This window comes from Candidatus Limimorpha sp., assembly GCF_056203535.1.
Window position 1 is genome coordinate 1 of sequence record NZ_JBADWU010000035.1, and the last position, 55,112, is coordinate 55,112.

The window sequence follows — 55,112 nt, forward strand, 5'->3', positions numbered from 1 at the left end:
CCACGCCTGCTGAGGACCACATATTCACCAACTGGACGGAAAACGGCATGGAAGTCTCAACAAACAACCCTTACACATTTACCTTGACTACCGACCGCAACCTTGTGGCCAACTTCTTCAAGCAATACGATTTCTCCGCCACTTGCACCACCGGCCAGACACTTTATTACAGAATCATCGATGCCGAGCAGAACTTGGTGAGCATTGTGGCACCGAATGGCAATAACGTTAATGGATGGAACGGCTACAACAAACCCGCAGGCGATATCACGCTGCCCGAAACCGTCGAATACGACGGCACAAGCTACACCGTGACGGCAATCGGCGACCACTCCTTTAACTCATGTTTTGGCTTAACCGGCACGCTCAACATCCCGAATTCCGTGACAAGCATTGGAAATGATGCTTTCTTTGGATGTTCAGGTTTCAGCTCGCTCACCATCGGCAATTCCGTGACAAGCATTGGAGCTGATGCCTTTTGGGAATGTTATGGCTTAACAGGCTCGCTTACCATCCCGAATTCCGTGGAAAGCATCGGAGAATATGCTTTTACTGGTTTAGGCTATGACGGCGCGCTCACCATCGGCAGTTCTGTGACAAGCATTGGCGGAAGTGCTTTTGCATATACCAAATTTGCCCATATCATTTCCAAGCCTACCACACCGCCTATTTTGGGCACTAACGCTTTTTCCAACATGACAGAATTACTATCCATCACCGTGCCTTGCGGCAAGGAGAATGACTATAAAGACAGTTGGAGCGTAGTTGCCGACAAAATAGACGATGGCTTCGTATATGAACTCACGGTGGCATCGGCAAACCCTGAGTTTGGCTCGGCGAGCATAACACAGTCTGCCACCTGCGAGAACCACCAAGCCACCGTCACTGCCACGCCCGCCGAAATCAGCAGGTTCACTGGATGGACTGAAAACGGCGTGCAAGTCTCAACCGACAATCCTTACACTTTCTCCTATGAAAGCGACCACAACCTCGTGGCCAACTTTGAATCAATATACGATTATAATCCTATCACCTCCTTGCCTTCGTCCTACGATGACGTTTACGTGCTCGGCTATCAAGACGGTGACGACTACTACCTGCACACTTCGGGAACGGCAGTCGGAGAAATGAAGCTGTCATTATATCCTGCAAATCCTGTCGAATACAAATTCACTGATTTTGGTTATGCCTACAATCTTGTTTATGCATATTGCGATAACGGAGATTTGTCCATCACCACGCAGGGAGTGTCTCTCTCAACATTCAGCCCATTTGGCTCGACAGATCCTTTTGCTTTGTCCATAACGGACGGCAACATCTCTTCGGCTGGCTCATCTGGCTACACCGTCTGCCACAACGGCAACATCATTACGACACATACGGGAATAAGCGAAGGTAACCTGCGCTTCTTCAAACGCATACCATTGTACTACATCACATTGTCGGTCAGCCCGGAAGAAACCGGCACGGCTACGGCAACCAGCGGCGGCGAAACTGTGCAATCGGCAGTTGAAGGAACGGAAATCACCGTTTCGGCAACGCCCACGGAAGACTACAGGTTCAAGAATTGGACTGAAAACGGCGAGGTGGCATCCACTGAAAACCCATACACCTTTACCTTGACTGCCGACCGCAACCTTGTGGCCAACTTCTATAAGCCATACGATTTCTCCGCCATTTGCGAAACCGGCCAGACCCTCTATTACAGAATCATCGATGCAGAGCAGCATTGGGTGAGCATTGTGGCACCGAATAGCGACAACTATTTGGAATGTTACGATGGTTACACCAGACCTGCAGGGAATATCAGCCTGCCCGCAACCGTCAGCCACAATGAAATAAGCTACACTGTGAAGGCTATCGGCGACTGTGCCTTTTACTCTTGTTCAGGCTTAACCGGCTTGCTCACCATTCCAAATTCCGTGACAAACATTGGAGAAGGGGCTTTTGAAGGCTGTTCAGGCTTCACTGGCTCGCTCACCATTCCAAATTCCGTGACAAACATTGGAGAAGCGGCTTTTTGGAACTGTTCAGGCTTCAATGGCTCACTCACCATCGGCAGTTCCGTGACAAACATTGGAAAAGAGGCTTTTGCATGGTGTCAAGGCTTCACTGGCTCCCTCACCATTCCAAATTCCGTGACAAACATTGGAAGAAGGGCTTTTTATCATTGTTCAGGTCTCAACGGCTCGCTCACCATCGGCTGTTCCGTGACAAGCATTGAGCAATATGCTTTTTATGGATGCTCTTTCACCAACATCATTTCCAAAGCCCAAACCGCACCAAGCCTGGCTTCAATAATCCCAGATGCCTCAAACAAGGTTTACATTCCGATAAACACAACGAATTTATACGAAAGCGCTTGGAGTGGACACAACTACATTTTCATTGAATACAACCATGAAGACTACCACTTCAACGGCACGGGCAGCGAATGGAACACCGCCGCCAACTGGGAGGAAAACGAAGTGCCTTTCATGCCGTGCCACAATGTTTTCGTCAACGCCGACTGCATCTTCGATGCCACAGGCGACAATGCCGCCCTACATTCCGTGAATGTTGCCGCAGGCAAGACGCTCACCATTCCCGAAGGCTACACCTTAACGACAAGCCTTATCACCCTTGAAAACGGTGCGCAACTTATTAACAACGGAACGATTGCCTGCAACGACCTCACCGTGAAAAAAGACATTGAAGGCTATGGCACAGATGGTGGCAACTGGTATCTGGTTTCCTCACCGGTGGCTGCTACATTCATTCCAGAGGGAACGAAAGCCAACCCAGCCGAAGACTACGACCTCTACCGCTTCAGCCAGACAGGCGACAGCCAAGGCCGCGAATGGCTCAACTACAAGGCCGAATCATTCGGCATCGAGAACCAAAGCGGCTATCTCTATGCCAACAAGAACAACACGACGATTGTTTTCCGTGGAGGTTTTGCCGACACCGACACCAAGACATTGACATACGATGCAAATGCTGACTTTGCTGGTTTCAACTTGGTGGGCAACCCTTATCCTTGCAATGCCTACCTTGCCAACGGCAGAAGCTTCTACCGCATGAATGAAAACGGCACGGAAATCATTGTGGATAATTTAAACTCTGTTATTGCACCATGCGAAGGCGTGTTCGTGCAGGCTCAAGGCACAGGCGAAAGCATCACTTTCACCACTTCAACCACACGCAACCTGCCAGCAGCAAGCGTCGCACTCACCCTCAGCCAGAGCCGTAGTGCCGCCGCCATCGACCGCGCCATAGTGCGCCTCGGCGAAGGCGATGTCCTCGGCAAACTGATGCTCAATGCTGATGGCACACGTCTCTACATTCCGCAGGATGGAAAGGATTTTGCTGTCGTTTCGACAAGCTCAACGAGCGGTGAAATGCCGCTTAACTTCAAGGCAGCTAAGAATGGCAGCTATACCATCACGGTCAACACCGAAAACGTGGACTTGAATTATCTGCATCTGGTTGATAACCTGACGGGTAACGATGTGAATTTGATGTGTTCGGAAGAAGACGTTGCACGCAACGCCTCTACATACACTTTTGATGCCAAGACTGACGACTACGCTTCGCGTTTCAAACTCGTCTTTGGCGTTAAGGATGCCGTTTCGACAGGCTCAGCGGGCAATTTCGCCTTCATCAGCAACGGTGAAATCATCGTCAGCAACGAAGGCCGCGCCAACCTGCAAGTCATCGACGTGCTGGGACGCATCATCAGCAGCGAGGAAATCAACGGCGAATGTCGCATCAGCACCAACGGTATGACTGCCGGCTTGTATATCCTTAACCTCAACGGCACGACGCAGAAGATTGTTGTTAAGTGAGGAGTGAGGAATTAGGAGTTATGGGGATTCAGTAAAATCATTAAACACGCAATAAAAATGAAAAAGTTAGTATTGACGATAGTAATCGTCCTCGGGATGACAATCGGTGCATCGGCACAGTATTTTGGCGACGACGGCCAGCCTAACGGCGGCGGTCTCTTTGGCCGTGGCGAAACCCGCGATGCTGACAACGGCGGCAGCGTGAGCACTCCGCTTTTGCCCGGACACGGCCTGAACACCAATCAGGATGCCGCACCTCTTGGTAGCGGCGCCCTGCTGCTCATCGGCTTCGGCGCAGCCTACGCCATGAGCAAGAGAAGCAAGAAGTGAATTTATTGATTTATTTGTATTAAGAGAAAAGCCTTGGCTGAATGGTCAGGGATTTTTCGATTATTGGTGCTGGCTGAATCAAAATAGAACTAGTAAGTAATTGTTCAAAATAAAACTGCACAATGAACTTTCAGAGGTTCCGAAATCAAAATATATTCCCGTATTTGCTGACAAAACAAATATTTTATACTTTTGCACAAATCAAATTATCTCTCATTTTCTATGAAAAAATTCATGCTTTTCATGATGCTTGGCATCAGCACAATCGTTTGTGCACAAACGGTTGACAACGTGACGGAAATCCGTTTGCAACCTGGAGAAAACACTTCGTGGCGTCCATACGAGTCGTGCAAGGAGTTGCGTTTCAGCACTTCCGGCTCAAATGTGATTAAGACCATGCCGAAGGCTGATGGCCGCGTTACAATCACGGCTTTGAACTGTGGAACGGCTACAATTACTGCAAAATGTGGCGAAGAGTCGGTGAAGGCAAAGGTCATTGTGGCCGAAATCAAGCCTGAAGATACGATGAAATTCAGCTTTGAACGTCCTGTGGCAAAACCATTCACGGGCACTTACAAGTTCAATCCGCCAACCGACCATTTCTTCATCAGCTATACCGACCCGTTGGGCAAGTCGACTGAGACACGCGTAAAAATCGGTGACGAAGAGTCGTATCACGATGGAAAAGGCGTTGATTGTTACTGGAATGTGAAGACGGGCGAAAATTTCCATTATGATTTGGATAAAGGCTGGCAGCCGGATGTGAAATTCGATTTTGAGCCTTTGTCATCTGAATTTTTCCCACTGAACGCTTTCAATGTCGAAGTGCCTGCTGATTCCATTGCCAATTGTTATCTCGGTGAAGAAGAATATCTTGGCATCAATTGCTGGGTGTTTTTCACGCAGAAACCTGATGGCAGCATCGTGAAATTCTGGGTCGACCCGGCCAATGGCTGCACGTTGAAACGTCAGGTGAACAGCGATGAGCCGTGTGTCGTGAAGATGTATACGCTCAACTATACCAAGTGGGAGTTTGGCCCACGCAAAAAGTCACATAAAGATATTACGCGATAAATGAAATTTCATATCTTTGCAAGTCGAATTTTAGTAACACATAATACATAATTCAAATGGAAAACATCGAATTAAAAAAGACTCCTTACAACCAGATTCACCACGACTTGGGCGCCAAGATGGCTGAATTTGCTGGTTACGACATGCCTATTCAATACTCAGGCTTGGTTGAAGAACACAACAATGTCCGCAACAATGTCGGCGTGTTTGATGTCTCTCACATGGGCGAATTCCGTGCAAAAGGCCCTATGGCTAAGCAGTTTATGCAATATTGCACCGTGAATGATGTCGCTGCTTTGGAAGACGGTAAGGTTCAGTACACCTGCCTGCCAAACGGCAAGGGTGGCATTGTTGACGATATGCTGGTTTACCGCATTGCTGACGACCATTATTTCATGGTTCCGAATGCTGCCAACATCGACAAAGACTGGAATTGGATGAGCCAGATTGCCGCCAAGTTCGGCATGAAGCTCGGTGAAGACTTCAAGAACGAAAGCGAAGAATGGGCACAGCTCGCCGTTCAGGGTCCTAACGCCCTGAAAGCCATGCAGAAACTCACAACTGCCAATGTCGTTGACATGGAATACTATACTTTCCAAATCATTACTTTCGCTGGCATTGAAAACGTGATTTTCTCGACAACAGGTTACACTGGTGCCGGTGGTTGCGAAATCTATATCCCGGTTGCTCATGCAATCGAAGTGTGGAATGCTGTTTTTGAGGCTGGTAAGGAATTCGGCATCATGCCTGCTGGCTTGGGCTGCCGCGATACCCTCCGCCTCGAAAAGGGTTTCTGCCTCTATGGTCACGAAATCGACGACACCATCAGCCCAATCGAAGCTGGTCTGGGTTGGATCACCAAGTTCGTCGATGGTAACGATTTCATCAACCGCGAAATCTTTGCTGCTCAGAAGGCCAATGGCGTGAGCCAGAAGATTGTCGGTTTTGAAATGATTGACCGTGGTATTCCGCGTAATGGTTACGAAGTGTGCGATGCCGAAGGCAATGTCATCGGCATGGTGCGTTCCGGTAGCCCTTCACCTTCAACAGGCAAGAACATCGGTACTGCCTTGGTTTGCAAGGCTTTCAGCAAGAAAGACACTGAAATCTACATCAAGGTCCGTAACAAACTCCTCAAGGCTATCGTGGTTAAAATGCCATTCTTAGCATAATAGTAATAGTTTTTTTCATAATTTTTGGTTTTTGGCCTGACTGCTTGCAGCCGGGCCTTTTTTAATGCTGCCTTTTTGAATCCGATGATTTGTCGGTTATAAAATTCAATAAGACAAGTTGGTCTGTAGTGCCCTTTTGGCAATAAGACAAAATAGTTTTTGTATACACATTGGCGTTCTGGAATAGCTTTCTCCCATAAAAGGAAAAATTTCCTACTTTTGCGTCGCAAAAAATCCAGTCATGCAATATTTAGGTGAAATCTTATCCTTATCAGTGGCTTTGTCGTGGACGGCAACGGCTTTGTTTGCCGATGTTGCGAGCAAAAGGTTGGGCGCATTGCCACTCAATCTGATAAGGATGGTGCTGTCACTCATTATGTTAAGCATCGTGCTATGGGTGGCGACGGGAAGCCCATATCCTGTCTTTGCTAACGGTTCGGCATGGCTGTGGCTTGCCTTGTCGGGACTTGTCGGCTATGTCTTCGGCGATTATTGCCTGTTCAATTCCTATATCGTTTTCGGCTCGCGTTTCGGACAACTGTTTATGACTTTGGCACCGCCTATGGCTGGTATTACGGGCTGGCTGTTGCTGGGCGAATCGATGTCGTGGCGCTCATGGCTTGCCATGTTTGTCACGCTTTTCGGCATCGGCTTTTCCATTATGGTGCGCAGCGGAAAGAGCCTGAAACTGAAACTGCCCTTGAAAGGTGTGCTTTTCGGTATCGGTGCCGGCATGGGACAGGGTATCGGTTTGGTGCTGAGTAAGATAGGATTGAACCATTATGCGGAATCCATGCCAGCCGATGCACCTCAACGGGTTGTTGACATGATGCCTTTTGCTGGAACATACATCCGTGCCATCGCTGGCCTGATAGGTTTCTTCCTGATTTTGGCTTGCCGGAAATCGTTGGGGCAAGTGGGAGAGGCTCTGCACGACCGTCGCGGCATGACTTTCGCCACCTTGACGACTTTTTTCGGTCCGTTCATCGGTGTTTCGCTTTCGTTGATGGCAGTGCGTTACACCCATGCGGGCATTGCTTCAACCCTCATGGCCCTGACGCCAGTGCTGATTATTTTGCCATACGCGCTTATCAATCATCAGAAAGTCACGGTGCGCGAGGTGATTGGAACGTTGATAACCATTTTGGGCGTGGCTTTGTTTTTCTTGTTGTAAGACATGAAAAAAGCCGCTTTTCAGCGGCTTTTTGATTATTTCTGAGGAAATGGTTTCTCAAACACGGCAGGGAAGGGCGTCTCAAATTCCAAATCCTTTCCCGTCACGGGATGATGAAAACAGATTTTGTAGGCGTGGAGGCAAAGACGGCCTAACGAATTGTCGCCGTTGCCGTATTTTGGGTCGCCGACAACGGGATGACCGATGTCCTGCATGTGAACGCGGATTTGGTTCTTGCGGCCTGTCTCCAGACGACATTCCACCAAGGAATAGCGTTTGTTGCTGATCAGCGTTTCGTAGTAGGTTTCGGCATATTTTCCTCCGTTATCCGTTGGACTTGAATAAGTTATGAAAGCCTTGTTGTCCTTCAGCCAGGAAGCTATTTTACCATCGCGTTTTTCCATTTCTCCGCTGACCACGCAAACATAACGGCGGTCGTAAACGGTTTCTTTCCAGTCTTCTTCAAACATCAGTGCGACTTTCTTGTCCTTTGCGAAAAGCATAAGGCCGGAAGTGTCGCGGTCGAGGCGATGGATTGTGTGGGCACGGCAGCGTTGCTGCGTGGCGATAAAATACTGATTCAGTATGCTTTGTGCTGTTTCTTGCTCGGGTGTCGGACTGTTTGTCAGCAGACCTTCCTTTTTGTCGATGACGAGAAGATATTTGTCCTCGTAAACGATTTTGAGCCATTGGCTATGGAAACGTTCCTTTGCCGTCGGCTTGCCGATTTCGACCACCATCCCGGGTTGTAAGGCAAAATCGAATTGCGATGTGCGCTCGTCGTTGACCGAAACAATCTTGTTCGCCAGCATACGCTTTACCTTGCTGCGGCTGATGCCGTCGAGTTTCTTCATCAGGAATTCCATCAATGGGGCAGGTTCCGTGACGTTGAATTTCAACGGATTCTTCTGTGAATGAGGCGTTTTTTTGTTGTCGCTTTTCATTATTTCGGAATTTATTCAACTGTATATTCCGCAGTCATGGTCATGGTCATAGGCATTCTCACGCCCTGTTCTTCAATCGTCATGGAAGAGTTTGTCTTGTTCGTTATCTTCGTGGCAATACCACTGGCGCGGTTGATGATAACGGTGCCTTCGCCACTCATGCTCATATCCATTGCCATTGATTCGCTGCCGCCTTTCATGGTTGTGGTTTGTGTCAGTGTGACAGCCTTTTTCGTGATTTCCGTCACCGTGAAAGTATTGACGACGTTCATGTCAATATTGCTGATACTCATTGTGGTATCTTGTGTCCATTGGCTTCCTACATGAACAGGTTCTTCCGGAAAAGGAATGATGATGCCTGCTTGGGAATTTATGCTTGAAGCGATTTCTTCCGATTGAATAAGTTCGCCGCGATTGTTGTAAATGCTAGTGAATTTTTTGCCAATGATCTTGTCGATTTCACCGGTCTGACCAGCCAGCATCGGGCTGTTGTTTTCGGGATGTTCGGAATCGTAAGTGAGTTTCATGCCCATTTGGGTCATGGTCAGTTTGAAAGCTTCGATGGTTGATAAAGCGGTGATGTTTTCGCCATTAACTTCTTCAATGCTAATGCTTTGTCGCATTTCAACGGTTTGAGGCATACTCACATTCATGCCTTGGGCATTGATGGCCATCAACTGGTTTGTCTTGCCTTTCATGCTAAAGGTTTGACCTTTTTTCACATTGACGCGGAGGACGACGCTGTCGTTACCTGTGGTAAATGACATTGCGATGAATCCTATGAAAACCAATAGGATAGGTAAGGCGATTTTGAAATTTCTTTTCATGATATAATGTATTTGATTGTTAATGTTTGCATTAGAACGGAACATCATTGTTTGCCGATGGATTCGGACTTAATCCGAAATCGTTGTTACTTGGGAAATTATCGTCATTGAATGAGGAACTTACAACGCGCGTTGCTTGTTGCATTTCAAATCCCGGATTGGCGCCCAATTGACCGTAGTTGCTTTCGCTGTTAGCCTGAAATTCCTCAAAACGAGCGTATTGGCCGACGAATTTCAGTTCAACTTCGCCCAATTTACCGTTACGGTGCTTGGCAATGTCGATGATGGTGTAGCCTTTAGGTTTGCCTTCGTCTTCAACGCCTTCCTTGTAATATTCAGGACGATAGATGAACATAACCATATCGGCATCCTGCTCGATAGCGCCCGATTCGCGCAAGTCGGAAAGGATAGGCTTCTTTGAGCCAGGACGCTGCTCGACGCTACGGCTCAATTGCGACAGAGCGAGAACTGGAATCTCCAATTCCTTGGCCAGACTCTTTAACGATCTTGAAATGGTACTGATTTCCTGTTCACGGTTGCCTTTGTTTTCACCTTTTGTGGTCATAAGTTGCAGGTAGTCAATGAAAACCATCTGAATTTTGTGCTGTTGTTTCAGTCGGCGGCATTTGGCTCTCAGTTCAAAAATCGACAGCTGAGGCGTATCATCTATGAAGATTGGCGCATCGGTCAGTGGCGTGACTTTGGTGTTCAGTTGCTGCCACTCGTATTCCATCAAATCGCCCGAACGGAGTTTGTCGGCGGTGAGTGAAGTCTCAGTTGAAATAAGACGCGTAACCAGCTGAACTGACGACATTTCCAAAGAGAAGAAAGCAATCGGGCGGTGGAAATCGACGGCGGCATTGCGGGCCAGATTCAAGGCAAAAGCGGTTTTACCCATACTTGGACGGGCGGCCAAAATAATCAGGTCGGATTTCTGCCAGCCTTGCGTGATGCGGTCCAATTCGGTGTAGCCCGAAGGCACGCCACGCAGCTTGTTGTCGGCATCTTTCGCGTTCTTGATTTCCTTGATGGCCTTGCTGACCAAATCCTGCATGGAGTCGTAACTGCGGCGCAGGTTGTTCTCGCCGATTTGGAAAAGGTTGTTTTCGGCTTTGTCCAATAAATCGAACACGTCCGTAGTGTCTTCAAAAGCATCGTGAATCATCTCGGAAGAAATCTTAATCAGCTCACGCTGAATGTGTTTCTGCATGATGATACGGGCATGGTATTCGATATTGGCCGCCGAAACAACGCGGTTGGTCAGTTTCGAGATGTAATAGGCACCGCCGACCATTTCCAGTTCGCCGCTCATTTTCAGCGCATTGGTGACGGTGAGAATATCAATCGGTTCCGATTTGCCGAACAAATCCTTGATGGCCTTAAAAATCTTCTGGTGTGGTTCCTTGTAAAACGCTTCTGGCGTCAAAATATCGATGACGGCATTCACGGCTTCCTTTTCAAGCATCAAAGCACCCAACACAACTTCTTCAAGATCAGTTGCTTGCGGTGGTATTCTCCCTTGGTTGTTAAGCAATTGCTCGGGAGTCATTAAAGTCCTTTTGGTCATCTCGCCAAAAGGTTTGCGTGTCGTATCAGTGGGCATTTCCATTTTTTTTGTCAGGCTGCAAAAATACGAATAAAAACCGACCTCGCTTTTGCGGATTGGGGGAAGTTTTCAACTATTTGAAAAAATGTTGATATGTTTTTGCAACTATCACGTTTTCAGTGATTAAGTCTTCTTTTGCCTGTTGATAACTTATCAAGTCGTTGCTGAGGGCTTCCATGATGATTCGGCTGTGTTCAAACAGTTTTTCTTCTGCAAACAAAGCCTCGGCAACATGTTGCAAGCTGAATCCTGCCTTAATTGAAGGGTGGTAGAAATGGCTTTGCTGCAAGACATCGAAAAGGTTGAAGATGCGGTAGCCGATATCCTTATTCTGAATGATTTCGTGACGCAACAAAACCGTTGATAGGTTTTGCGGCGTGAAACAGACAATCTGCTCGTAATGCGAAAGTTTATCAATCAGAATATCAATGGATTCGCGCCATTTTGAATGGTCTTCGAAACAATTCCAGAAGAAGCTGCCGCCATTTTCGTTTTCGCCTTGCAAGGCAAATGCCAGAATCATTTCCTGATAAGGTTTTGTGCCATCGATTTCAGGCACGGCGGGACGGTATAGAAGCAGATTCAGGAAGGCAATTGAACGTGGTTTCGGTTTGGGAGAAAGCGAGAAAAGTGTCTTGAAATCAATGTAATAGGTGCCGTTTTGCAAGGCTTCAATCTGATGCGTTTCCAAGGAATCGGGTTCCAATTGTGCAAGCAGTTTCTGATTGGAGTTCGTTCCGCTGAAATAGAGCGAAAAAAGCTGCTCATCACCGATGGCGTTAGTGTAAAGGAAACTGTCTTTCGGAATGAGTTTCCAGCAATGCCCGAGAAAATCGCAAGTGTAAGGATTGTGGCATTGCGTGCCGATATTAATTATAGGAGCATGAGGGAGTGCCACCACGTTTTTCAGCCTTTCAACATTTTTTGCGACATAGTTCTCACGTTCCTTTACAAAATCAATAACTGATTCTAATTTAAATAGTTGTTTAACATCAATTGAACCTTTTCTTTCATAGTCACCATTGATATACATCAGCTTGAAATCGCTGAGCGGAACCTTACAGCCGTGCAAAACGTAGTATTGCAGCGCGGCATCATTATAATAGGTGTCGCTGAGCGCCATCGAACTTTTCACCTCGACGGCAAGCCATTTGTCGCCATCACGCACAAGCATATCCAACATAATGAGCGTATCATTATATTGAAATACAGCCTCATACATGACGTTAATTTCAGTATTGCTTAAATTATCCCAAGTCTCTTGGATTTTCTTTGGAAATTGCGAAGGCGATGCCGGACTCATGTCGATTCCGCCTGGAAAATATTCGTGGGCCATGATGCCTACATCAGTGCCGCGCTGAAACTTGGCACGTTGCTCGATGCTGAGTTTGTCGCGCAAATAAGGATGCTTTTTCTGCATGTAGAGCGCTTTTTCGCATTGCAATCCCTTGATATATGTTGATTTAGAAAGTATGTGCATTTTTGGAGTGAAAAGTTGAAAGTGAAAAGTCGGAAGTGAAAAGTTGAAAGTTTATTGTTTGCCTCCTGCTGTCTTAATAGATGCTGTTAAGAGTGCTATGACTTCTTTTAGAGGTTCATTCATCATCGTAAATTCCTGATATGTAATGATGTTCGTCTCCACAAATAATTCAAGCCAAAATTGAGTTTCGTCAGCCTCTTTTAGGGCAATACTGAGTTTATGAATGAAATCGGGTTTGCTTTGGGCATTTTTGCTTTCTCTGGTATTGGCACCAATACTTGTACCACTTCGGAGAATTTGGTCGCCTAAAGTATACTCTTTTCTTGGAATCATAATATCCTTATAAAATCTCACGATTTTTACCGCAAAAGCCTTGCTTTTATCTTGTAATGGACTTTGTCCCATATTTTTATATTTTTGAGTAGTACTACTTTGATTTATGATTAGTTTTCCACTTAAAAACTTCCCACTTTCCACTTCAAAGTCCGTGTTCGGCCAAAGTTTTCCACTGAAAAACTTCCCACTTTCCACTTTATTCAGCAATAATCAATCTTGTCTTCTGCAATCAATGGCAAATAGTTGTAGCGGCGCATGAGTTGTGCGACGGCGAGAACGTCTTTCTGACAATAGGTGCGGATGCGTTCCAAATCGTTTTCCTGCCAATACACGCGACCGACCTCACTGCCGTTGATGTCGTCTTTCGGTGTCGGAATGTCGAGGATGGCGCAAAGCAAGTCCAAGGAAGTCATGGCTTTATAGTCGCCGAATTTCCAAAGTTCCATGGTGTCGATGAAGTTGGTCTCCCAAGGTTTCTTGCCGGCCACTTGCAGGGCGCGCGGAACGACTACGCCGTTGACAATCATTCGTCTGGCGATGTAAGGGAAATCGAATTCCTTGCCGTTGTGGGCGCAAAGCTGCGATTCGGGGAAGTCGTAGAAACGGTTCAGCAGGTTGGCGAATTCAATCAGCAAGGTTTTCTCGTCGTGGCTGTAGAACGATTTCAGACGGAAGCGGTCGCCGTTGAAGAAACCGACTGATATACAGATGATTTTTCCAAATTCGGCATAAATGCCGGCGCGTTCATACATTTCGGCAGGCGTGGTTTCTTCGCCGGGTTTCAGCAGGTGGGTGGTCTTTTTGTCCCAAAGTTTCTGCATTCTTTCGCTCAGGTCTTCGTAACTTTTTTGTTGCGAAACGGTCTCAATGTCAAGGAATAGGATTTTTGAAAAGTCAATCATAGTGGTTAGTTTTAATTGTCGGGGTCAAAATTAAGCAAAAGGATGGAACGATGGAAATTTATTCTTAATTTTGCCCAATAAAATTCTTCATTATGATTAAAAGGCATTACATCTTATTGACATTCATTGTTTTGACAATGTTTTCGTCTTGCAAATTGGATTATATTAAATACATCAAGCATCAAAAGGATATTCATACGGATAATGACGGTTTTTCGTGCGATGCTAACAAACCTGATACGGTTCCGTTTGTCCTCAGTAGCGGCAAAATCCTATTTGAAGCTGAAATTGATGGCAAAAAGGACACTGTGCAGTTCGACACTGGCTGCACAATAGCTATGGTAGAAACGGTTTCGGAGTCGCAACGTCCTGATGTCGAGTTCTTTCAGGTGCCTGTATATACGGTGAATCGCTCAAAATTGGAAATGGCGACCGTGCCGGTCAAGTATTCGTTTGCTAATTGCGAAATTCAATATACACGTTCAATTGTCTTGATGAACGATGTTCCTTATTGCGATAAAGAACTCAGTTTCAAGGATATGTATCCTATTGTCGGAACGTATGGCCTATTCTGGAGACGTTTAAAATTGGATTTTACAAACAGATATTTAAGAATTATCTGTCATCATCAGGATTCTATTGATTTGACTGGTTATCAAGAAGTAAAGTGTAAATATATGTTGCTTTCAAACGCTTTGAAAATCTATCTGACCATTGATGGCGAGGAACATGAATGTCTTTTCGATACGGGGAACGAATCGGGATTCATTATTTTAAAGGACAAAAAACGTATCAAGGGAAACCGTCAAGATGACCTTCAATATGAAGGTTCTTTTGCCAAGTTTCTTTCGGGCATTACTGATTCCCAGCGGTTTTGCACGAAACTTGGGGAAGAAGTCTCAATGGGAGATTATCAATGCAAGGATAATGTGATGTATGTGCCTGATATGTCTTTCGATAATGTCGGCATTGGTTTCATTTCGCGTTTCGACTGGGTGTTGGATCCATACCACGACAAGGCTTATTTCAAACCCCGCAATATCGATGTTGAGCCGCGCAATATTTATCCTTATACATTAACTACGATTAGTGGTGAAATAAAAATTCTAAGCCGTTGCCTTTCAATGAATCCGAGATTTGAGGTTGGCGATGTCATTAAATCCGTTGACGGTGAGGAAATTACCGAGGAAAACATTTGCCATTATTACGAATTGCTGAGACAGACGAAAGACTGGTCGGCATTTGATATTCAGGTGAAAAAATGAATGTTTCAAGAATAATAATTATGATTAGAAAACCTATTCTGTATTTTGCATTCGTGGCGTTGATGGCTTTTCCATCTTGCCAATCTGGTAATTTCGAATACTTTAAACAGGCGTTTAAGTTATCAAAACAAAACCGTCTTTCTATCCGCGTTTCACACGATTCTGTTGCTTTCGTATTGAAAGACAATAAGTTGCTTTTTGAAGCGGATGTCAATGGCGAGAAAGACACGGTTCAACTTGATTTAGGCTATAACGCACCTATGGGGAAACTCGTTTCATCAACCGAAAGACCTGATTTGCAGTACAATGAAGCAACCGTAACAACGCTCGAAAAATCCAAGTTGCACATGGCTCTGGATACGGTGAATTACGCTTTTGGGAATTTTACGGCACATGCTTATTGTAATTTCATTCAGGTTGATAGTATTATTCCGTATTGCGACGCGGAACCTGGTTTTGATTATCCATTGGTTGGTTCGTTTGGCTTGCTTAAAAGCTATCACTATCTTGGCTTCAATTTCACTGATAATGTTATGGTTATGGATCAAGTTTTTGAAAAAGACATTGACTTGACTGGCTATCAGGAGGTAAAATGTAAGTTCAAGATGATAAGTCTGCTTTTCATTACTTTGAATGTTGACGGCAAAGAGCATAATTGCGTTTTTGATACGGGAAACTCTGGCGGTATTGTTTTGAAAGATAAAAAGCGCGTGGATGAGAATCGTGAGACTGATGTTCCGTTTGATGGGGCATACGCTATTGCGGCATCTGGTCCTACGGAAAAGACTGTCTTCTGCTATGCACCGAATGAAAATATAACTATGGATTCGTATTCGTGTGAGGCCGATGTGCTCTATGTGCCTGATATTGATATGGATAATGTTGGTATGAAATTCATTTCGCGTTTCGACTGGATTATCAGTCCGAGTTTCGATAAAGTCTATTTCCGCCCGCGTAATGTTAAAGAGGAACCATTTGAGATTCATCCATATAAAATCACAACAGCCAATGGACGGATTTCCATCTTGAGGCGTTGCCTTTCCATGAATCCGGAATTCAATGTCGGCGACATCATCAAATCAGTTAATGGGGAGGAAATTACCGAGGAAAACATCTGCCATTATTACGAATTGCTGAAAGAGGCAAAAGACTGGTCGGCATTTGATATTCAGGTGAAATGATTGACACTTCAAAAGCCATATTGACCGAAGAAAACACCCACATTGTTGACTCTTGCGAGGTCAAAAGCAAGGAGGGAATGGCTGACTATCTGATGCGATTGCGCGAAAACGCATCCGAAGAAATGGCTGTCAATCAACGGAGCATGGAGTCGTTGGTGGCCGAATGGCGCGCCCACAACTTTTTCTATGGACTTCATGTCTTCCGTAGCCGCACCCACGATGTCGATTTTGAACGGCACCAAAGCTGGTGGCGCGAGGCGTTTTGCCGTGTGGTGAGTTTCTTTTATTTTTGGTGAATATGGTGTGTAGAGACGTAGCTTGCTATGTCTCTACTGCAATTATCTGAGCTGGAAGTTGACAGGAAGTATGTAACTCACCCTGACTTTTTTTCCGTCTTTTTCCCCGGGCTTCCATTTCGGCATTGCTTTCACAACCCTGTAGGCTTCCTGGTCGCAACTTGATCCTATGCCTTTTAGAATCCCGACATTGGAAATGCTTCCGTCTGGTTCGACTACGAAAGTAACAAATACGCGCCCCGAAATGCCTTTTTGCCGTGCTATATCAGGGTATCTGACATTCATTGCTATGTATTCAAGCAACTTCATTTCACCACCGGGAAATTCGGGCATCATGTCTGCTTCAGAGTTTTTTCTGTTGGTTTTGTCATACTTATAGATTAGTTCAGGAAGGCGGTTGGTCTCGATAAACAAGGAATCGTAATGGGCGACGAGTTTCTTGTAAGTTTCATTTTCGCGGATCGGGTCGAGGTCGGAATCGGTCTTCATTTCGTTCATCTTCAATAAACCGTTTTTGAAAGCATCCTCAAGGAACGCAACGGCCTTGTTTTCGTCTCCGAGGCGTGCATATATACAGGCGGCATTGTAGAGCGCGATTTTGTCATTCGGATTTTTAATGAGCATGTCGTTCAGCATCTGTTCTGCTTTTTCAGTCTCGCCGAGGTGCAGATAGGCAAACATCAAGGAGGTGGAAGTGGCTTTTCCATTCTCAAGTTCAACGACTTTTTCAAAATCAGCCTTGGCAGCATCGATTTGTCCGTATTTTTGGCAAATTACTCCTCGCCCGAAATAGGCATCGGCCATGTCGGGATTCATCGAGATTGCTTTGGTGAAATGGTTTAAGGCTTTCCCATATTGCTTGTTTCTTGATTCGTAATATCCTGAGTAATAGTAGGATTTTTCGTTGTTAGGCTCGGCTTTTATGAGACGCTCTGCATCTGAAGCGGCAGCTTGGAGGTGACCAAGTTGAAGGTTTATCTTTGCTTTTTGGAGTGTCAGGTTGAAATCTGTCGTGTCGTTTCTCCAACCGTTTTCAGCGTAATATTTTGCGGCCACAAAATTGTCCATTTCCAAATAACATTTTGACAACAAATAATAATATGTTTTGTCATCATTTTGACAAAGGAGTTTCCCGTATTTTTCGATTGCTTTTGTGTAATGTCCGGTGATTTCGTTAAAAATCCCTTGATAATAGCAAAGGGTAATGTCGTTGTGTGATTCAAATGTTGAGTCAACGATGTGATAAGCCGAATCCGCAATTATCCCGAATAGCAAATCTTTCGCCTTGCTGTTGTTTTTATCGATTATTAAAGCTGAGGCAATGTCGGCAGCTGCATTTTTGTATTGCCATTGCTGAATATAGGCATCCGCCCTATATGCGTATGCGTCAGGGCATTTCTTGTCGAATTGTTCTATCACATTGCCGTATTTTTCTATTGTTTTCGGAATGTCGCCTTTGGCAAGTTCGATGTGCCCGAGACCCAAAAGGCTTTGAACGTTTTCGCGGTCATAATGAAGAGCTTGGTTGAAATCTTTTTCCGCTGAATCGAAATCGTTCATTTTCAGATAAAGGTATCCTCTTCCTTCATAGCCGAGCGGGTCTTTGCGATTGGCTTCGAGAACTTTTGAAAACGAGCGAAAGGCTTCATCGTAGTCGCCTAATCCGGTTTGCGCTTTCCCTTCATAGTAATGAATGAGATTCTTGAAATATGAATCAGAGGCGGGAATTTTTCCGATGATAGTGTCGAAAATGCCCAATGCTTTGGCGTATTTCCCTTTGCTGCACTCAATTATGCCAAGGTAGGTCTGCGAATAGACGTTTTCAGGGTTTTCCTTTAGGTCGCGGTGAAAATACTCGAGCGAAATGTCATCTTTGTTTTGCTGGAATGCTTCGACTCCTAAACGGTAATAAAAGGTGTCGGGACGTTTTGCTTTTTGAGCGAAAGAATCGGTTGTCAATGCAAAAAATAGCGAAGCGCTAATAAGCAGGATTTTGTGAAAGTTCATCATAACTGTATTTGTTTAGTCTTGCAAATATAGTTTTTTGAACTGTTGATTCGACAAATTGCCGAATTTTTTGCGTGTTTATTATAAAAATGTAGAGACGTATCGCACTACGTCTCAACTGTTTTTTATCGTATCTGTCTAAAATCCAAATATTTTCCGCTGACTTCCAGTGCTTCGATTTTCATGTTTGTGACGAGCGAGTATGGGGTGCCTTCGCCGCAAAGTATGCAGAAATGGTCCAAATCCTTTTCTTCGCCTTCGGCGATGATGTGGACGCTCTCGTCGGCCCAGTCGTTTTCCACATAGCCGACAATGTTGTTGGCGGTGGCATAGCGGTACACATAGCGCCGGAATCCGACGTTGAAGACGCGCCCGTAAATCCGTATTTCGTAGGCTTTGGTCATAGCGCGAATTTCAATCCTGGCACATCTTTCAGGGCGGCGTAGGTCTGTTCCATTTGCTCGCGGCTCTCGATGTCGATGTTGTAGGCGTAACTGAGGTAATTGCCTTTTGCACTGGCTCTCACGTTGACGAAACTGAAGACGACCTTGCATTGCGTGAAGACTTTGGCAATGTTTTTCTTGGTCTCTTCAGTTGGAATTTCTGCACTGACAATCAGCTTGATGTCGAAGTTTTGCGGATATTGTATTTCTTCTTTTTGTGTCATTGTGTTCAATTTTGCTGCAAAAATAATGATTTTTGGAAGTGGAAAGTGCTAAAGTGGAAAGTCGATAGTTTTAAATTGGAGAGTTTTTTTGCACTTTTTGAACAATTTTGAACCTTTTTCAATAACAATCCATCACCAAAACACCTGTAAACCGTCACCAATTTAAATTCCAATCGCTTTCTTCGACATAAGTGTCATGGAAACGCCGCGTGCCAGCATGAAAAGCAGAAAAGCACACCACAGGCCGTGATTGCCAAAGGCAGGCATGAGGAAATACCATGCAGGCAGAAAGACAAAAACGGAGGCGATAATCATCGTGTTGCGGATGGATCGCGCCGCCGTGGCACCAATGTAGATGCCGTCCCAAATGAAAGCTGCAAAAGTGATGACTGGTATGATAATCATGTAGATATGATAAGGCCGAGCCTGTTCGATGACTCCCGCTTGGTCGGAGATGAGGCTGATGAAAGTGTCAGGGAAGAGCCAATATAATAAGGTAAAAGGCAAACTCAAGCAAAGACCCCATGTGAGAAGAAACCTTACGGTCTTTTTTAGCTGAACCTTGTCTTTTGCACCCGTGAATTTGCCGACAAGCGCTTCGCCAGCGTAGGCAAAACCATCGGTGAAATAGGAAAAGATATAGAAAAACTGCATCAGTATCATGTTGACAGCCAGCATATCATCGCCCAATTTGGCGGATTGATTGGTGAAGAAAGCAATGCTTAAAATCAGGAGAATGCTGCGAATCATGAAATCGGTGTTGACCTTGAAAAAGCGTTTCAGTTTGTCGGCCTGCAGCAAAACTTCTTTCTTAATGGGAATCAGATATTTACTGTATTTGGCGAAAAGAAAAACGAGGGCCGTGGCCAAACCGCAATATTGCGCAACGACCGTACCCAAGGCAACGCCTCTTACGCCCATGCCTAATTTGCTGACGCAGAATACGCTTGCAGCAATATTCACCACGTTGATGAGGATGGCGATAATCATCGGAACGGTGGTGTTCTGCATCCCTATAAACCATCCGTTGAAAGCATAAAGGCAGAGTACAGCGGGGGCAGCCCAAATCCTCACATAGAAATAATCGGCGGTGTAGCGCAGCACGTCATCGCTGCCGTTAAGCAATTTCATGCTGATCCATTCAATCGGGTTTTGTAGGCTGAGTACTATGACGGTGGCAATCAGCGCGATGCAAAGCGAGCGGTAGAGCGAATAGGAAATTTCCTGCTGGTCGCCGGCACCGAGCGATTGCGCGGTGAAGCCTGTGGTTCCCGCACGCATGAAACTGAAAATGGAGTACATCACGCTGAAAATAGTGCCGCCCAAACCGATGGCACCGATGTAGGCTACGGAGTCCAAATGCCCCATGAGCATCATGTCGACCAGACCTAACAGCGGAACGGTTATGTTGCTGATAATGTTGGGAATGGCAAGTCGTAGGATGGAAATATTTAAAGTGTCTTTTGATTCGTTCCTGGTTTTCATCTGCTTTAATTAAGAATTATCGTTAGGTAAGTAGTCAAAATTAAATTGCAATATGAATTGGTTGTCGGTTTTCAGTTATCGGTTATCAGTTGTCGGTTATCAGTTGTCGGTTATCGGTTATCAGTTAGTAAATTGTACAAATATTCTAAGCGTCCAAATGTCTAAATGTTCAAATGTCCAAGCGTCTAAATGTCCATACGTCCAAATGTCTAAATGTCCAAACGTCCAAACCAAGAAAAACTCTTATTCCGGCCTGACAAATTGTTCTCCAGTCTCTTCCGAAACTCTTTTTCTCCACGAATCGGGATAACCCACTTGCTGTGGACGGGCAGGATAACCGTAGCCGTTGCGCTTGAATTCGCCGTTTTCTTCTTGCTTGACGTTGCTGTCTAAATATTTCACCAAGAGATAGTTGTCGAGTTCTTTCCAACGGGCGACGGTGTTGTGTCCGGCTTTGTTTGAAAAATCGGTGAGGTAGGCGATGGCTTTTTCGGGGCTTTCGGTGTAAAGGTTCAAAGCCTCGTTGTCGGCATAATTTGTCTGTTCCTGATAGGTGCTTTCCAATGCGTTTTGCACGGCTTGAATGTCGCCGATGACGCGATTATAAAAGAGGTACTTGAAATGTGCCAGACGGTTGAAGACCCAGAAAGCGGCATTGTCGCTGTAGGTCAGCATGTCGCCGTTGCCTTGGCGGTATTCAACCGGCACTTCGCTGATGGAACAGTAGAATGGCGTGTAGACCGTCGAGTTGGTGTCGTCGACGCCGAACCAGATGATGCCGCCTATGGCGTTTGGCAACCAGCTGCGGCACTGAGCCACAAACGAAAAACCGGTCTGTTGCGTGACGGTGGTGCGCTCGTGGAAATATTTCCCTTCTTCATATTCCCAATAAAGCGGTGTCCAACGGTAAGGCGAACCGAAAGGCTCTGCACCCACATCCTGACTTTTATCTAAGGGCGTGCCTTGCAGGTAATTACGTTGGAAAGCCATCATGTCGCTGAGGCTGATTTTGCGGTTCGGCTTGACGTACAACGGCATACGGCCATGGGTGAGGTCTTTGCCTGTGGCATAATCCCAATATTGTTCCATATCGTCGCAAACCGTATTGAACATGGCCCAAACGCGCAAATCGCAAATGCGGGCTGCCGAAAAATCGACGGGAGCGTAGGCTGCCGAGAAATCGAAATCCTGGTCTTTGCCGTTGAAATAGCCGTGTTTGCGTGCTACGTCAATGATGTCGTGCTTGTAAATGACTTCCACTTCGGGATTGTCGAGTTTCTTCCAATCCTTGTCGGTGATGCTGGTTTTGCCATTGCGCAAGGTGAAGTTCGTGATGCGAGCAGCGTTGGCATGACCTGAAACATAGCCGTCAGGGATGCGGATGGCAACCCAAACGGCGCCACGGTCGGCATTGATGGTGTCGCCACTTTTTGTGATTTGCTCGGTGTAGCCTTTGGGCATCATTTCCATGTACCAGACCTCGTTGGCATCGCAGATGGAAAACGATTCGCCGTCGCTGCCATAGCCGTATTCTTCAACGAGGTCGGCCATGATGCGGATGGCGTGGCGGGCCGAGGTGGCGCGTTCCAAGGCAATGAACATCAGACTGCCGTAATCGACGATGCCGCGCGGGTCCATGAGTTCTTCGCGGCCACCGAATGTGGTTTCGCCGAGAGCGACTTGATTTTCGTTTATATAACCCACAACTTGATAAGTATGAGCAGGTTGTGCAACAGAACCACGTGGCTTGTTGGTGCCACGGTCATAGCATACGCGCATACTGCCGGTCGGCCAATCAGCGGCTGGCGTGTAATATAATTCTCCGTAACGGATATGTGAATCAGCGCAATAGCTGATGAAGGTTGAACCGTCGACGGAAGCGCCTTTGGTGATGAGAAAGTTGGTGCAAGCCAACAGCGGCTGCACGGTTGCGATGATGGCCAAAGCCAAAATAAGTCTGATGTGTTTCATTATGATGTGATATTTCTTGCAAAGATAAATAAAATCCGATTGAGCAAGTAAGGTGTAATGCTGTAAATCTTTTTTTTAAATAAGCAATTGGTCAAAGTTAAACTGTTATGTAACCATTCATATTATTAAGGACACTGGATTTCGAGACTGCGAGGCCTCGGGATGCCGGAATGCCTCGTAATCTCGCATTCCCGCGACCCCGATGCCTCGTTTTCAATATGTAAACTAATTTTGCTCATCTACTTATAAGAATTGGTTTTCGGTTATCGGTAGAGATGCTTCTTACAGAACTTATCCAGTGTTTTTGCACAATTAACATATCCACACAAAAAGTCGCATGAAGCAAACTTACATGAAAGGGAATTCATTCTTGGCGATAATCGGCTTGAAGTAAGCGTCGATAAGTCCTTGTTCAACAAGCTGTTTCGGTGTTCCTTCTTTTAGTGGCATATCGTGGCCGACAATCCACATTTTGTCGCAATATCGCAACAATAAATCCAAGTCGTGCGAACTGAAAAGTATGGTCTTATTATGTTCGTGCGACAATTTTACCATCAGGTTGATGAGTTCTAATTTGCTTGGGTAATCGAGGAAGGCGGCTGGCTCGTCCATGAAAATGAGTGGCGTGTCTTGCACAATGGATTTGGCTATCATCACCTTCTGTTTTTCGCCATCGCTGAGTGATATGAAATTCCTATCAATCAGATGCTTGATTCCTACGGTTTGAAGTGCTTCTTTAATTATTTTTTTATCCGTTTCGCCGAGTCGCGCCATAAGCCCAAGTTGGGGATAACGCCCTGCTGCAACAATGTCTGCAACCTTCAGAAAGAGGTCGTCGGGCTTCTCGGTGAGTACTAAACTGAACAATGAGGCATGCTCCGTGGCAGCGTACTCATTAAGGTCTTTTCCAAAGAGCGTGATACGCCCCCTAACAGGTTTAATGCTGCCGCACAAAGTCTTGAACAGCGTTGTTTTGCCAGCGCCGTTTGGCCCCGCTAAGGCCACGATGTCGCCTTCATTAAGGCTCACATTAATGTCGGGCAACAATGGTTTTCCTTTGTAGCCTATGCTCAGGTTTTCTGTGTGAAGCACTTCTTTCATGGGTGCAAAAGTAAGGTTTTATTTCATAGTCTTTGCCCAAAATAAAAAAGAAGAAGATGAAGGTCATTTGTTGAGCTGGTCGAATGGTGAAAATTTGAGAAAAATTTTACTTTTGTGTCACAAAACGGCCTTCTCAATCGTCTTATAGGTGTAAAAACTTCCAAGATGGAATCCGAATTTGAAAAGACATATCGAAACTTTTACCCGAAACTGTTCAGGATTGCGGCAAAACTGTTGCAGGATTCTGAGGGTGCAAAGGATGTCGTGCAGGATGTCTTCACCGCATATTATCATGCGTTGCAAGGCAAAAAATCCATCAACGAGGTGGAAAAATGGTTAGTCAGAAGCACTATTAATAAAGGTGTGGACTACAGGCGTAAAAACGCGAGACTCATTGTTATGGAAAACATGCAGACGGATGAAAATAGTTTTGCAAATATTATTGAAAATCAAAACGATGTGTCTGAAATCCTGAATGTTGTGGAGCATCTTGGCGAAAAGGAAAAGACAATGATTGTGCTTTACAGCGAGGGTTATTCCTATAAGGAAATCGCCGAAATTACGGGTAGGAATTTCAATTCGGTGGGAAAAACCTTGTCGAGAATCATGGAAAAGATTAAAAAGCAATTGCAATGAAACATCTTGATAACATATTGATACAGAAATACATTGATGGCGAATTGGCGGAAAAGGAAAGTCGGGCCATCGAATTGCACCTTGCAGATTGTGCTTCGTGCAGGCGGAAAGTTGATGAGCAGCGTGCGCTTTCCGAAAAGGTGAAGCAATCGTTGGAAAAATCGGTTCCTGCCGATGTTGAGATTCCGCCATTCGGCATAAAAAAGGAAATGGTTTCAAAAGACAGAGCCATTCACATTGCCATTATTTCGTCCTTGTCGGCGGCTTGCGCGGTCGCGCTTTTGTTCCTGATCATCAGTTTTTTCAATTCGCGCACAAAACCGATTGAGCCGTTTTATGACTATTACACGATTGAGGAATATGATGCCAACAAGCCGTTTTCGGAACAGGAACTCGCTTTGTATGAGATAAAATCACAGATTCAAGAACAATTATAAACTAAATTATTAAACATCATGAAAAAGTTATTTTTGATTATTGCGCTGGCATTTATTGCCTTCCATTTCGCTGATGCACAAGAGATTAAACTTGTTGCTGACAAAACATACGGTGTCGGAAACGATTGGGACAAGGTTTTCGACAGTTACTATGACAAGTTAGATGACTGTTTCAAAATTGGATTGCGGAAGCGTCTCGTTATGTATGATGATGGGAAAGCCATTGTCAGCCATGCCACAAGAAACAGGTATTCGGTGTTCGATGCAAATGGTAAATTCCTGAAAGACATCGTTATACATTTCGCCGACAAGAACAAGAAGCCTTATAATATCCAGAGGATAGGTGGAAGAATTGGCAACCTGTTCTATACGGAAGCCAACAATATGGGCGATATTTATTTCTTCGATGACAACGGATTGATTGTCAAGGAATTGAAAATAAAATACCAGTCCTCGGAAATGCTGACTTTGGATGACAGCCACATTGCCATTTACGGCGGTTGCGTTTGGTCCAATAAATATCGTCATCTGGTGTCGATTCTTAATGTCAATACGGGCAAGGACAAGATTGTTTGTGATGCATTTGAAGATCATGTCAAACTGCTAAAAGACAGGGATTATTATGTCGTTGCGGAAAGTGTCAGAAGGGGACGGGCTGCTGATTTGCATATTGCAACAATCAACGGGCAACTTGTGGTTTCCACACCGATTGACGGCTTAATTCGTTTCTATGATTTTAATGGTAACAAGATTTCCGAAAAGAAAGTGGATTGGCAGCCGACGGTGTTGTCGGTGGAAGAGCAGATGAAAATGCAGAGAGAAAAGATAAAAAGTTCGAAAGAAGAGGCTGTGCAAAACAAATCTGAGATGGAGACTTCGTATTATGAGAAATTTATCCCGTTATGTGAAGAAGGCCTGAAGCATATCACCAAACCAATTGATATGGGCTATTTTACGATTGCCATTCAAGGTGTTCAGGATAATATTCTGTATTTTCTGAATCCTTCGGAATCGGGCAAAAACCAGTGCCGTGCCTATTCGGTGAGCGAAGGAAAAACGGTTGGGCAATACACCTTCACGAGCGATGAATACGACCTTGCCATTACCAAAAACCGCTTTGTGTTTTACAACGGTTATCTTTATGGTATTCAAGAGCTTAAAGATTATGAAGGAATGCCGTTGCGATTGGTGCGGTTTGTGGTGAAATGAGTGAACTGGAATAATCCATGTTGAAATTCAAGGGCGTCAGAAATGATGCCCTTTGTATTATTAGCATTGAATTTTGTCAAGTGCATTGAAAACAGAAGTGGCAACTATACGTCCTAATTCAACGGGAACTGCATTGCCCAATTGCCGCATGGCTTCTGTCCAAGCTCCAGTGATTTGGTAGTCATCGGGAAAAGTCTGTATTCTTTTTGCTTCGGCGATAGAATAGTATCTAACGCTTCCATCCTCGAATCGAATCATGTTTTCTCCGCCTGGCACGCCGTGAGATCCAGCTTTGATGGTCTTTGATGGAGCATCAATATTGCTTCCCGTATGTCCCACATATTCTTTAGCTCCTGTCCGCAAAATATGATCACCGTTATTGTCAGGTTCCCCAAGGCCCATTAAAGCATCCCTTATGGTTTTCCATGGTAACAGTTCGGGTTGCCAAAAACCGTATTTGTTAATTAAAGATTGTTTTATTTCAAACGTATGTTGCTTGGGGAAATAATTTGGAATGCCGTGCTTTTGCCAGTATTCTTCAGTGACAAACATGTCCCATAATAATGAATCTTCGCAATGTGTGGGATGGGGAAACTTCCAATTGACATTCAAGTCATTCCGAAAACCAACAATGATTACTCTTTCTCGTTTTTGTGGAATGCCATAATCCGCTGCGTTTACGAGCTGATAAGTCACATCATATTTTAGTCCATGATATGAGTTGTTTTCATGAATTTGTTCCAATAAATGCAGGTTTTCTTGCCAATTTCGGGAAGTAAGGCTTGTTCCCGGATATGTAAGTTGCAAGATAATGAATTTAAAATATTCTGCGAAAGACTCCCTGAGCAGTCCTTTGACATTTTCAAAAATGAAAGCCTTTGGCATTAAGGTGCGGATTGCTTCAATGGCAGGTGGAAACATATCCCTTTCGTCATTATTGCCTTTTGCCTTTCCTCCAAGAGAGAAAGGTTGGCATGGAGGACCTCCGGCAATGACATCAACATCGTGGTAATTTTCAAAAGGGAAAGTCCTAATATCACCTTCAAACACACAGTCTTCATTGAAATTTGCGCGTAAAGACTTGCAGGCATCAGAATTCCATTCAATGAATGCCAGGTGATTTACACCAGCTATTTCCAATCCTTTTGCCAATCCGCCGGCTCCAGAAAAAATCTCAATGCTGTTCATTTGTGGGTTTCAAAGTATAGTTTTACTTTTGTTTCTACTTCATTTAAAGTTGAGCATTCTCCTAAACATTTATCTGCCCAATTACGACCTGGATGTAAAACATCCCAATCGGACTTTGCTTGATTGAATCTACCTTTTCCCGGAGTGTGATTGCCAAAACCATCAATTGTATGGTTCCAAATTGGTTCATAATATCTAATCAAAGCGGCTTCAACAGTACCTATCATGTCAGATGCGGCATCTTCTAAAATCATAAATCTGCATCTGAAATCTTCAATTGAAAGGTTTTGCGTGTCGCAAATGCTTCTATAATGATCTTTTAAGCGATGAAATAGCTCGTTGGATGCCTTGCTTGTTCTCGCTTGTCTCCAGCCTCTTGGAACTGCTTTCCCAACATAAATAGGTTGACTGAAACTTGTCCTGTTTTGATTGTAAAGTCCCTCATAATAAGGACTTTTTCCAATGTAATATAACGCATAAACGCCTGCTCCGATAAAATTTTTCGGGGGAGGCAAAAAATGTACAGGTGTACCGTTAAAGAACCGAATTGTGTCTTTAATAATCTCAGCAAACGCATCTGAATGAAAAACGTGTTTCGATCTGTCGAAGGTATTCTGCATACTTTATTAGGATTTTTTCGATTGTACAAAAGTATAAATATTTATCAAATTGTCAGATATTTTGTTTTTCTTTTTCCCATGTTTGGACAGACAGTGAAATAACTATTTTATTCCTCTCTGGTTCAGTGCGTTCTGGTATTTTACCGCATTGCGATTGTGTTCGGTCAAAGTCTTTGCGAAATTGTGATAGCCCGAAAAATCCTCTTTTGCGCAGAAATAGAAATAGTTGTGCTTTTCGGCGTTCAGCACGGCTTTGACTGCAGCAACGGAAGGAATGCAGATTGGACCGGGTGGCAGGCCTATATATTTATAGGTGTTGTATGGCGATTCTATTTCCTTGTGGACATTCAGCACACGCTTGATGCTGAAATCGCCGATGGCAAAAATCAGTGTCGGGTCGGCTTGCAGCAGCCAGTTGCTGTGCAGACGGTTCAGGTAGACGCCCGCAATGCGTGGCATTTCGTCGGTCTTGTTGGTTTCCTTGTCGACAATGGAGGCCAAAATGCTGACCTGAACAGGGGAGAGGCCTTGCTGTTTTGCGGCTTTTTTGCGTTCTTCGTTCCAGAACTTGTTGTATTCCTGCAACATGCGTGAAACGAATGATTCGGCATCAGTGTTCCAGTAAAACTCGTAAGTGTCGGGCAAAAACAGAGTTGGCAATGTGTATTCATTGAAACCTATTTGCTTGACGTACTCTGAGTTATGTAATAAATTTGAAATGGAAGCTGAATCGGCTTCAAGCTGTTTGCCGATTTTGCCAGCCAGCATATCCACGTTGCGCATGTAATTAAAGGTGACGTTGACAGGCGACTGCCAACCGCCGCGCAACATATTGGTGAGCTGGTTGTTGCTCATTCCTTGACGCACGATGTAACGACCCGGTTTAATGTTCTCTGGATATTTTTTTCTGTTAGCGACCCAACGGAAACTGTTTTCGCGTGCCAGAAGTCCTTGGCTGTTAAGCGTATCCATCACGGCATCGAAATCGGAACCTGTGGGAATATAGATTACGGCTTCCTCTTTTTCGCCAATATTTACGTTAGGTGAAAGCAAGGTCCGGTAAAACCAATATCCGAATGCTATACCGAAAATGAACAAAATACCAATGAATAACAGAATGATATTGCGCGTTTTATGACCTTTTGACTTGGTCTTGCTTTTTGTGGATTTTTCTTTTGCCATTATGCGTGTTTTGGATTTATGAGTTGAAATAAATATTCATCGATGAAGCCGTCGGGTGTTTTGAGCCATTGTTTTCGGCAGCCGCAAAGCTCGAAACCGAGGCTTTTGAAAAGATGCTGGCTTTCTTCGTTCAATGCATCGACTGAACAATGCACTTGCTTGAGCATTAGATTGTTGAATAGGTAATCAACGAGCAAAGAGATGGCGTCTTTTGCGTAGCCGTTTTTTCGGAAATTGCTGTCGATAAGGATGCCGATTCCTGCTCTTTCGTTGATGGCATCGTAATCGAAAATGTCGATGCAACCGATGTCAGTTTTGCCTTGACAAATCACCAGACGGAGTTGCTGTTGCGAGAATAAGTCATTGCTATTCAGCAGAAACTGCTCGATTTGAAAGTGCGTATAAGGCACAAATGTCCCGCTGACACGCCAAATGTTGCGGTCGTTTTCCCAAGCATAGATTTGGGCAGCATCCTCAGGTTCGGCGCTTCGAAGTGCTATCCTGTCAGTTTCGATGAACATAAATGACTTTTATCGGTTTATCGTACAACAATCTGTCAGTTTTTCATGCAGTTACGTCTCTTGGCATGTTATTTGATATGCCCTTTGAACGAAAAACCGACAAAATTACAATTTTCGGTGCAATAAAAGAGAAAAAATCGCATTAATAGGGAAACCAATCAAAAAATCAGATACTATGTTTAACGTGAAAAATGAATTTTCGGCTACCATGAAGGTGGCTTTGATTGCTGTCGGAATGATGATGGCAACATCTTGCAATTCAACCCAACCCGTGAATGAAGAGACCAATGAGGACCAACAGGCCATGCAGGTTGAACAGGTTCAGCCTCAGGTACATAGGGCGGCTTTCATACCGACTGAAGGCACGCCTGATTTCGTTACGGCTGCTGAAAAAAGTTTGAATGCCGTTGTTCACATTAAGACGAAAATCGAGAAACAGACAACGACATACAACGACTTTTTCGGTGCTTTGCTGCAACAATTTTACGGTATGCCGGGGCAAACGAGAAAGCAATATTTGGAGGCATACGGCTCTGGTGTCGTGCTTTCGCCTGATGGCTACATCGTGACCAATAATCACGTTGTGGAAGGTGCTGCCGAACTCACCGTTACCTTTAATAATAAGACCGAGCGTAAGGCAACCATCGTTGGTACCGACCCGACAACCGACTTGGCTTTGATTAAAGTCGATGCGCAAGACCTTGAATATCTTGTGTTTGGCGATTCCGATAAGGTCAGGGTAGGCGAGTGGGTGCTGGCCGTCGGCAATCCTTTCCGCTTGAATTCCACCGTTACGGCGGGCATCGTCAGTGCCAAGGCACGCGACCTTAGCATTTTGGGCGAAGGCACTAATGTCGATACTTTCATTCAGACCGATGCCGCCGTCAATCCCGGAAACAGTGGTGGCGCTTTGGTGAATACCAATGGGGAATTGATAGGCATTAATGCAGCAATTGCTTCACATACAGGTTCGTATGAAGGCTATTCGTTTGCCATTCCTTCCAATATCGTGCGCAAAGTCGTTGATGACTTATTGATGTACGGCGAAACGCAACGTGCCTATTTGGGCATCCAAATGGCTGAAATCACGGCAGAACTGGCCGACAAATTCGGTCTCGATGAGATGCAGGGCGTGTATGTCGCCGAAGTCACCAATGGCGGTGCAGCGGCTCAGGCTGGCATCAAGAAGGGCGATGTCATCACGGCCATCAATGGCAACAAGGTGAATACGGGTGCCCAACTGCTCGAAAACATCCGCCAATATCGCCCAGGTGACAAGGTGAATGTTGATGTCCGTCGCAATGGCAGCCAGCACAATTATGAAATCACATTGCTCAACGAAATGGGTTCGTTGGACCTTGTGAAGAAAGGCGAGAGTTTCTATGCCTCTGACCTTGGTCTGATGCTGCAACCTGTCAATCAGGAGGATAAGGCTAAACTCAACATCAAGAACGGACTGAAGATTGTGGAAATCCGCCAGGGACGTTTCTATGGTTCAGGCATCAACGAGGGCTTCGTTATTACGGCAGTCAACGGACAAAATGTCAATTCGAAGGCTGATTTGGATAAGGCTTTTGCCAACAACCGCTCGTCGCGCGTCCACATGGAAGGCGTCTATCCGAATGGCATGAAGGTCAATTTCGAATATTACGAGTAGAGACGTAGCGTGCTACGTCTACACATAAAAAGATAATCTGTGAAAGATTTAGGTGTGGCGTAATATATTGAAAATATGATTATTGTGATGTAGAGACGCTTTGACGCGTCTTTACATCCAATGATTTGATGAAATTCGTATTTTATTTAATGAGACGTAGCACGCTACGTCTCTACGTTCAGATATGAATTGAAAAATTTGGAACGGTTTTTGTTGTAAAACTATATTTGTCACGTCAGACCAAAACGTGGCAGAACCCGTAAACCGAAAACTAAAATGATTGAAAATCAATTGATAGGAATTGAATAGTTAAACAATAATAAGATTAGAAAGAAATGAGACAGTTAAAGATTTCTAAGTCCATTACAAGCCGCAATCAGGGTACCTTGGACAAGTACCTGTCCGACATTGCGAAGGAGCCGCTGATCACTGCCGAAGAGGAAGTGGCTTTGGCTCAGCGTATCCGTGAAGGCGATCAAATCGCATTGGAACGTTTGGTGAATGCCAACCTGCGTTTCGTGGTTTCAGTTGCAAAACAATATCAGAATCAGGGAATTAGCTTGCAAGACCTTATCAATGAAGGCAATATCGGTTTGGTGAAGGCCGCCCAGCGTTTCGATGAAACCCGTGGTTTCAAGTTTATTTCCTACGCCGTATGGTGGATTCGCCAAAGCATTTTGCAGGCCGTCGCCGAGCAGTCGCGCATCGTGCGTCTGCCGCTGAATCAGGTGGGAGCCATTAATCGTGTGAAGAAAGCTATCAACGTGCTTGAACATCGTTTGCAGCGTAAACCGACCGTTGAGGAAATCGCAGAAGAGACCGACCTGACACCCGAAAAGGTGCAGGCCATTCTCTCAAACAACACCCAGACCATTTCGACCGATGCGCCAATTGATGAGGACGGCGAGACTAATTTCCTTGACCTTTTCATCGACCAAAACGACACGCCGACCGATGCCTCGGTGGAGCGTGAACTGAACGAGAAGACCGTGCGCAAGTCGCTGGATGTGCTTTCGGAAAAGGAACAGCAGGTTTTGAGGATGTATTTCGGCATCGGAATGCCGCGCGAATACACTTTGGAGGAAATCGCTTTCAAGATGGACATTTCGCGTGAACGCACCCGCCAAATCCGCGACCGCGCCTTGAAACGTCTGAGGACGGAGCCGAATTCTCCGCTTTTCAAAATGTTTATGAATCAGTGAATTGAATGAATGTTTTTTTGAATGAAACCGACTGCCAATTATTTGGCGGTCGGTTTTATCGTTTTATGATTTCGGTGATTTTTACCATAAGGCAGTCCGAAAACAAAATTCAAAGATACTTTCATAAAACATCATGTTTAATAACAATTTCATGTTTTTCTTGCATTTATGAATTAAAATGTCTTATTTCGTGGCCTAATACCGACCGCGATATGGAAAACAAAAAACGAAATGGCAAGCACAGGCGCAGAACCCACAAGTATCACGCCATTACTTTCAAATTGACTTCAGGGCAATACCGTTCCTTGCGCAATTATTGCAAAGCGCGAAAGACTACACCTATCAAGTTGATTAAGAAAAATATATCGCGTTTTATCACCGCCTACGAATACGAAGTGCCCGCTGAACTTTACCTGACGGAAAACCAGCTGAACCTGTTTGAGGAATTTGATGAAAGTGAGGAGTGAGGAATTAGGAGTTAGGAGTTAGGAATGAGTAGTTAGGAGTATTTTGCAGGTATTTTTTATTTTGAACCCAAAAACTTCTTTCACTTTTCCACTTTAACGTTTTCCGTTTTAACTCTTTCCACTTTAAACCTTTCCGCTTCCATCACTTCGAAAACAAAGTCCTATTTTGAATCGAGCGACCTAAAGTAACTTCATCGACGTATTCCAAAGCATCGCCGACGGCAATACCTTTTGAAATGACCGATATTTTTCCTTGAAAATCATCTAACTGTCTGAAAATATAGAAATTCGTCGTGTCGCCTTCAATAGTGGCTGGCAGTGCGAGTATGATTTCCTTGATGTCTTCCTTATGCGTGCGTTCCACAAGTTGCGCAATCTTTAAATCGTTAGGCCCAATACCGTCAATCGGGCTGATGACGCCGCCTAAAACATGATAAAGTCCGTTGAACGATGCTGTTCTTTCGATGGCCAGCACATCGCGCATATCGGCCACAACACAAAGCGTGTTTTCATCGCGGCGGGGATTGGAACAAATGGAGCATATTTTCGTGTCGCTGATATTATGACAACGCTCGCAAAGCATGATATTGTGCTTCATTTTCAGCAGTGAATCAGCGAGTTGCTCGGTCTCAATTGCATCTTCGCTCAAGAGGTGCAAGGCAAGACGCAAGGCGGTCTTTTTGCCAATGCCAGGCAGCTTCGACAGCGACTCCACCGCATTTTCCAATAATATTGATGAGTATTCTGCCATAATATTTGCTGCAAATTTACGTTATTTTTCTAAATTTGCACCCTAATTATTTTGATATGAAGAGACTTGTTTTATTCGTTTTTGGGCTTTTGCTTCTTGCAAGTCCGTGTTTTTCACAAGATTATAACAAGACCGATGCCAAAGGCCGTCGCCAAGGCAAATGGTGCGATTTCTATCCGAATGGTCAGAAACGCTACGAAGGTCAGTTTAAGAATGATAAATGCACGGGTGAATTTCGCTATTACGACGAACAGGGCAACCTGAAAGCGACAAATAAATTCGACAAGTCGGGCGAGAAGGCTCAGAATCAGACTTTTGCACCGAATGGAAAAGTGATTGCCATGGGCGTTTACATTAACCAGAAAAAGGAAGGCGAGTGGCGTTATTTCGACAAGACTACTGGAAGACTGGTTTTGGTCGAGGACAATAAGGATGGCAAAGTTGATGGCTGGTCGCGTGTCTATAATCCTGATACGGAACGTGTTGCCGAAGAAGCGCAATATGTCGGTGGTTTGCGTGAAGGCGTTTGCCGCCAATACTTCGATTCGGGTTATCTGATGATGGAATGTCAGTTCCACGACAATCAAATGAACGGTCCTGCCAAAACATATTTTCCCAATACGGCCTTGAAAGAGGAAGGCAGTTATGTCAACGGCCAAAAGTCAGGCCAATGGAAGACCTACAATGAAGACGGCGATTTGATTGTGGTTGAGACGTTTGGGGGAGAAGAGTGATAAGTAAGTAGTCAAAATTAAACTGCAAAATAAATTGGTTGTCGGTTATCAGTTGTCGGTTATCTGTTATCAGTTATCAGTCAGTAAATTGTACAAATACTCAAAAAGTCTAAAAGTCCAAATGTCTAAAAGTCCAAATGACCAAACCTCTAAGAGTCCGATTAACCCATAACCCTAAATTCCAGATGTAAACTAAATTTGAACAAGCACTTAATATTTCCTCAATCCGGGCAATACTTAATCAAATCGTGAAGGTTTGGGCGACCGTATTTTTCTGCCATTTTGTAGTAGTAGCACGACATGTCGGTATCGTGCATGACGCTGTAGGTTCTGCCTAAAGTGAAGTAGGCATCGGCATAATCGGGCTTGATTTCGATGGCTTTCTCAAAATCGCCAATGGCTTCACGGTAATTACCTTCATTGAATTTAGCGCAACCACGGTAATAATACAATTCAGGATTGGTCTTGTCGTATTTTATAGCTTTCGTGAAGCATTTTTCTGCCTCAGCAAAGTCACCTTTTCGCATCATCAGGCTAACGCCTTCGTCGTAATAATTGCGTGATTTCTCAATATTGTTGCAACCAGTAATTGCAAGTCCAAAAATAGCTAAGACAATGAATGTCAGTTTTTTCATAATTAATTATTTTGATATTGATTCTACAATTGTTTTCACTGTTTCGCAAACATCCTTCAGCTTGTCGGGACTTTTGGCCTCGGCCAGAAAACGCAGGTAAGGTTCGGTGTTCGATGGCCTGATGTTGAGCCACCAGTCAGGATAATCCAAGCGGTAGCCGTCGAAGTCAAGGAAACGCTCTGGGTATTTCATCTGCATGAAATGGTCACAGACGGCATCCATTGCTTTTTGCTTTTCCTTAATCTTGAAATTGATTTCACCGGAATTGGAATAAGATGAAATCTCACTGACGATTTGGCTCATCGTTTTGCCTTGCCGCTTGCATTGACTCAAAAGGCGCAGCACGATGGAAGCCGCTAACAAAGCGGAATCGGAATAATAGAAGTCGCGGAAATAATAATGTCCGGCCAATTCGCCGCCGTAAACGCCGTCTAATTCGCGGAGCTTTAAGGCTGCGTAGGCACGTCCGACACGCCATGTCACGACTTCGGCCTGATAGCGGTCGAGATATTCCTGAATGGCGCGCGAACTTCTAATATCTTGCAATACGATGCCTTTCTGATGTTGCTCGCCGATGAAATAATCGCCTAAAAAAGCAATCATCAAGTCGGGAGAAATGAAATTTCCTTTTTCATCGATGAAAGTGATGCGGTCGGCATCGCCATCGAAAAGCAGACCGATGTCGCATTTCTCTTTCAGCACCAAGTCCTTGATTTGTTGTTGGTTTTCAGCTTCCAATGGGTTGGGTTCGTGATTCGGGAAATTGCCGTCCATGTTGTCGTTGAGGTAATGGCAGGAACCGAAAAGCTCGTGGACAAACAGCGAAGCCATGCCGTTGCTGCAATCAATAGCAATGTTCAGATTGCTCGTGTCACCCGAAAACTGTTTCTGGAAATCCAAATATTCCGGCTTGACATCGATGTGACGGATGCTTCCTTTTTCATCAACAGGAATGCACTTTTCGTCGCTTTCGACCAAGGCCTCCAATTTTTTAAGCCCCGTGTCGTAGCCGACCGGCAGTGCATTTGCAGCGGAAATCTTCAGTCCGTTGTGGTTTTTCGGATTGTGGGAAGCCGTTATCTGAATGGAGGCTTCGTAACCGAATTTTGCCGTTGACCAGTAGACGAGTGGGGTAGTGGCCAGACCGATGTCGTCGACGTTGCAGCCGCTGTCGGTGATGCCGCGCGTCAAAGCCTCAAATAGCGTATCGGACGAAAGGCGTATGTCGCGACCGACTAAAAAAGTCTTCGCGTCAAGCACCTTGTGAATGAAATATCCGATTCTATAGGCAGTCGTCTCGTTGAGGTCGACGCCCCATTCGCCGCGTATGTCGTAGGCTTTGAATGCTTTCATTTTCAATGGAATGTTACCAGTCGACAGCCATACGCTGAACAGGCATGGTCATGCAGCGGGCACCGCCGCCACCGCGTGAAAGTTCGTTGCCTTCGAATGCGACGACGCACTTGTTCTGCTTTTCAAGGTTGACCTTGTTGTTGACCACGTCGGCTGCCGTAACGATGTTGAAACCGCCGTCGTTGAGGGCTTGCAAGGTGTGCTGGTTTCGTCCGTAGCCGAGGAATTTTCCCGGGGCAAGGCAGAAGAAATTGCAGCCGCTGTGCCACTGTTCGCGTGGGCCGTAATATGAGTCTTCCTCTCCGCCGCAGAAAATAGGCTCAACAGGAACGTTGAGTTTGTTCAAGGCGGAAATCAGGTCGTGTTCGTCTTCGCCGTATGCCTTTTGGCCGTCGATGGTGATGTGGAAAGTCTTGTATTGGCTGCTCTTGATGACTGGCTTGTAAGCCATGCATCTGTCGACATCTAACATGGTGAAGACCATGTCGAGGTGGATAAATGAATCAGGCTGCAAAGGCAATTCCTGGAAAATCAGGTGCTTGACACCGGGCTTTGTCTTCAGATGGTCGACCAATGCATTGATGCCCTGCATGTTGGTGCGGGCACCCATGCCGCTGATGATGATGTCGTCGCGAATAATCTGCACGTCGCCGCCTTCAACGGTGCCAATGGTGTTGGTGCCATATTTCACGGCAGGATTGATGACTTGAGCCTCGGCAAACAGTGGGTGGTAGTTGTAGATTGCATCCAGAATGATGCACTCACGGGCGCGTACCTTGCTGGCCATGTTGCAGATCATAAGGTTGTCGAACATGGTGAACGAGGCATCGCGCATGAAGAAAAGGTTGGCCAATGGCTTCAGGGAGAATTTCTCATTGTTGATGAAGGAAATGTCCTTAAAGCTGACGCCTTCAATGAGTTGGCGTGCTAATTCCTTGGGTTCCTGCTCCTTGAGGTAGGCCGAAAGAAAACCTACGTTTTCAGCCTTGCAGATACGGTCGACGAGGATGGACTTGATTTTGTCGTTACAGAGAATGTCGGCCAGCAAGGTGTCGATTTCGTGAACGTGGGCAACCTTCTGGAGGACTTTCTTAAAATAACCGTATTCTTTTTGTGCAATCTGCATGTTGAGAATGTCGCTATACAGAAAGCTATGTGCGTTTTCTGGCGTCATGTTTTCGAGTTCTGCGCCTGGTGTGTGAACTAATACGTGTTGAAGTTTTCCGATTTCGGAATTTACACAGACATTGATTGGATTTGAATCCATAAAAACTGTTTTGGTGAAACAATGGAAGTCGGGAATATGTAGCCCCGACTTCAAATATCGCTGCAAAATTAGGCATTTTTTGTCGTAATGCAAACAAAAAGGTGTTTTTCGTCGTACTTTTGCACCCGATTTTTGAAAGCTATGAACAGATTTCGCAATTATGTACTTCCAACGGCCATTGTCTTAGGCCTGATTTTCCATAGGTATTGTGCTATGTTTAAGGTGATTGTGCCTTATTTGATATTCACCATTCTGTTGCTCAATTTCGTGGCGGTCGACATGAAGAAACTGAAACTCTCGATGCTCGATTTCTGGTTGGTGCTGTTTCAACTTGTTGTAAGTTTGGGTAGTTATTTCATCATTCGGGCTTTGCATCTTAACGAAATCGTGGCGCAGGGTGTTTTGGTTGGTGTGATATGTCCGGTGGCGGCTTCCGTTGTCGTAATATCCTGTATATTAGGCGCAAACCGCGAAACCGTAACGACTTATACGATTGTCGGCAACCTGATGACAGCCGTTGCCGTCCCAATCATTTTTTCGTTTATCGGCGAAAATCAGGATTTGCCTTTCTGGCAGTCTTTCTTCGTGATTTTGAAGAAGATAGGTTCAGTCATCGGATTGCCTTTTTTCATTGCTTTCGTCTTCCATTTGCTTTGTCCGAAAGTGAATGTTTTTTTAAGCCGTTTCAAAGGCAGCACCTTTTATATATGGTCGGTCGCCCTGTTCATCACCTTGGGCCAGACCATCGATTTCATTTTCCTGCACGGTAAAGGCAATTGGGGACCGATTATCGGCTTGGCCCTTGCTTCGATGTGCTACTGCGCCCTGCAATATGGCTTCGGCAAATGGCTCGGCGGAAAATACGGCGATACGATTGCGGGCGGCCAGCTGCTCGGACAGAAAAACACGGCCATGGGCATCTGGATTGCCAACACCTATCTCTTGCCTTTGGCTTCGGTCTACTTGGCTTTTTATTCCATCTGGCAAAACCTCTTCAACAGCTGGCAAATGTGGCGGCACGACAGAGCGGATGTTTAGTTGTTTTTTTGTTTAGGCAATTATATACCTTTTGCCCCAAATTAGTCGGATACGCCAACCGTTGCAGTGTCCGAAGGATCCAAACTGCAACCGCCCTATACCCGCTCCGTATTTCGTCCAATACTCGTCCATACTTCGCTCAATGCTCACCCAATCCAAGGGATTGGACAAGCTGGGTGTCAGGTTGTTACAAATAACAGTAGAAGTACGGTGAGGACTCTGGGAAGTGACGGGCAGCTGGCAACGGAAATTCACCAAGTGGCAAATAAACTCCCTGTCGCGCTTTCTCCGTTTTTTGATGCTGCAAAGTCAGATAGGGAAAATCATTTTTTTGCCACGAATTATCTTCACTGTTTGGGTCTAAAAGTATATGATTACCTTTGTTTATTTGTTGAGGTGTTTTTGGTTGCTGATTTTGCCGAAGCATTGAAGCAAATTTAATGATGTGAAGAACAAAACGAGAACAAGCCACTGTATTTTGTCATTTCAAAAAATTACGTAATTCAAAAACAGATTCTCATCATTTGTTTATCTTTGCCACTTAATTTTTGTAGCGATATTTTTTTTGAATAATGAATTACCTGTCAGTCAACTCCATATCGAAATCGTTCGGCATCAAGACGCTGTTTTCCGATGTCACCTTTGGCATTGAGAAAGGCGACAAGACGGCTTTGATTGCCGCCAACGGCTCGGGCAAGTCGACCATGCTGAAAATCCTGATGGGGCAGGAAAGCCCTGATTCGGGTTCAATCGTGTATGCCAACGACTTGAAAATCGGTTATTTGGAACAACTCCCGACTTATCCTTCGGGCAGCCGCATCAGCGATTTATTAGAAGATTTGAACGAGGAACAGCGCCTGAATGCCGTTCAGTTCCTTTCGCGTTTCGAATTGAATGACCTTTCGCAAGTCACCGATAATCTTTCGGGTGGCCAAATCAAGCGCCTGGCTTTGGCTTTGGTCTTGCTGCACGACCCCGATTTCCTGATTATGGACGAACCGACCAACCACTTGGATGTGGAAATGGTGGAATGGCTTGAAAAATATCTGACCCAGTCGAGAGTGACGCTTTTGATGGTTACGCACGACCGCTATTTCCTTGACCGTGTGTGCAATAAGATATTTGAACTGTACCAAGGCGTGATGTACACGCACAACGGCAATTTTGATTATTACGTCCAGAAAAGCCGCGAGCGCGAGGAAGTGAAACGTGCCACTGCCGAAAAAGCGGGTCAATTGCTGAAACACGAATTGGAATGGATGCGCAGCACGCCGCAAGCCCGCACGGGCAAATCAAAAAGCCGCATTGATGCCTTTTATGATTTGAAGGATAAGGCTAAGGTTCAGCAAGTTGAGGAGCAGTTGCAGTTTGGCTTGAACATGCAGCGCCTCGGCGGAAAAATCCTGGAATTGGTGAATGTCAGCAAGAGTTATGATGACATCACCGTGCTGAAAGAGTTCGATTATGTCTTCAAACGTGGCGAGCGCATCGGCTTGATTGGTAAGAATGGAGTGGGGAAGTCGTCGTTTCTGAATCTCATTACGGGTGCCGTGAAGCCCGATATGGGTCATATCATTGTCGGCCAGACGGTTACATACGGCTATTATCGTCAGGAAGGCATCAAGTTCGATGAGGACAAGACGGTTTTGGACACAATACGCGATATTGCCGAAGTGATATATTACGGTAAAAATCAGGTATATACGGCGGAACAATTGCTGGCGCATTTCATGTTTCCTTACAAGATGCACCGTCAGCCGGTGGCGCTTTTGAGCGGTGGCGAAAAACGCCGGCTTTATCTGCTCACGGTTCTGGTCAGTAATCCGAATTTCCTGATTTTGGACGAACCGACCAACGACTTGGATTTGCTCACCTTGCAGAAACTGGAGGATTTTTTGCGCGGCTACAAAGGATGCCTTTTAGTGGTCTCACACGACCGTTTTTTCATGGACGAAGTCGTCGACCAACTCTTTGTTTTTCAGGGCGAAGGCAAGGTGAAAGGCTTCATGGGCAACTATTCGCAATACAAGGATTATCTGACCGAAAAACTCAAGGCGGAACGCAAGGAACAGACCGCCCAAAAGCAAGCGGAACCCGTGCAGAAAAAAGTCCGCGAAAAGGTAAAACGCTCTTTCAAGGAAAACCGCGAGTTTGAGGATTTGACCAAGCAAATCGCTGAACTTGAGAAAGAAAAAGCTGCCATTAATGAGGCTTTAAACACCGAAACGGATTATCAGAAACTGCACGATATGGGCAACCGCTTGACTGAAATCAATAATTTGTTGGACGAAAAAGAGCTGCGTTGGCTCGAATTGGATGAAATAGGAGGATAGTTTATGGCAAGAAAGAAATTTAGGTTTGTAAGGTTTTGGTCGAGTGATAGATTCATCTTGACAATTATCATACTGAACGCCATCACGATATTTTTAGAGCAAACCTACGGCTATCACACGGTGCTCTATGCCATTGATGTCTGTTGCACGTTGGTTTTCCTGGTCGAAATGATAGTCAAGCATTACCGCCTTGGTTTTAAGAAATATTGGTCTGATTCATGGAATCGTCTTGATGGAATTTTGGTGTTGCTTTCCTTGCCATCGGTGCTGATGCTTTTGTTTCCTTTCAAGATGATGGATTTAAGTGTCTTTTTGATTATCAGGATGTTACGCGTGACCAAAATGTTCAAGGTCATCCATTTCTTTCCGCGATTTTCTTCGATAATGAATAATTTCAAGCTGGCAATGGATCGTTCCTACGGTATTTTGCTTTGCTTTCTTGTGCTTATCGTGATTTCCGGAATGATTAATTGCAGCTTGTTCAAGGATTTGGCACCACAGTATTTTGCAACGCCTTTGGATTCAATCTATTCGGTGTTTCGGCTTTTCACGGTCGAAGGCTGGTATGAAATTCCTGACGCGATTTCGATTGCCATTTCGCCGGTTTGGGGGAAGATAGTCCGGCTCTATTTTTGCATTTTGCTCCTGCTTGGCGGCATTTTGGGCATGTCGTTCATCAACTCCATTTTCGTTGACGCCATGGTCAGCGACAACAACGACGATGTGAAGGCGCAGTTAGCCGAAATGGAAAAGAAGTTGGATAAACTGCTTGAAGAAAAGGAGTCGGAAAAGAATGATGAATTGTATAAATGATTAAAGAATGAAATTGATAGAAAGCAATAGAATAGAGTTTAAAAGGGAGCTGACTAAGGATTTGGACATTGAAAAAGAGATAGTTGCATTCCTCAATTATCGTGAAGGTGGTATGCTGTATATTGGCATTGATGATGACGGAACACCTGTTGGTGTCAAAGACATAGATGGAGATATGCTGAAGCTCAAAGACCGTATTCGCAAGGGTATTTCACCTTCTCCTATGGGTTTGTTTGATGTTTGCATGGAATCAATAGACAATGTTCCAGTCATAAGGGTGTTTGTGGCGAGTGGTTCGGAAAAACCATATTATAAGACACTTTATGGAATGTCGGGACGCGGTTGTTACATGCGTGTCGGAACAGCTGCTGAACCAATGACTACTTCTCAAATTGAGGAAATGTTTTCACATCGCGTGCATAATTCCATAAAGAATATGGTGTCTCCACGTCAGGATTTGACTTTCACACAACTTCGCATATATTATCAGGAACATGGTTTGTCGTTGAATGACAATTTCCTTCGTACTTTGGAATTGCTCACCAATGATGGCCGTTTGAATTATGCGGCATATTTGCTCGCTGATGAGAATGGCAATTCCATGAAATTGGCAAAATACGCTGGTTCAGACCGTTATGAACTTGTTTCGAATAACGAATATGGCTATTGTTGCCTTTTGACGGCGGCACAAAAGGTGTTGGATAAACTGGATGTTGAGAATAAAGTTTCAAGTGTTATTACGCCTACTGGCAGACATGACACATTACAATGGAATAAAATTGCTATCCGTGAAGCCTTAATTAATGCCATAGTGCATAATGATTACAGTTATGAAGCACCTTCAAAAGTGGAGTTGTTTTCAGATCATCTGGAAATCACATCCATAGGTCGCATTCCTGACGGACTGTCCAAAGAGGATTTCTTTAAAGGCGTGAGTGTGCCAAGGAATAAGGAATTAATGCGCGTTTTTAGGGATGTTGAAATGGTTGAGGCTTTAGGTTCGGGCATGTTGCGCATTATGCGTACATACGGACCGGAATGTTATGAGTTTGGCGATAACTTTATCCGTTTCCGTGTGAATTATGGTACTGTAAATGTTACTGTAAACGATGGAAATGTTACTGTAAGTGGTGAAAGTGGTACTGCAAATGTTACAGTAAATGACGAAAATGTTACTGTAAGCGGTGAAAGTGGTACTGTAAATGTTACTGTAAACGATTCGGATGAAATAGGAGCGATAATTTCACAATTAAATGAAAGGCAAATTGAAATACTGAAATATATTGGTTGTAGTACATGCAATGAAGAGACTCCGGCAAAAATTGAAACTATTGTAGAATATCCCTTTGTGAATTATGAATCGATGGCTCAACAATTTGGAGTAGTAAAGATGACTATTAAACGTGATTTCGATAAATTGCGCAAGGTGTATGGATTGGTTTGCCGTGTTGGAGCAGATAAAAATGGTGTTTGGTTATTAACGGATAAGGGAATGGCTGTGTATCAGCATTTGAATTAGTTTTTTATGAGTTACGATGTCCAACATAAGATATACCTAAAGGATGGCAACGAAGAGAAACTGACGCTGTTGCAAGAACTGTTGATTGAATACAATGGAAAAATGGATATTGGCATGGATACGGTTTTTGATGATGATGGCGAACCGATTCCGATGTTGTGTTTGAGCGATGCCGAATGGAATTTTGGCCGTGGTTGCACATGGTACACGTTTGATGTGAATATGTGTGCAATATCAGAGGCGTTCAACAGGAAATATCCTGATGAGACCATCTATGCCTATACCAAGACCGAGGATGGATTTGAGGAAAAATATAGTTTTGAGGATGGTAATGTGCAAACGGAGAAGGTGATTCATTTCCGGCAGGAATTGGAAAAAGTATGTAAACAACTGAATGAAAACAGCCATAAAGCGTATGCTGGATTGTATGAAATCCAGATGGTTGCAGGACATCCTACAGTGCGCTTTCGAGAAGGTGCGTACACCATGATTGATTGGAATTATTTTGAACTTTACGGAAACATATTTCAAGATTCCTATTCAACAGAGTTACCGACGGCAATGCATATTTCTTCCAGAAACTATTCTTCGTTAGAAGACAGAGCGCGTGCAATGAAGTTGCTTTACGACTACATGGTGGAGCACAGAGGTGAATTTCGGTAGTCTTGATTTCCGGATTTCGAGTTGCAGAGTGTCAAAATAATGACACGTTTTTTGTTACGGTTTACTGTTTTGTAAAATTGCGGAACGAAAAACCTAATTTACTCCTGGATCCATAATTATCAAAAAAATACAGGCCGACCTTTCGGTCAGCCTGTATCAGTTGAATTTGAATTTCCTTACTTCTTCAGCGGGCTTGGCGTGTGGTATTCACGTTTGCCGAGTTCGCAATCGAGGACCAGCATGGCGGCATTGTCGCCTTCGGTCATCTTAGCTTGGAAGATGAGATCGCGGTCGTTCTCTTCCTCTTCAATCTGTTCGTCGATGAACCAAGCGAGCATGTTTTGGGCAGCACGGTCATGGTCGTCTTCGGCGATGTCGCAGAGGTTGTTGATCAAGGCGGTCACTCTCTTTTCGTGAGCCCAAGTGTCTTCGAAGGTAGCGAGAACACTTTCCCATTCAGTCTGGACTTCGGCGATAGGAGCGAGTATGACCTTTGCATCCTGTGAATGCAGGTAGTTGATGAAGATTTCGGCATGAGCCTGTTCTTCAAGGAATTGCACTTTGTACCAGTTGGCGATGCCTTTGAAACCCTTCTTGTAAAGGTCTTGCGACATGCTCAGGTAAAGGTAGGCTGACCACATTTCAGCATTGATTTGCTGGTTGATGGCTTCTGTTAATCTTTCACTAATCATAGTTCTGTTTGTTTTATGGTTGATAATTGAATGTCTCTTTTGTAGAGACGCGATTCATCGCGTCTTGGATTTTAATGGTTAGGAGTATTTTTCTGATTCTTGATTTTATTGAAACGATAACCATCGAATTTCAAATTTGTTCAAAAAAAAACCGAAATTATATACTTCGTGATTTTCTAAAATCGCAAAAGGTGCTGTTCGCAAGCTCACTTTGCCCTTTGCTCGGATAAGTTGCCCTTTCAGGGCGGACACGTGTCCGTTTTATCTTTCTTGAAACCTTTGAAAACATCCTTTCGCCAGACTCATGAAACTATTTACTCCTAACTCCTAATTCCTAACTCCTCACTTTCCATTTAAATCATTTTCCAAAATAACGCTTGTACAAGCCTTCAAAGCCTTTGCCGTGGCGGGCTTCGTCCTTAGCCATTTCGTGGACGGTGTCGTGGATGGCATCAAGGTTGCGTTCCTTGGCGATACGGGCGATGCGCATCTTGTCTTCACAGGCGCCACATTCGGCCATCATGCGCTTCTCGAGGTTGGTCTTGGTGTCCCAAACCACATCACCGAGCAGTTCGGCGAACTTGGCGCAGTGTTCGGCTTCTTCGAAAGCGTAACGCTTGAAAGCCTCGGCGATTTCAGGATAGCCTTCGCGGTCGGCTTGGCGGCTCATGGCCAGATACATGCCGACTTCGGTGGCTTCGCCCATGAAGTGAGCGTTGAGGTCCTTTATCATCTCTTCGCCGGTGCCTTTGGCAATTCCGATGACGTGTTCGGTGACGAAATTCAGGGCAGCGCCTTCTTCGGCGACTTTCCATTCAACCACTTGCTTGCACTGTGGGCAGCGTTCAGGAGCTTCTTCTCCTTCGTAAACGAATCCGCAAATAGGGCAGATAAACTTTTTCTTCATGATAAAATAATCTGAGTTTAATTATGTTTGTTACATTGATTCAAAAATTGAAATTGCAAAGTTAGGACTTTTGTCTGATATTTTGTCCAAATTTTCCACAAAAAAACGGAATTGTGGTTCTGAGGTCACTCATCACCCATCACCCGTCGTTTCGACAGGCTCAACGGGCTGACTACTCCTAACTCCTCACTCCTAATTCCTAACTCCTCACTCCTAATTCCTAACTCCTAGTTCATCAGTCTTCCACCCAGTAGTCGGCGACGATGCGCGAAATCCTGACCTTTTTGCAATAATTGCTGATTTCCAGATGCAACGGATGGTTCTTGTAAGTTTCCAAATCCCTCATTGAGCGGAAAGTGGCGGTGAGCACGGCATCGTAGGCCGCATCCGACTCCTTTATATTAATGCCGACTTCCGCCGAAAGCAATTCCGGAACCCGTCCGACCAGTGCCTCCAAATGTTCCTTCATCCATTGTGCGTTTTCCGTTCTCGTACGCCCTTCGGCAAAATCCTGAAAGCGCCACATTACGATGTGTTTGAGTATTTTCATTTTCCAGATGATTTTAATGGCGCAAAAGTACAAAAACAATGTATATAGCTTGCGACATGCAACTTAAAGCCTGCGGCATATATTAAATTTTTAACCAACCACTCACATTTCCCATAATTTTTCTACCTTTGCATTTTATTTTACCGTTCTAATTTTATTCTTATGTTGAATAGGAGATTTTTAAGAGTCAAGGTGTTGCAGGAAATTTACGCCTGCCACCAGTCTGAGGAAACCGACTTGAACAAAGCCGAAAAACATTTGTTGGAAAGTGTTGATAATCTTTATCAACTCTTTGTGTATCAGCTGTCTTTCTGGGTCGAAGTGAAGCGTTTCGCCGAACGCCGCATCGAGGAAAACCGCACGAAGAATTTCCCGACCTACGAGGATTTGCACCCGAACATGAAGTTCGTCAACAACCGCGTCCTCGATATGCTCGACAACAACAAGCACCTGCTTGCCTTGGAGGAACAATACAAGATCAACTGGGCCGACTATCGCGAGGATTTCATCCGTGGCTTCTACAACCGCCTACGCGAATATCCTGAATATCAGGCTTACATGAACAGCAGCGAGGATAGTTTCGAGGACGACCGCAAGTTCTTGGTTTCCATCGTCGACAAATACATGGCTGAAGAAATTGCCGAAGACGAAGAAGGCGGCGAAAAGACTTTCCTCTCCGATTTCTATTGCGACCGCAATCTCTCCTTCAACAGCGATTACCAGATTGCCATCTTCCTGTTGTGGAAATACCTCAACGAGATGCCAAACGATTTCAACGAAAACACCAGATTGCCATCGGCTTACAAAACCCAGGGCAATGTTCCGAATGAAGACCGCGAGTTCGTCATCAATCTGTTTAAGAAGACCATGACGAATGCCGAAGAATTCAGGAAAATCGTTGAAGAAAACACCTCCAATTGGAATTACGACCGTCTCGCCATGATGGATAAGATTTTGATTTTCATGGCAATGACGGAATTTTCTTACTTCCACGATATTCCAGTCAAAGTAACCATCAACGAGTACATAGAGATTTCGAAATTCTACAGCACGCCCGACAGCCGCCGTTTCATCAATGGCATGTTGGACAAGATTTCGCAGGTCATGAAGGGAAACGGGACCTTGGTGAAAACCGGCCGTGGCCTGATTTGATGCAATAATTTGAGTAGATGTCCGTTATGAACTTGTCTGATGTAAAGTTTTGCTTCTGACTTTTTGCTTCTGGCTTCTGGCTTTTGGCTATTGGCTAACGAATCAAACAATAAATGATAAATTTTGTCTAATCAACGATTTGGCTAATGGCTAAAAGCTAATAGCTAAAGGCTAAAAAAGAAAAAATGAGAAAAAACTTGTCAAAAATATTGCTGTTTGCGGCTTCAATGCTTGCATTATCAACACAAGCTCAAGTAGTGAATGACGGACTTTATAGGGCTGTGCGTGCCACAAATTCGGCGCGTGTTGCTGCTTTGGGCGGTTTGCCGCTGCCATTTCATGATGGTGATATTCAGACTGCTACGTTCAATCCATCGGCCATTTGCCCTGCGATGAACGACCAGCTGTCGTTTTCATACGTCGGCGATTTCAACATCGGATCGAATTTCGCTGCTGTTCAGTATGCCCGCGATTTTGAAAAGGCAGGCAGTTTCTGCGCTTCCTTGCAATATTACAATTACGGTAATTTCAAGGAAACTTCGGAGGGCGGCACCGATTTAGGCTCTACCTTTCAGGTCAGCGATTATGCCATGACCATAGGCTGGGGGCGCGAACTGACCGACAAATGGAGCATCGGCGCCAACCTGAAATATGCTGCTATGCATGGCGATTCCTATTCATCGGGTGCTTTGGCTGTTGATGTGGCCGCCACTTATTGGGCTTACAGCGATTGGGCGGTGTCGTTGATTGCACGCAATATCGGGCATCAGCTTTTCACCGTCAATTTCGACAACAGCGAAGGCTGGATGCCTTTCAGCCTCGACTTGACCGCCTCGAAAAAACTGGCACATTTGCCGCTTACTTTTGTGTTCGCTTATAAGGACATCCAGAAATGGGACCAACTCGCCAAGGAAGAGGAAAAATACGACCCTATCACCGGCGATTTGATTAAGGAAAACAAAACGACACGTTTTTTCAAAAATGTTGGTTGCCATTTCGTCATTGGCGGTGAATTGGAAATCGGCAAGAACCTTGTGCTTCGCGCAGCCTATAACTACGGCACACACAATAAGATGACCGTACCTTCTGCACGCGACCTTACGGGATTTTCCCTCGGTTTCGGCATCAAGGTGAAACGGTTTGAAATTGATTATTCACGCTCAAGGACAAACATCGTCGGTTCTCCTAATTTCTTGACAGTCAAGGTGAATCTCAACAAGTAATTAACGATAAATTAAGTTGAGACAAATTCAAACGCCAAGCGTAGATATTTTGATAAACACAAATTTTCACAAATTAGCCGTTAATTATTGTGAAATCGAAGATTAGACACAATCAACTGATTTGATACATAGATAGATAAAACTCCGATAATTTATGATTCATTTATGGTAATTGACTACGTCGAATCTTCGATTTTGTGTTTAGCGAAACGAAAAAATAGCTATTTTTGGCTCAAGTTATTGTTTAATTATCACTAAGGATTGATGTATCTCCACGAACTGAAACTGGCGAATTTCAAGAATTGCGAATCGGCTGACTTGGTGCTGTCCGAAAAGGTGAATTGTTTCGTGGGACTGAATGGAGCTGGAAAGACCAACATACTTGATTCCATCTATTACCTTTCGTTTTGCAAGAGCTTTTTCGGCGCGACGGATAAGATGAACATCCGACACAATCAGGATTTTTTCAGCATCCACGGTCTTTATTCACACGACGAAAAGGAAGACGAACTGGTTTCGTGCATTCAGAAACGCGATGCGCAAAAGTCGTTCCGTTTCAATAAAAAGGAATACAGCCGCCTCTCCGACCATATCGGGAAATTCCCCTTGGTGATGATTTCGCCCTACGACCGCGACCTCATCAACGAAGGCAGCGACTTGCGCCGAAAGTTCATCGATGGCGTGATTTCACAGTTCGACCCCTTGTATCTCAACGCTTTACTGAAATACAACCGTGCCTTGCAACAACGCAATACGCAACTGAAACAGTTTGCCGAAACACGCACTTTCGACCGCGATTTGCTACGCCTTTGGGACGACCAGCTGATAATGAATGCAGAAGACATTCACGCCAAACGGCAACGTTTTTTGGAAGAATTCCTGCCAATTTTCCAGCATTATTACGAAATCGTTTCGGGTGGAAACGAGCAGGTCGGCATTGGCTATCAGTCGCGCCTCAGTGAAAAACCGTTGCGCGAACTGCTTGATGAAAGCCTTAACGCCGATTGTCATTCGGGTTACACGAATGTTGGCATCCATAAGGACGATTTGGAGTTTGAACTTGATGGACATCAGTTGAAGAAATTCGGTTCGCAAGGCCAGCAGAAATCGTTTGTCGTGTCGATACGCTTGGCTCAATTCGAGTTTAACTATCAGAAGATTGGCTACAAGCCCATTCTGCTTTTGGATGACATTTTCGACAAGTTGGACGACCAGCGCGTGATGAAACTGGTCCGTTTGGTCGGCGACAACCATTTCGGACAGGTTTTCATTACTGATACACAGCGGAAACGTGTGGAATGTCTGTTTGACGATACCGACATCAACCACAAGATTTTTGAAGTCGATAAGGGCGTTGTCACTGAAATCGGAGGTTGAGATGGAATATTATAACGTGCAGAAATTAGGCGACTTAATCAGGGAGTTCATCCAGATGCACAAAGGTCCCGATTATCTTGATGAGATGAAAATCATCAACTCATGGAAAGCTGTTGTCGGGTCTTTCATAGCTTCGCATACCATTGATTTGGCCATCCGAAACAAGATGCTTTTTGTGCGCGTCGATTCCGATGCCTTGCGCATGGAATTGAGCTATTCAAAATCGGTATTGAAAGACAATCTCAATGGCTTGGTAGGACGCGAAATCATCACGGAAATCGTGCTGAATTAATTTTGTCAAATTCATGATTTAGATAAAGTTTAGCGCGAAAATCGCGTCTTCGCTGTGTTGTTTGTCATCAAGAACCTAACCCCGTAAGCAGTTGTTTGTTGCTAACTAATTGATATTCAGCATTTACCCCCCCCATAAATTTTTTAAAAAAGTGTTGGTTTTGAATAAAAAAAAGTATTTTTGTAGCCATACAAGTTGATCAATATCAAACCGAAAATCTTTGAGTTGGATTAATGGGTTTTATGCCATCTCAGAGATTGAAAATGATTTATAAAACCCGTCATAAAAAAATGTTTATATGAAAAACGTCATTAAATTAATTGCATGTTTGACATGCGTGGCTTTATCAAGTCAAATGTTTGGGCAATTGAAAGTCTATGACAATGGCAGTGTGGCTATTGGAGCAAATTCGTTGAATAATTCAGCGTCCCAACTCACAGTGATTGGTAATTTTGCCCAGGACACCATTACGGGTGTGGTGAACCGTGTGGAAGCACCATACTTTGAGCAAAACGTATGCGATAGCCGTTTTGCCATCGCAGTGGAGGGCCAAACCTATTACGTCATGGTGGACGGCTACTGGCCGAATCCTTATTTGGATGATTTGGTTGTTCATTACGATACTGTTTCGGTAGGCAATGAAATTAAGGTTGTTGGAAGTGTTTTGGAAATGGAAGATGGGAATGGCGAAAACTTTAGTGTTATTGATATTAAGGAACTGGTTGATGCTGAATATTTATATTTTAATTCTCGCATTTGTTGGATGGGATTTCTTAGCCAGATAGCTTATCCAGGGCCTGATTTCGTTGATGCGTATGTTATCACCAATGATAATGGTGAACCTCTTTACTTTGTTGCCATTGATGGTCAATTACAAACGGATTATACATCATGGGTGGTTAATGGAGAGACTATCAATTCCACGTCACAGTACATATTTGTTGGCTCCCATGAAATATGGACAGACTATTATGGAGAGCCTTTTATGGTATTTAACCTGAAACTTGCCATTCCGTATGGCATTGTTTCCGATAACATAGAAGGCACCCTTTCCCTAAATAACAGTTTACAGTGCTTGAGTGTGTACGACGGAACCGACTACTATTATTTAACCATTAAAGATGCAATGCAGCATAGTTTCATCAATCCAGACCTTTATGAAGAAAACACATCTGTTTCTGTTGGTGGAGTTGAAACCTCACACTATGATATGTTTGGCAACATGTTCTTTTCCTTTGAAATTGCTGCTTTACAGTCGCTTGAAGATAAGACATTGATGGGAATATTGGAAGATGCTCCAAGCCCAGCAACCGGCTCCGTTCCAATGCCAGGAATGGAATTGGCATTTTTTAGCGGTGATGAATTTTATTATCTTGACAACGAGAGAGTTTTTATAGGACCTTATTATGATATTGAAGCAGTTATCATTGGCAATGACACCTTGATGAATGGCGCAGAGTTAACGGCTACGTTTTCGTCAACAATGAGAATTGACAATGGTTTTGAACCATATTATTGTATTTTTATCTCAGAAACAAATAATTTGAATGGCATTCAGGAACTGACTGCGGAGCAGAATGAAAACAACATCGTGCTGAAGTGGAATTATCCTGCGGAAAGCGCACTCAATCAGGAAGCCATGCTCTCATGGTCAAATGGGGAAGACTTTACAGAAATGGCTTATACAGGTGAAAATGATTATGTGGCACATCGCTACGACTCGTTAGATTTGATGCGTTTTGACGGCTGGATTATCAGGCAAATATCCATGATACCGATTGTTGCGGAAAACACTTATACGGTTGATGTCTGGATGAAAAATGGAGAGAGCTATGAATTGGTTTGCAGTCAGGAAGTGCAAAATATGGTTTGTGGAGAATGGAATCAGGTTGATTTAGAGGAAGGTGTCGTGATTGACAGCAGCAAGGAATACTTGATTGGCTATTCGTCGGTTGGCGAAGGATATTACACATTGGCTGCCGACCTTGAGGAAACCGTGCTGAACAAAAACATGATAATGGAAAATGGGGAATGGTTTGTTTCGCCTATGAGTCTTCACAACTGGATGATTCGTGCAACTGTAACAGCACCTGTGAATTGTCCTTTCAACCGTGATGCAACCACGCTGAAAGGATACAACATTTTCCGAGAAGGAGAACTTGTTACAAACATTCCATACGCTTTTCAGACCTATTATATTGATGAATCGAATAATGGGAATTCTACAGTGGAATATTGCGTTTCGGCGGTTTACGAAGGTGGAGAATCGGAAGCAACGTGTGTGAGTGTGAGTCCATTAGGCCTTCTTGAAAATGACAAAACCGATTTGCTCACGGTTTCGCCCAACCCTGCCAGCGGCATGGTTCGCATTGAAGGCGCCACTGTTGCCGAAGTGCAGGTTTGCAATACCATCGGACAATTACTGAAATCCGCACAAAACACCAACGAAATTTCCGTTTCCGAGTTGCCGCAAGGAATTTACATGCTTCGCATCACGGATGAAAACGGAACGGTCGCTGCACGGAGAATTGTGGTGAGATAAGGATTGTAGAGACGCGATTCATCGCGTCTCTACATGAAAAAATCCACCGAGAGGTGGATTTTTTATTGTTTGTTTGTTTGTTTGTTTGTGCGAAATTTTTGCTATTATTGCACCAAAATTATCATAAATCATTAAAACATAGCAAAATGAATGGCAGAATGAGAAAGGTTGTTTTAATATCTTTAATGCTTTTCACTTCAGTAATTCTCAAAGCCCAGTTTGTCATCGATTGGCAGCAATGCTACGGCGGTGAAAACAATGATGAAGCGCATGGAATAGTGCAGGTGGGTGATGGATTTTTGGTTTCAGGGACAAGCAGATCCCCAAACAGCGGAATGGTGGACTGTGATTTCGGCAATTATACTGGTGGGGCATGGTTGATTAAAATTAACAATAATACCGATTTGAAATGGAGTACTTGTTATACGTCTAGTGTTTATGGAATAAACCGGTATACTAATGATAGCCCAATCTATACATTTGGAGGTGGAGCTTTCCCTGAAACGGGAAAAACAGGTCTAGGCATTCGTAGAATCGACGAAAGCGGAAATACAATCTGGGAGCGGATTGTTGGTGCGCCGGACCATGATTTCAACCATGGTGTTGGGGCTTTAGCGACTTCAGATGATGGCGTTTTAGGATGGGCGAATCCTTTGTTTACTGGCGGTGACATATCTCATGCGTATGGCCATTGTGACGGCTGGCTTATCAAGCTGGACAGCTTGGGCAACACGGAATGGGAAGTGACACTGGGAACCGATGAGACGGATGTGATTTATGGTTCGTGTGAGACCAGTGATGAGGGTTTTCTTGTATTTATGCAATCGCTTGCTGGTGGCATGTCAGGTTCCATCTACCCGTGCAAGCCAGAAACAAACATGTATGATGCAATGTTGGTGAAAGTTGACGAGGATGGCGAGATAGAATGGAACAGGTGCTATGGAGGTTCGGGGATGGACCAGTTCAATAATGGCGGTATAGAACTCGATGATGGATATCTCGTGGTGGGTACTTCATCGTCGGATGACGATGACCTTGAAGGAGCGGGCTATCATTTAGGTTACAATGTCGCTCACCAGAAGACTACCGATGTCTGGCTCGTGCGTATGGATTTTGACGGCAACATCATTTGGAGCCGTTGCTATGGAGGTAGCGGAACAGATATTCCTATCCGCGTATTCCAAAACGAAGACGGCGGTTTCACCGTGTTTGCCCAATCAGCCTCACTCAACGGTGATGTCCAAAGTGCTGCGCATTGGGGCATCAGCCAAGGTCATGAATTAAATAACTATTGGGTTTTTCGAACTGACAGCGATGGGAACTTGCTCTGGGAACGTGCCATCGGGTCAAGGAATGGCGCACGTGAAGAGCTGAATGCTGTGGTTAAACACAATGACCGGGAATATACCTTGGCGGGTTTTGCTCCAAATTGGAGTAGTTTCATGTATGATCTTTATCATGGTGATATTACTTGCTCAAACAATTACCTTTGCGGCGAACCTGGCAGTGCGGTTTACTGGATTGTTCACATCAGGGATGTTTTTGACTATGATGCGGTGGATGAGAATGTTTGTGATAAACAGGAACCGTTTAATGTATTTCCGATACCAGCAAAAGATGTAATTACAGTCCGTGGTAGTGAAGACACTTTTCATTACAGCATATTTAATGCTATAGGGCAAAAGGTAGCTCAAGGTTCAGCCCAAGGGGAGCAGCAAATCAATGTCGCAAGCATAAGCAAAGGCATTTATTTCATCCGCTTCACCAACGGCACGCAAACCTGCGTGAAGAAGATAGTGCTGGAATAAAAATGTGAAATGACAAACCATTATAAATAAACAATATGATTACCTTGAAAGACATCAACCCCGAAATGATTGCCAACAACCTTACTCCATTAGAACCAGTCCATCCCGGACTTGTCTTGAAAGAGGAAATAGAGTATCGCGGCATTTCGCAGAAACAACTGGCACGGCAAATGTCGGTTTCCTATACGGTTCTGAATGAAATCCTGAACGGGAAACGCCCTATTTCAACCGACTACGCTTTGTATTTGGAAGCCGCCTTAGGCATCGATGCGCAGCTTTGGATTCAGATGCAAGCCGATTACAATCTGCAAGTTGCAAAAGCCGACAAGACTGTCATGCAACGCATCCTTGAAATCAGGAAAATGGTGGCGGTGCTTTGAAGGTCTATAAAGTAGAGACGCGATTCATCGCGTCTCATATAATAATTTGATACAGCGAAGACGCGATAAATCGCGTCTCTACAATAAAAAATGGCATTTATATACCATTTGACCTGTAAAAATTTCATGATAGCCATTAAGTTATGATGGATAATGACGAATTTGCTTGACTTAAGATCCCATCCTTCATCCGTACCACATTTCCCCAAATGTTAAATGTTAAAATGTTAAATCGACCTCCGAAAAAGTGCCGCATTTTGCGTTAAAACGATAAATTGACACTGATTTTCGCGTGCGTGCGATATATATAATGTAATTA

50 protein-coding genes are annotated in these 55,112 nt (G+C 44.5%); 27 read left to right on the plus strand and 23 right to left on the minus strand.

Annotation, left to right across the window (positions count from 1 at the left end):
• The 5 genes from AC06MN_RS03910 to AC06MN_RS03930 form a co-directional block, all read left to right on the plus strand.
• On the plus strand, positions 1-3,827 hold a 3,827-nt coding region (locus tag AC06MN_RS03910; RefSeq protein WP_475671047.1), incomplete at its 5' end, for a leucine-rich repeat protein.
• A gap of 57 nt (positions 3,828-3,884) precedes the next feature.
• Entirely contained in the window at positions 3,885-4,157 is a 273-nt protein-coding gene (locus AC06MN_RS03915; protein ID WP_475671048.1) for a hypothetical protein, read from the plus strand.
• Positions 4,158-4,379: 222 nt separating this feature from the next.
• Positions 4,380-5,231, plus strand: coding sequence for a hypothetical protein (locus AC06MN_RS03920; RefSeq protein WP_475671049.1), 852 nt, complete (start codon positions 4,380-4,382; stop codon positions 5,229-5,231).
• 56 nt (positions 5,232-5,287) lie between these two features.
• The gene (gcvT, locus tag AC06MN_RS03925) at positions 5,288-6,403 is read left to right on the plus strand and encodes a glycine cleavage system aminomethyltransferase GcvT (protein ID WP_475671050.1); all 1,116 of its coding nucleotides are present in this window, start codon (positions 5,288-5,290) and stop codon (positions 6,401-6,403) included.
• 241 nt (positions 6,404-6,644) lie between these two features.
• Positions 6,645-7,577, plus strand: a complete 933-nt coding sequence (locus AC06MN_RS03930; RefSeq protein WP_475671051.1) for a DMT family transporter — start codon at positions 6,645-6,647, stop codon at positions 7,575-7,577.
• Between the two features lie 35 nt (positions 7,578-7,612).
• On the opposite strand, the gene AC06MN_RS03935 is transcribed toward AC06MN_RS03930, so the two are convergent.
• The 6 genes from AC06MN_RS03935 to AC06MN_RS03960 form a co-directional block, all read right to left on the minus strand.
• Positions 7,613-8,521, minus strand: a complete 909-nt coding sequence (locus AC06MN_RS03935; RefSeq protein ID WP_475671052.1) for an RluA family pseudouridine synthase — start codon at positions 8,519-8,521, stop codon at positions 7,613-7,615.
• An 11-nt stretch (positions 8,522-8,532) separates the two neighbouring features.
• Positions 8,533-9,348 carry a DUF6263 family protein gene (locus tag AC06MN_RS03940; protein WP_475671053.1) on the minus strand — a complete coding sequence of 272 codons (816 nt, stop codon included), beginning with the start codon at positions 9,346-9,348 and terminating at the stop codon, positions 8,533-8,535.
• A 31-nt stretch (positions 9,349-9,379) separates the two neighbouring features.
• Positions 9,380-10,951: a replicative DNA helicase gene (gene dnaB / locus AC06MN_RS03945; protein WP_475671054.1), complete on the minus strand. Its 1,572-nt coding sequence runs from the start codon at positions 10,949-10,951 to the stop codon at positions 9,380-9,382.
• A gap of 76 nt (positions 10,952-11,027) precedes the next feature.
• Positions 11,028-12,374 (minus strand): hypothetical protein, encoded by a 1,347-nt coding sequence (locus tag AC06MN_RS03950; protein ID WP_475671055.1) that lies wholly within the window; start codon positions 12,372-12,374, stop codon positions 11,028-11,030.
• Positions 12,375-12,485: 111 nt separating this feature from the next.
• Entirely contained in the window at positions 12,486-12,839 is a 354-nt protein-coding gene (locus AC06MN_RS03955; protein ID WP_475671056.1) for a four helix bundle protein, read from the minus strand.
• Between the two features lie 131 nt (positions 12,840-12,970).
• Positions 12,971-13,672, minus strand: coding sequence for a 3'-5' exonuclease (locus AC06MN_RS03960; protein ID WP_475671057.1), 702 nt, complete (start codon positions 13,670-13,672; stop codon positions 12,971-12,973).
• Between the two features lie 92 nt (positions 13,673-13,764).
• On the opposite strand from AC06MN_RS03960, the gene AC06MN_RS03965 reads away from it, so the two are divergent.
• Genes AC06MN_RS03965 through AC06MN_RS03975 form a run of 3 tightly spaced genes read left to right on the plus strand, consistent with a single transcriptional unit; the run spans position 13,765 to position 16,414 of the window.
• Entirely contained in the window at positions 13,765-14,937 is a 1,173-nt protein-coding gene (locus AC06MN_RS03965) for a hypothetical protein (protein WP_475671058.1), read from the plus strand.
• Between the two features lie 20 nt (positions 14,938-14,957).
• Positions 14,958-16,118 (plus strand): hypothetical protein, encoded by a 1,161-nt coding sequence (locus AC06MN_RS03970; RefSeq protein WP_475671059.1) that lies wholly within the window; start codon positions 14,958-14,960, stop codon positions 16,116-16,118.
• Positions 16,115-16,414: a hypothetical protein gene (locus AC06MN_RS03975; protein WP_475671060.1), complete on the plus strand. Its 300-nt coding sequence runs from the start codon at positions 16,115-16,117 to the stop codon at positions 16,412-16,414. Before AC06MN_RS03970 ends, AC06MN_RS03975 begins: the two co-directional genes overlap by 4 nt.
• 42 nt (positions 16,415-16,456) lie before the next feature.
• Here AC06MN_RS03975 and AC06MN_RS03980 read toward each other — a convergent pair whose 3' ends face one another.
• The 6 genes from AC06MN_RS03980 to AC06MN_RS04005 form a co-directional block, all read right to left on the minus strand.
• Positions 16,457-18,424: a TonB family protein gene (locus AC06MN_RS03980; protein ID WP_475671061.1), complete on the minus strand. Its 1,968-nt coding sequence runs from the start codon at positions 18,422-18,424 to the stop codon at positions 16,457-16,459.
• A gap of 122 nt (positions 18,425-18,546) precedes the next feature.
• A complete protein-coding gene (locus tag AC06MN_RS03985) occupies positions 18,547-18,825 on the minus strand; it encodes an acylphosphatase (RefSeq protein WP_475671062.1) in 279 nt (92 codons plus the stop codon).
• Positions 18,822-19,088 carry a DUF493 family protein gene (locus AC06MN_RS03990; RefSeq protein ID WP_475671063.1) on the minus strand — a complete coding sequence of 89 codons (267 nt, stop codon included), beginning with the start codon at positions 19,086-19,088 and terminating at the stop codon, positions 18,822-18,824. Before AC06MN_RS03990 ends, AC06MN_RS03985 begins: the two co-directional genes overlap by 4 nt.
• Positions 19,089-19,250: 162 nt before the next feature.
• A complete protein-coding gene (locus AC06MN_RS03995; RefSeq protein WP_475671064.1) occupies positions 19,251-20,573 on the minus strand; it encodes an MATE family efflux transporter in 1,323 nt (440 codons plus the stop codon).
• 243 nt (positions 20,574-20,816) lie between these two features.
• Positions 20,817-22,544: a C69 family dipeptidase gene (locus AC06MN_RS04000; protein WP_475671065.1), complete on the minus strand. Its 1,728-nt coding sequence runs from the start codon at positions 22,542-22,544 to the stop codon at positions 20,817-20,819.
• A gap of 348 nt (positions 22,545-22,892) precedes the next feature.
• On the minus strand, positions 22,893-23,645 hold the full coding sequence (locus AC06MN_RS04005) for an ABC transporter ATP-binding protein (RefSeq protein WP_475671066.1): 753 nt from the start codon (positions 23,643-23,645) through the stop codon (positions 22,893-22,895).
• A gap of 165 nt (positions 23,646-23,810) precedes the next feature.
• On the opposite strand from AC06MN_RS04005, the gene AC06MN_RS04010 reads away from it, so the two are divergent.
• The 3 genes from AC06MN_RS04010 to AC06MN_RS04020 are packed head-to-tail and all read left to right on the plus strand — an operon-like array spanning position 23,811 to position 25,927.
• Positions 23,811-24,281, plus strand: a complete 471-nt coding sequence (locus AC06MN_RS04010; protein WP_475671067.1) for an RNA polymerase sigma factor — start codon at positions 23,811-23,813, stop codon at positions 24,279-24,281.
• Complete coding sequence (locus AC06MN_RS04015; protein WP_475671068.1) at positions 24,278-24,718, plus strand: anti-sigma factor; 441 nt, start codon at positions 24,278-24,280, stop codon at positions 24,716-24,718. The genes AC06MN_RS04010 and AC06MN_RS04015 overlap by 4 nt, the downstream gene beginning before the upstream one ends.
• Positions 24,719-24,736: 18 nt before the next feature.
• Positions 24,737-25,927, plus strand: a complete 1,191-nt coding sequence (locus AC06MN_RS04020) for a hypothetical protein (protein ID WP_475671069.1) — start codon at positions 24,737-24,739, stop codon at positions 25,925-25,927.
• A 60-nt stretch (positions 25,928-25,987) separates the two neighbouring features.
• Here AC06MN_RS04020 and AC06MN_RS04025 read toward each other — a convergent pair whose 3' ends face one another.
• From AC06MN_RS04025 to AC06MN_RS04040, 4 genes are all read right to left on the minus strand, one after another.
• Positions 25,988-27,115: a DNA cytosine methyltransferase gene (locus AC06MN_RS04025; protein ID WP_475671070.1), complete on the minus strand. Its 1,128-nt coding sequence runs from the start codon at positions 27,113-27,115 to the stop codon at positions 25,988-25,990.
• A complete protein-coding gene (locus tag AC06MN_RS04030) occupies positions 27,112-27,735 on the minus strand; it encodes an Eco29kI family restriction endonuclease (protein ID WP_475671071.1) in 624 nt (207 codons plus the stop codon). The genes AC06MN_RS04025 and AC06MN_RS04030 overlap by 4 nt, the downstream gene beginning before the upstream one ends.
• A gap of 102 nt (positions 27,736-27,837) precedes the next feature.
• Complete coding sequence (gene mltG, locus AC06MN_RS04035; protein ID WP_475671072.1) at positions 27,838-28,917, minus strand: endolytic transglycosylase MltG; 1,080 nt, start codon at positions 28,915-28,917, stop codon at positions 27,838-27,840.
• Positions 28,917-29,438 (minus strand): GNAT family N-acetyltransferase, encoded by a 522-nt coding sequence (locus tag AC06MN_RS04040; RefSeq protein ID WP_475671073.1) that lies wholly within the window; start codon positions 29,436-29,438, stop codon positions 28,917-28,919. Before AC06MN_RS04040 ends, mltG begins: the two co-directional genes overlap by 1 nt.
• Positions 29,439-29,613: 175 nt before the next feature.
• Between AC06MN_RS04040 and AC06MN_RS04045 the strand changes: the two genes are divergently transcribed.
• From AC06MN_RS04045 to AC06MN_RS04055, 3 genes are all read left to right on the plus strand, one after another.
• Entirely contained in the window at positions 29,614-31,095 is a 1,482-nt protein-coding gene (locus AC06MN_RS04045; RefSeq protein WP_475671074.1) for a Do family serine endopeptidase, read from the plus strand.
• Positions 31,096-31,430: 335 nt separating this feature from the next.
• A complete protein-coding gene (locus tag AC06MN_RS04050; RefSeq protein WP_475671075.1) occupies positions 31,431-32,297 on the plus strand; it encodes a sigma-70 family RNA polymerase sigma factor in 867 nt (288 codons plus the stop codon).
• A 212-nt stretch (positions 32,298-32,509) separates the two neighbouring features.
• Entirely contained in the window at positions 32,510-32,764 is a 255-nt protein-coding gene (locus tag AC06MN_RS04055) for a hypothetical protein (RefSeq protein ID WP_475671076.1), read from the plus strand.
• A 142-nt stretch (positions 32,765-32,906) separates the two neighbouring features.
• On the opposite strand, the gene recR is transcribed toward AC06MN_RS04055, so the two are convergent.
• Entirely contained in the window at positions 32,907-33,515 is a 609-nt protein-coding gene (gene recR, locus AC06MN_RS04060) for a recombination mediator RecR (protein WP_475671077.1), read from the minus strand.
• 56 nt (positions 33,516-33,571) lie between these two features.
• On the opposite strand from recR, the gene AC06MN_RS04065 reads away from it, so the two are divergent.
• Positions 33,572-34,249: a toxin-antitoxin system YwqK family antitoxin gene (locus tag AC06MN_RS04065; RefSeq protein WP_475671078.1), complete on the plus strand. Its 678-nt coding sequence runs from the start codon at positions 33,572-33,574 to the stop codon at positions 34,247-34,249.
• A 221-nt stretch (positions 34,250-34,470) separates the two neighbouring features.
• Here AC06MN_RS04065 and AC06MN_RS04070 read toward each other — a convergent pair whose 3' ends face one another.
• Genes AC06MN_RS04070 through AC06MN_RS04080 form a run of 3 tightly spaced genes read right to left on the minus strand, consistent with a single transcriptional unit; the run spans position 34,471 to position 37,504 of the window.
• On the minus strand, positions 34,471-34,884 hold the full coding sequence (locus AC06MN_RS04070) for a tetratricopeptide repeat protein (protein WP_475671079.1): 414 nt from the start codon (positions 34,882-34,884) through the stop codon (positions 34,471-34,473).
• Positions 34,885-34,890: 6 nt separating this feature from the next.
• Positions 34,891-36,237 carry a phosphomannomutase/phosphoglucomutase gene (locus AC06MN_RS04075; protein ID WP_475671080.1) on the minus strand — a complete coding sequence of 449 codons (1,347 nt, stop codon included), beginning with the start codon at positions 36,235-36,237 and terminating at the stop codon, positions 34,891-34,893.
• 13 nt (positions 36,238-36,250) lie between these two features.
• Positions 36,251-37,504, minus strand: a complete 1,254-nt coding sequence (locus AC06MN_RS04080) for an arginine deiminase (RefSeq protein WP_475671081.1) — start codon at positions 37,502-37,504, stop codon at positions 36,251-36,253.
• A 141-nt stretch (positions 37,505-37,645) separates the two neighbouring features.
• Here AC06MN_RS04080 and AC06MN_RS04085 point away from each other — a divergent pair, with 141 nt between their 5' ends.
• The 5 genes from AC06MN_RS04085 to AC06MN_RS04105 all read left to right on the plus strand — a co-directional run bounded on the left by AC06MN_RS04085 (position 37,646) and on the right by AC06MN_RS04105 (position 43,870).
• Complete coding sequence (locus AC06MN_RS04085; protein ID WP_475671082.1) at positions 37,646-38,542, plus strand: bile acid:sodium symporter family protein; 897 nt, start codon at positions 37,646-37,648, stop codon at positions 38,540-38,542.
• Between the two features lie 572 nt (positions 38,543-39,114).
• Positions 39,115-40,875 carry an ABC-F family ATP-binding cassette domain-containing protein gene (locus AC06MN_RS04090; RefSeq protein ID WP_475671083.1) on the plus strand — a complete coding sequence of 587 codons (1,761 nt, stop codon included), beginning with the start codon at positions 39,115-39,117 and terminating at the stop codon, positions 40,873-40,875.
• A 3-nt stretch (positions 40,876-40,878) separates the two neighbouring features.
• Positions 40,879-41,688 (plus strand): ion transporter, encoded by an 810-nt coding sequence (locus tag AC06MN_RS04095; protein ID WP_475671084.1) that lies wholly within the window; start codon positions 40,879-40,881, stop codon positions 41,686-41,688.
• Between the two features lie 7 nt (positions 41,689-41,695).
• Positions 41,696-43,207, plus strand: coding sequence for an RNA-binding domain-containing protein (locus tag AC06MN_RS04100; protein ID WP_475671085.1), 1,512 nt, complete (start codon positions 41,696-41,698; stop codon positions 43,205-43,207).
• A gap of 6 nt (positions 43,208-43,213) precedes the next feature.
• Positions 43,214-43,870 carry a hypothetical protein gene (locus tag AC06MN_RS04105; RefSeq protein ID WP_475671086.1) on the plus strand — a complete coding sequence of 219 codons (657 nt, stop codon included), beginning with the start codon at positions 43,214-43,216 and terminating at the stop codon, positions 43,868-43,870.
• Positions 43,871-44,046: 176 nt separating this feature from the next.
• On the opposite strand, the gene AC06MN_RS04110 is transcribed toward AC06MN_RS04105, so the two are convergent.
• The 3 genes from AC06MN_RS04110 to AC06MN_RS04120 all read right to left on the minus strand — a co-directional run bounded on the left by AC06MN_RS04110 (position 44,047) and on the right by AC06MN_RS04120 (position 46,019).
• Positions 44,047-44,562, minus strand: coding sequence for a ferritin (locus AC06MN_RS04110; protein WP_475671087.1), 516 nt, complete (start codon positions 44,560-44,562; stop codon positions 44,047-44,049).
• A 358-nt stretch (positions 44,563-44,920) separates the two neighbouring features.
• Positions 44,921-45,469, minus strand: a complete 549-nt coding sequence (locus AC06MN_RS04115; protein ID WP_475671088.1) for a ferritin family protein — start codon at positions 45,467-45,469, stop codon at positions 44,921-44,923.
• Between the two features lie 235 nt (positions 45,470-45,704).
• A complete protein-coding gene (locus tag AC06MN_RS04120; protein ID WP_475671089.1) occupies positions 45,705-46,019 on the minus strand; it encodes a Dabb family protein in 315 nt (104 codons plus the stop codon).
• Between the two features lie 162 nt (positions 46,020-46,181).
• Here AC06MN_RS04120 and nusB point away from each other — a divergent pair, with 162 nt between their 5' ends.
• From nusB to AC06MN_RS04155, 7 genes are all read left to right on the plus strand, one after another.
• A complete protein-coding gene (nusB, locus tag AC06MN_RS04125; RefSeq protein WP_475671090.1) occupies positions 46,182-47,171 on the plus strand; it encodes a transcription antitermination factor NusB in 990 nt (329 codons plus the stop codon).
• Between the two features lie 185 nt (positions 47,172-47,356).
• Complete coding sequence (porQ, locus tag AC06MN_RS04130; protein WP_475671091.1) at positions 47,357-48,394, plus strand: type IX secretion system protein PorQ; 1,038 nt, start codon at positions 47,357-47,359, stop codon at positions 48,392-48,394.
• Between the two features lie 264 nt (positions 48,395-48,658).
• Positions 48,659-49,771, plus strand: a complete 1,113-nt coding sequence (recF, locus tag AC06MN_RS04135) for a DNA replication/repair protein RecF (protein ID WP_475671092.1) — start codon at positions 48,659-48,661, stop codon at positions 49,769-49,771.
• A gap of 1 nt (position 49,772) precedes the next feature.
• On the plus strand, positions 49,773-50,063 hold the full coding sequence (locus AC06MN_RS04140; RefSeq protein WP_475671093.1) for a DciA family protein: 291 nt from the start codon (positions 49,773-49,775) through the stop codon (positions 50,061-50,063).
• A 367-nt stretch (positions 50,064-50,430) separates the two neighbouring features.
• Entirely contained in the window at positions 50,431-52,605 is a 2,175-nt protein-coding gene (locus AC06MN_RS04145; RefSeq protein WP_475671094.1) for a T9SS type A sorting domain-containing protein, read from the plus strand.
• A gap of 653 nt (positions 52,606-53,258) precedes the next feature.
• Positions 53,259-54,413, plus strand: coding sequence for a T9SS type A sorting domain-containing protein (locus AC06MN_RS04150; RefSeq protein WP_475671095.1), 1,155 nt, complete (start codon positions 53,259-53,261; stop codon positions 54,411-54,413).
• A 35-nt stretch (positions 54,414-54,448) separates the two neighbouring features.
• Positions 54,449-54,793, plus strand: a complete 345-nt coding sequence (locus AC06MN_RS04155) for a HigA family addiction module antitoxin (RefSeq protein WP_475671096.1) — start codon at positions 54,449-54,451, stop codon at positions 54,791-54,793.
• The last annotated feature ends 319 nt before the right edge of the window (positions 54,794-55,112 follow it).

Bases quoted from the DNA above. Each gene is read 5' to 3' on its own strand.
- AC06MN_RS03915 (WP_475671048.1), top strand. From the start codon at position 3,885: ATGAAAAAGTTAGTATTGACGATAGTAATCGTCCTCGGGATGACAATC.
- AC06MN_RS03920 (WP_475671049.1), top strand. From the start codon at position 4,380: ATGAAAAAATTCATGCTTTTCATGATGCTTGGCATCAGCACAATCGTT.
- gcvT (WP_475671050.1), top strand. From the start codon at position 5,288: ATGGAAAACATCGAATTAAAAAAGACTCCTTACAACCAGATTCACCAC.
- AC06MN_RS03930 (WP_475671051.1), top strand. From the start codon at position 6,645: ATGCAATATTTAGGTGAAATCTTATCCTTATCAGTGGCTTTGTCGTGG.
- AC06MN_RS03935 (WP_475671052.1), bottom strand. From the start codon at position 8,521: ATGAAAAGCGACAACAAAAAAACGCCTCATTCACAGAAGAATCCGTTG.
- AC06MN_RS03940 (WP_475671053.1), bottom strand. From the start codon at position 9,348: ATGAAAAGAAATTTCAAAATCGCCTTACCTATCCTATTGGTTTTCATA.
- dnaB (WP_475671054.1), bottom strand. From the start codon at position 10,951: ATGCCCACTGATACGACACGCAAACCTTTTGGCGAGATGACCAAAAGG.
- AC06MN_RS03950 (WP_475671055.1), bottom strand. From the start codon at position 12,374: ATGCAGAAAAAGCATCCTTATTTGCGCGACAAACTCAGCATCGAGCAA.
- AC06MN_RS03955 (WP_475671056.1), bottom strand. From the start codon at position 12,839: ATGGGACAAAGTCCATTACAAGATAAAAGCAAGGCTTTTGCGGTAAAA.
- AC06MN_RS03960 (WP_475671057.1), bottom strand. From the start codon at position 13,672: ATGATTGACTTTTCAAAAATCCTATTCCTTGACATTGAGACCGTTTCG.
- AC06MN_RS03965 (WP_475671058.1), top strand. From the start codon at position 13,765: ATGATTAAAAGGCATTACATCTTATTGACATTCATTGTTTTGACAATG.
- AC06MN_RS03970 (WP_475671059.1), top strand. From the start codon at position 14,958: ATGATTAGAAAACCTATTCTGTATTTTGCATTCGTGGCGTTGATGGCT.
- AC06MN_RS03975 (WP_475671060.1), top strand. From the start codon at position 16,115: ATGATTGACACTTCAAAAGCCATATTGACCGAAGAAAACACCCACATT.
- AC06MN_RS03980 (WP_475671061.1), bottom strand. From the start codon at position 18,424: ATGATGAACTTTCACAAAATCCTGCTTATTAGCGCTTCGCTATTTTTT.
- AC06MN_RS03985 (WP_475671062.1), bottom strand. From the start codon at position 18,825: ATGACCAAAGCCTACGAAATACGGATTTACGGGCGCGTCTTCAACGTC.
- AC06MN_RS03990 (WP_475671063.1), bottom strand. From the start codon at position 19,088: ATGACACAAAAAGAAGAAATACAATATCCGCAAAACTTCGACATCAAG.
- AC06MN_RS03995 (WP_475671064.1), bottom strand. From the start codon at position 20,573: ATGAAAACCAGGAACGAATCAAAAGACACTTTAAATATTTCCATCCTA.
- AC06MN_RS04000 (WP_475671065.1), bottom strand. From the start codon at position 22,544: ATGAAACACATCAGACTTATTTTGGCTTTGGCCATCATCGCAACCGTG.
- AC06MN_RS04005 (WP_475671066.1), bottom strand. From the start codon at position 23,645: ATGAAAGAAGTGCTTCACACAGAAAACCTGAGCATAGGCTACAAAGGA.
- AC06MN_RS04010 (WP_475671067.1), top strand. From the start codon at position 23,811: ATGGAATCCGAATTTGAAAAGACATATCGAAACTTTTACCCGAAACTG.
- AC06MN_RS04015 (WP_475671068.1), top strand. From the start codon at position 24,278: ATGAAACATCTTGATAACATATTGATACAGAAATACATTGATGGCGAA.
- AC06MN_RS04020 (WP_475671069.1), top strand. From the start codon at position 24,737: ATGAAAAAGTTATTTTTGATTATTGCGCTGGCATTTATTGCCTTCCAT.
- AC06MN_RS04025 (WP_475671070.1), bottom strand. From the start codon at position 27,115: ATGAACAGCATTGAGATTTTTTCTGGAGCCGGCGGATTGGCAAAAGGA.
- AC06MN_RS04030 (WP_475671071.1), bottom strand. From the start codon at position 27,735: ATGCAGAATACCTTCGACAGATCGAAACACGTTTTTCATTCAGATGCG.
- mltG (WP_475671072.1), bottom strand. From the start codon at position 28,917: ATGGCAAAAGAAAAATCCACAAAAAGCAAGACCAAGTCAAAAGGTCAT.
- AC06MN_RS04040 (WP_475671073.1), bottom strand. From the start codon at position 29,438: ATGTTCATCGAAACTGACAGGATAGCACTTCGAAGCGCCGAACCTGAG.
- AC06MN_RS04045 (WP_475671074.1), top strand. From the start codon at position 29,614: ATGTTTAACGTGAAAAATGAATTTTCGGCTACCATGAAGGTGGCTTTG.
- AC06MN_RS04050 (WP_475671075.1), top strand. From the start codon at position 31,431: ATGAGACAGTTAAAGATTTCTAAGTCCATTACAAGCCGCAATCAGGGT.
- AC06MN_RS04055 (WP_475671076.1), top strand. From the start codon at position 32,510: ATGGAAAACAAAAAACGAAATGGCAAGCACAGGCGCAGAACCCACAAG.
- recR (WP_475671077.1), bottom strand. From the start codon at position 33,515: ATGGCAGAATACTCATCAATATTATTGGAAAATGCGGTGGAGTCGCTG.
- AC06MN_RS04065 (WP_475671078.1), top strand. From the start codon at position 33,572: ATGAAGAGACTTGTTTTATTCGTTTTTGGGCTTTTGCTTCTTGCAAGT.
- AC06MN_RS04070 (WP_475671079.1), bottom strand. From the start codon at position 34,884: ATGAAAAAACTGACATTCATTGTCTTAGCTATTTTTGGACTTGCAATT.
- AC06MN_RS04075 (WP_475671080.1), bottom strand. From the start codon at position 36,237: ATGAAAGCATTCAAAGCCTACGACATACGCGGCGAATGGGGCGTCGAC.
- AC06MN_RS04080 (WP_475671081.1), bottom strand. From the start codon at position 37,504: ATGGATTCAAATCCAATCAATGTCTGTGTAAATTCCGAAATCGGAAAA.
- AC06MN_RS04085 (WP_475671082.1), top strand. From the start codon at position 37,646: ATGAACAGATTTCGCAATTATGTACTTCCAACGGCCATTGTCTTAGGC.
- AC06MN_RS04090 (WP_475671083.1), top strand. From the start codon at position 39,115: ATGAATTACCTGTCAGTCAACTCCATATCGAAATCGTTCGGCATCAAG.
- AC06MN_RS04095 (WP_475671084.1), top strand. From the start codon at position 40,879: ATGGCAAGAAAGAAATTTAGGTTTGTAAGGTTTTGGTCGAGTGATAGA.
- AC06MN_RS04100 (WP_475671085.1), top strand. From the start codon at position 41,696: ATGAAATTGATAGAAAGCAATAGAATAGAGTTTAAAAGGGAGCTGACT.
- AC06MN_RS04105 (WP_475671086.1), top strand. From the start codon at position 43,214: ATGAGTTACGATGTCCAACATAAGATATACCTAAAGGATGGCAACGAA.
- AC06MN_RS04110 (WP_475671087.1), bottom strand. From the start codon at position 44,562: ATGATTAGTGAAAGATTAACAGAAGCCATCAACCAGCAAATCAATGCT.
- AC06MN_RS04115 (WP_475671088.1), bottom strand. From the start codon at position 45,469: ATGAAGAAAAAGTTTATCTGCCCTATTTGCGGATTCGTTTACGAAGGA.
- AC06MN_RS04120 (WP_475671089.1), bottom strand. From the start codon at position 46,019: ATGAAAATACTCAAACACATCGTAATGTGGCGCTTTCAGGATTTTGCC.
- nusB (WP_475671090.1), top strand. From the start codon at position 46,182: ATGTTGAATAGGAGATTTTTAAGAGTCAAGGTGTTGCAGGAAATTTAC.
- porQ (WP_475671091.1), top strand. From the start codon at position 47,357: ATGAGAAAAAACTTGTCAAAAATATTGCTGTTTGCGGCTTCAATGCTT.
- recF (WP_475671092.1), top strand. From the start codon at position 48,659: ATGTATCTCCACGAACTGAAACTGGCGAATTTCAAGAATTGCGAATCG.
- AC06MN_RS04140 (WP_475671093.1), top strand. From the start codon at position 49,773: ATGGAATATTATAACGTGCAGAAATTAGGCGACTTAATCAGGGAGTTC.
- AC06MN_RS04155 (WP_475671096.1), top strand. From the start codon at position 54,449: ATGATTACCTTGAAAGACATCAACCCCGAAATGATTGCCAACAACCTT.